Source organism: Indiicoccus explosivorum, from assembly GCF_002167005.1.
GTDB classification, from domain to species: domain Bacteria; phylum Bacillota; class Bacilli; order Bacillales_A; family Planococcaceae; genus Indiicoccus; species Indiicoccus explosivorum.
On sequence record NZ_NHTN01000018.1, the window covers coordinates 1 to 54,886 of the forward strand.

General features: G+C 52.8%; 62 protein-coding genes, 8 tRNA genes, 2 rRNA genes and 1 pseudogene (1 of these 73 cut by a window edge). 55 read left to right on the top strand and 18 right to left on the bottom strand.

Annotated features, from left to right (window positions below; translation table 11 throughout):
* The 14 genes and pseudogenes from CCE92_RS06150 to CCE92_RS06215 all read left to right on the top strand — a co-directional run.
* A 23S ribosomal RNA gene (locus tag CCE92_RS06150) occupies window positions 1-159 on the top strand; the annotation flags it as partial.
* A 358-nt stretch (window positions 160-517) separates the two neighbouring features.
* Window positions 518-633, top strand: a 5S ribosomal RNA gene (rrf, locus tag CCE92_RS06155).
* A 16-nt stretch (window positions 634-649) separates the two neighbouring features.
* Window positions 650-722, top strand: a tRNA-Thr gene (locus CCE92_RS06160).
* Between the two features lie 25 nt (window positions 723-747).
* Window positions 748-822 (top strand) — tRNA-Glu (locus tag CCE92_RS06165).
* A 4-nt stretch (window positions 823-826) separates the two neighbouring features.
* A tRNA-Val gene (locus CCE92_RS06170) sits at window positions 827-902 on the top strand.
* A gap of 14 nt (window positions 903-916) precedes the next feature.
* Window positions 917-1,000, top strand: a tRNA-Tyr gene (locus tag CCE92_RS06175).
* Window positions 1,001-1,016: 16 nt separating this feature from the next.
* Window positions 1,017-1,088 (top strand) — tRNA-Gln (locus CCE92_RS06180).
* Between the two features lie 14 nt (window positions 1,089-1,102).
* Window positions 1,103-1,178: transfer RNA gene (locus CCE92_RS06185), tRNA-Lys, on the top strand.
* Window positions 1,179-1,213: 35 nt separating this feature from the next.
* Window positions 1,214-1,302, top strand: a tRNA-Leu gene (locus CCE92_RS06190).
* A 15-nt stretch (window positions 1,303-1,317) separates the two neighbouring features.
* A tRNA-Ala gene (locus CCE92_RS06195) sits at window positions 1,318-1,390 on the top strand.
* 280 nt (window positions 1,391-1,670) lie between these two features.
* Window positions 1,671-1,987 (top strand): annotated as a pseudogene (locus tag CCE92_RS16370) (transposase).
* 219 nt (window positions 1,988-2,206) lie between these two features.
* Window positions 2,207-3,055: an SDR family NAD(P)-dependent oxidoreductase gene (locus tag CCE92_RS06205; RefSeq protein WP_088006655.1), complete on the top strand. Its 849-nt coding sequence runs from the start codon at window positions 2,207-2,209 to the stop codon at window positions 3,053-3,055.
* Window positions 3,056-3,057: 2 nt separating this feature from the next.
* On the top strand, window positions 3,058-4,587 hold the full coding sequence (locus tag CCE92_RS06210) for an AMP-binding protein (protein WP_162287820.1): 1,530 nt from the start codon (window positions 3,058-3,060) through the stop codon (window positions 4,585-4,587).
* Window positions 4,588-4,667: 80 nt separating this feature from the next.
* The gene (locus CCE92_RS06215) at window positions 4,668-5,468 is read left to right on the top strand and encodes a ZIP family metal transporter (protein WP_088006657.1); all 801 of its coding nucleotides are present in this window, start codon (window positions 4,668-4,670) and stop codon (window positions 5,466-5,468) included.
* 52 nt (window positions 5,469-5,520) lie between these two features.
* Here the strand turns inward: CCE92_RS06215 and CCE92_RS06220 are convergent, their stop codons facing one another.
* Window positions 5,521-6,600, bottom strand: coding sequence for a citrate synthase/methylcitrate synthase (locus tag CCE92_RS06220; RefSeq protein ID WP_088006658.1), 1,080 nt, complete (start codon window positions 6,598-6,600; stop codon window positions 5,521-5,523).
* A 105-nt stretch (window positions 6,601-6,705) separates the two neighbouring features.
* Here CCE92_RS06220 and CCE92_RS06225 point away from each other — a divergent pair, with 105 nt between their 5' ends.
* The 8 genes from CCE92_RS06225 (at window position 6,706) to glmS (ending at window position 15,915) form a co-directional block, all read left to right on the top strand.
* Window positions 6,706-7,587, top strand: coding sequence for a LysR family transcriptional regulator (locus CCE92_RS06225; protein WP_088006659.1), 882 nt, complete (start codon window positions 6,706-6,708; stop codon window positions 7,585-7,587).
* A gap of 190 nt (window positions 7,588-7,777) precedes the next feature.
* Window positions 7,778-8,686, top strand: coding sequence for an arginase (gene rocF, locus CCE92_RS06230; RefSeq protein WP_088006660.1), 909 nt, complete (start codon window positions 7,778-7,780; stop codon window positions 8,684-8,686).
* Between the two features lie 176 nt (window positions 8,687-8,862).
* Complete coding sequence (gene sigW / locus CCE92_RS06235) at window positions 8,863-9,426, top strand: RNA polymerase sigma factor SigW (RefSeq protein ID WP_088006661.1); 564 nt, start codon at window positions 8,863-8,865, stop codon at window positions 9,424-9,426.
* 12 nt (window positions 9,427-9,438) lie between these two features.
* Complete coding sequence (locus CCE92_RS06240) at window positions 9,439-10,077, top strand: anti-sigma factor family protein (RefSeq protein ID WP_088006662.1); 639 nt, start codon at window positions 9,439-9,441, stop codon at window positions 10,075-10,077.
* A 167-nt stretch (window positions 10,078-10,244) separates the two neighbouring features.
* Window positions 10,245-11,081, top strand: coding sequence for a diadenylate cyclase CdaA (cdaA, locus tag CCE92_RS06245; RefSeq protein WP_088006663.1), 837 nt, complete (start codon window positions 10,245-10,247; stop codon window positions 11,079-11,081).
* Window position 11,082: 1 nt separating this feature from the next.
* Entirely contained in the window at window positions 11,083-12,366 is a 1,284-nt protein-coding gene (locus CCE92_RS06250) for a CdaR family protein (protein WP_241535902.1), read from the top strand.
* Between the two features lie 38 nt (window positions 12,367-12,404).
* Window positions 12,405-13,754, top strand: coding sequence for a phosphoglucosamine mutase (gene glmM / locus CCE92_RS06255; RefSeq protein WP_088006665.1), 1,350 nt, complete (start codon window positions 12,405-12,407; stop codon window positions 13,752-13,754).
* Window positions 13,755-14,112: 358 nt separating this feature from the next.
* Window positions 14,113-15,915, top strand: coding sequence for a glutamine--fructose-6-phosphate transaminase (isomerizing) (gene glmS, locus CCE92_RS06260; RefSeq protein ID WP_088006666.1), 1,803 nt, complete (start codon window positions 14,113-14,115; stop codon window positions 15,913-15,915).
* Window positions 15,916-15,988: 73 nt separating this feature from the next.
* Here the strand turns inward: glmS and CCE92_RS06265 are convergent, their stop codons facing one another.
* Window positions 15,989-16,480 carry a BsuPI-related putative proteinase inhibitor gene (locus CCE92_RS06265; RefSeq protein ID WP_241535895.1) on the bottom strand — a complete coding sequence of 164 codons (492 nt, stop codon included), beginning with the start codon at window positions 16,478-16,480 and terminating at the stop codon, window positions 15,989-15,991.
* A 137-nt stretch (window positions 16,481-16,617) separates the two neighbouring features.
* Between CCE92_RS06265 and CCE92_RS06270 the strand changes: the two genes are divergently transcribed.
* From CCE92_RS06270 to CCE92_RS06300, 7 genes are all read left to right on the top strand, one after another.
* Window positions 16,618-16,833: a hypothetical protein gene (locus CCE92_RS06270; protein WP_144390981.1), complete on the top strand. Its 216-nt coding sequence runs from the start codon at window positions 16,618-16,620 to the stop codon at window positions 16,831-16,833.
* 174 nt (window positions 16,834-17,007) lie between these two features.
* On the top strand, window positions 17,008-17,859 hold the full coding sequence (locus CCE92_RS06275; protein ID WP_088006715.1) for an undecaprenyl-diphosphate phosphatase: 852 nt from the start codon (window positions 17,008-17,010) through the stop codon (window positions 17,857-17,859).
* A 146-nt stretch (window positions 17,860-18,005) separates the two neighbouring features.
* The gene (locus tag CCE92_RS06280) at window positions 18,006-18,269 is read left to right on the top strand and encodes a glutaredoxin (protein ID WP_088006668.1); all 264 of its coding nucleotides are present in this window, start codon (window positions 18,006-18,008) and stop codon (window positions 18,267-18,269) included.
* A 412-nt stretch (window positions 18,270-18,681) separates the two neighbouring features.
* Window positions 18,682-19,005, top strand: a complete 324-nt coding sequence (locus CCE92_RS06285) for an anti-sigma regulatory factor (RefSeq protein WP_088006669.1) — start codon at window positions 18,682-18,684, stop codon at window positions 19,003-19,005.
* Window positions 19,006-19,121: 116 nt separating this feature from the next.
* Window positions 19,122-19,838, top strand: coding sequence for a YebC/PmpR family DNA-binding transcriptional regulator (locus CCE92_RS06290; protein ID WP_088006670.1), 717 nt, complete (start codon window positions 19,122-19,124; stop codon window positions 19,836-19,838).
* Window positions 19,839-19,870: 32 nt separating this feature from the next.
* Complete coding sequence (locus CCE92_RS06295; RefSeq protein ID WP_088006671.1) at window positions 19,871-20,509, top strand: FusB/FusC family EF-G-binding protein; 639 nt, start codon at window positions 19,871-19,873, stop codon at window positions 20,507-20,509.
* 14 nt (window positions 20,510-20,523) lie between these two features.
* Window positions 20,524-20,919, top strand: a complete 396-nt coding sequence (locus CCE92_RS06300; RefSeq protein ID WP_241535896.1) for a VOC family protein — start codon at window positions 20,524-20,526, stop codon at window positions 20,917-20,919.
* A 43-nt stretch (window positions 20,920-20,962) separates the two neighbouring features.
* Here CCE92_RS06300 and CCE92_RS06305 read toward each other — a convergent pair whose 3' ends face one another.
* Window positions 20,963-21,643 (bottom strand): amino acid ABC transporter permease, encoded by a 681-nt coding sequence (locus tag CCE92_RS06305; protein ID WP_088006673.1) that lies wholly within the window; start codon window positions 21,641-21,643, stop codon window positions 20,963-20,965.
* Window positions 21,644-21,664: 21 nt separating this feature from the next.
* Window positions 21,665-22,507 (bottom strand): transporter substrate-binding domain-containing protein, encoded by an 843-nt coding sequence (locus CCE92_RS06310; protein WP_088006674.1) that lies wholly within the window; start codon window positions 22,505-22,507, stop codon window positions 21,665-21,667.
* 183 nt (window positions 22,508-22,690) lie between these two features.
* On the opposite strand from CCE92_RS06310, the gene CCE92_RS06315 reads away from it, so the two are divergent.
* The 5 genes from CCE92_RS06315 to CCE92_RS06335 all read left to right on the top strand — a co-directional run bounded on the left by CCE92_RS06315 (window position 22,691) and on the right by CCE92_RS06335 (window position 27,130).
* Window positions 22,691-23,587: an ABC transporter ATP-binding protein gene (locus tag CCE92_RS06315; protein WP_088006675.1), complete on the top strand. Its 897-nt coding sequence runs from the start codon at window positions 22,691-22,693 to the stop codon at window positions 23,585-23,587.
* Window positions 23,584-25,191 (top strand): ABC transporter permease, encoded by a 1,608-nt coding sequence (locus CCE92_RS06320; RefSeq protein WP_088006676.1) that lies wholly within the window; start codon window positions 23,584-23,586, stop codon window positions 25,189-25,191. The genes CCE92_RS06315 and CCE92_RS06320 overlap by 4 nt, the downstream gene beginning before the upstream one ends.
* 23 nt (window positions 25,192-25,214) lie before the next feature.
* Window positions 25,215-25,946, top strand: coding sequence for an ABC transporter ATP-binding protein (locus CCE92_RS06325; RefSeq protein ID WP_088006677.1), 732 nt, complete (start codon window positions 25,215-25,217; stop codon window positions 25,944-25,946).
* Window positions 25,943-26,701 (top strand): ABC transporter permease, encoded by a 759-nt coding sequence (locus CCE92_RS06330; RefSeq protein ID WP_088006678.1) that lies wholly within the window; start codon window positions 25,943-25,945, stop codon window positions 26,699-26,701. The genes CCE92_RS06325 and CCE92_RS06330 overlap by 4 nt, the downstream gene beginning before the upstream one ends.
* 132 nt (window positions 26,702-26,833) lie before the next feature.
* Window positions 26,834-27,130, top strand: a complete 297-nt coding sequence (locus CCE92_RS06335) for a hypothetical protein (RefSeq protein ID WP_162287821.1) — start codon at window positions 26,834-26,836, stop codon at window positions 27,128-27,130.
* Here the strand turns inward: CCE92_RS06335 and CCE92_RS06340 are convergent.
* Window positions 27,110-27,640 carry a hypothetical protein gene (locus CCE92_RS06340; protein ID WP_088006680.1) on the bottom strand — a complete coding sequence of 177 codons (531 nt, stop codon included), beginning with the start codon at window positions 27,638-27,640 and terminating at the stop codon, window positions 27,110-27,112. The genes CCE92_RS06335 and CCE92_RS06340 overlap by 21 nt on opposite strands.
* Before the next feature lie 111 nt (window positions 27,641-27,751).
* Here CCE92_RS06340 and CCE92_RS06345 point away from each other — a divergent pair, with 111 nt between their 5' ends.
* From CCE92_RS06345 to CCE92_RS06390, 10 genes are all read left to right on the top strand, one after another.
* Window positions 27,752-28,450, top strand: a complete 699-nt coding sequence (locus CCE92_RS06345; protein WP_088006681.1) for an AIM24 family protein — start codon at window positions 27,752-27,754, stop codon at window positions 28,448-28,450.
* A gap of 71 nt (window positions 28,451-28,521) precedes the next feature.
* A complete protein-coding gene (locus CCE92_RS06350) occupies window positions 28,522-29,280 on the top strand; it encodes a MerR family transcriptional regulator (protein WP_088006682.1) in 759 nt (252 codons plus the stop codon).
* Between the two features lie 192 nt (window positions 29,281-29,472).
* Window positions 29,473-30,546 (top strand): Gfo/Idh/MocA family protein, encoded by a 1,074-nt coding sequence (locus CCE92_RS06355; protein ID WP_088006683.1) that lies wholly within the window; start codon window positions 29,473-29,475, stop codon window positions 30,544-30,546.
* Window positions 30,543-31,541: a S8 family peptidase gene (locus CCE92_RS06360; RefSeq protein ID WP_088006684.1), complete on the top strand. Its 999-nt coding sequence runs from the start codon at window positions 30,543-30,545 to the stop codon at window positions 31,539-31,541. Before CCE92_RS06355 ends, CCE92_RS06360 begins: the two co-directional genes overlap by 4 nt.
* A gap of 37 nt (window positions 31,542-31,578) precedes the next feature.
* Window positions 31,579-31,950, top strand: a complete 372-nt coding sequence (locus CCE92_RS06365; protein WP_088006685.1) for a PaaI family thioesterase — start codon at window positions 31,579-31,581, stop codon at window positions 31,948-31,950.
* A 103-nt stretch (window positions 31,951-32,053) separates the two neighbouring features.
* Window positions 32,054-33,307 carry a CYP152 family fatty-acid peroxygenase CypC gene (gene cypC, locus CCE92_RS06370; RefSeq protein WP_088006716.1) on the top strand — a complete coding sequence of 418 codons (1,254 nt, stop codon included), beginning with the start codon at window positions 32,054-32,056 and terminating at the stop codon, window positions 33,305-33,307.
* Between the two features lie 42 nt (window positions 33,308-33,349).
* A complete protein-coding gene (locus tag CCE92_RS06375; protein WP_088006686.1) occupies window positions 33,350-34,021 on the top strand; it encodes an MOSC domain-containing protein in 672 nt (223 codons plus the stop codon).
* Between the two features lie 138 nt (window positions 34,022-34,159).
* Window positions 34,160-34,456: a DUF3817 domain-containing protein gene (locus CCE92_RS06380; RefSeq protein WP_088006717.1), complete on the top strand. Its 297-nt coding sequence runs from the start codon at window positions 34,160-34,162 to the stop codon at window positions 34,454-34,456.
* Between the two features lie 125 nt (window positions 34,457-34,581).
* Window positions 34,582-35,127 carry a TraR/DksA C4-type zinc finger protein gene (locus tag CCE92_RS06385; protein ID WP_088006687.1) on the top strand — a complete coding sequence of 182 codons (546 nt, stop codon included), beginning with the start codon at window positions 34,582-34,584 and terminating at the stop codon, window positions 35,125-35,127.
* 122 nt (window positions 35,128-35,249) lie between these two features.
* Window positions 35,250-35,648: a thiol-disulfide oxidoreductase DCC family protein gene (locus CCE92_RS06390; RefSeq protein ID WP_088006688.1), complete on the top strand. Its 399-nt coding sequence runs from the start codon at window positions 35,250-35,252 to the stop codon at window positions 35,646-35,648.
* Window positions 35,649-35,696: 48 nt separating this feature from the next.
* Here CCE92_RS06390 and CCE92_RS06395 read toward each other — a convergent pair whose 3' ends face one another.
* Entirely contained in the window at window positions 35,697-36,902 is a 1,206-nt protein-coding gene (locus tag CCE92_RS06395; RefSeq protein ID WP_088006689.1) for a DUF3238 domain-containing protein, read from the bottom strand.
* Between the two features lie 155 nt (window positions 36,903-37,057).
* Between CCE92_RS06395 and CCE92_RS06400 the strand changes: the two genes are divergently transcribed.
* On the top strand, window positions 37,058-37,423 hold the full coding sequence (locus CCE92_RS06400; RefSeq protein ID WP_088006690.1) for a hypothetical protein: 366 nt from the start codon (window positions 37,058-37,060) through the stop codon (window positions 37,421-37,423).
* Window positions 37,424-37,501: 78 nt separating this feature from the next.
* Here CCE92_RS06400 and CCE92_RS06405 read toward each other — a convergent pair whose 3' ends face one another.
* Both CCE92_RS06405 and CCE92_RS06410 read right to left on the bottom strand, forming a co-directional pair.
* Window positions 37,502-38,002: a metallophosphoesterase family protein gene (locus CCE92_RS06405; protein ID WP_088006691.1), complete on the bottom strand. Its 501-nt coding sequence runs from the start codon at window positions 38,000-38,002 to the stop codon at window positions 37,502-37,504.
* A gap of 11 nt (window positions 38,003-38,013) precedes the next feature.
* The gene (locus CCE92_RS06410) at window positions 38,014-40,080 is read right to left on the bottom strand and encodes a penicillin-binding transpeptidase domain-containing protein (RefSeq protein WP_088006692.1); all 2,067 of its coding nucleotides are present in this window, start codon (window positions 40,078-40,080) and stop codon (window positions 38,014-38,016) included.
* Between the two features lie 142 nt (window positions 40,081-40,222).
* Here CCE92_RS06410 and CCE92_RS06415 point away from each other — a divergent pair, with 142 nt between their 5' ends.
* Entirely contained in the window at window positions 40,223-40,552 is a 330-nt protein-coding gene (locus tag CCE92_RS06415) for a hypothetical protein (protein ID WP_088006693.1), read from the top strand.
* Window positions 40,553-40,603: 51 nt separating this feature from the next.
* Here the strand turns inward: CCE92_RS06415 and CCE92_RS06420 are convergent, their stop codons facing one another.
* On the bottom strand, window positions 40,604-42,973 hold the full coding sequence (locus tag CCE92_RS06420) for a M14 family zinc carboxypeptidase (protein WP_088006694.1): 2,370 nt from the start codon (window positions 42,971-42,973) through the stop codon (window positions 40,604-40,606).
* 232 nt (window positions 42,974-43,205) lie between these two features.
* Here CCE92_RS06420 and CCE92_RS06425 point away from each other — a divergent pair, with 232 nt between their 5' ends.
* Window positions 43,206-43,646: a hypothetical protein gene (locus CCE92_RS06425; protein ID WP_088006695.1), complete on the top strand. Its 441-nt coding sequence runs from the start codon at window positions 43,206-43,208 to the stop codon at window positions 43,644-43,646.
* Between the two features lie 45 nt (window positions 43,647-43,691).
* On the opposite strand, the gene CCE92_RS06430 is transcribed toward CCE92_RS06425, so the two are convergent.
* Window positions 43,692-44,549, bottom strand: coding sequence for a dimethylarginine dimethylaminohydrolase family protein (locus CCE92_RS06430; protein ID WP_088006696.1), 858 nt, complete (start codon window positions 44,547-44,549; stop codon window positions 43,692-43,694).
* Between the two features lie 173 nt (window positions 44,550-44,722).
* The gene (locus CCE92_RS06435) at window positions 44,723-45,103 is read right to left on the bottom strand and encodes a nucleotide excision repair endonuclease (RefSeq protein ID WP_088006697.1); all 381 of its coding nucleotides are present in this window, start codon (window positions 45,101-45,103) and stop codon (window positions 44,723-44,725) included.
* A 77-nt stretch (window positions 45,104-45,180) separates the two neighbouring features.
* Between CCE92_RS06435 and CCE92_RS06440 the strand changes: the two genes are divergently transcribed.
* A complete protein-coding gene (locus CCE92_RS06440) occupies window positions 45,181-45,471 on the top strand; it encodes a DUF6509 family protein (RefSeq protein ID WP_088006698.1) in 291 nt (96 codons plus the stop codon).
* Between the two features lie 95 nt (window positions 45,472-45,566).
* Window positions 45,567-45,809, top strand: a complete 243-nt coding sequence (locus CCE92_RS06445) for a hypothetical protein (protein ID WP_088006699.1) — start codon at window positions 45,567-45,569, stop codon at window positions 45,807-45,809.
* Window positions 45,810-45,956: 147 nt separating this feature from the next.
* Here the strand turns inward: CCE92_RS06445 and CCE92_RS06450 are convergent, their stop codons facing one another.
* The gene (locus CCE92_RS06450; RefSeq protein ID WP_088006700.1) at window positions 45,957-46,316 is read right to left on the bottom strand and encodes a hypothetical protein; all 360 of its coding nucleotides are present in this window, start codon (window positions 46,314-46,316) and stop codon (window positions 45,957-45,959) included.
* A gap of 271 nt (window positions 46,317-46,587) precedes the next feature.
* Here CCE92_RS06450 and CCE92_RS06455 point away from each other — a divergent pair, with 271 nt between their 5' ends.
* On the top strand, window positions 46,588-47,133 hold the full coding sequence (locus tag CCE92_RS06455) for a chloramphenicol phosphotransferase CPT family protein (RefSeq protein WP_162287822.1): 546 nt from the start codon (window positions 46,588-46,590) through the stop codon (window positions 47,131-47,133).
* Here CCE92_RS06455 and CCE92_RS06460 read toward each other — a convergent pair.
* A complete protein-coding gene (locus CCE92_RS06460) occupies window positions 47,078-48,076 on the bottom strand; it encodes an LLM class flavin-dependent oxidoreductase (protein WP_088006702.1) in 999 nt (332 codons plus the stop codon). The genes CCE92_RS06455 and CCE92_RS06460 overlap by 56 nt on opposite strands.
* A gap of 121 nt (window positions 48,077-48,197) precedes the next feature.
* Here CCE92_RS06460 and CCE92_RS06465 point away from each other — a divergent pair, with 121 nt between their 5' ends.
* On the top strand, window positions 48,198-48,686 hold the full coding sequence (locus CCE92_RS06465) for a GNAT family N-acetyltransferase (RefSeq protein WP_241535898.1): 489 nt from the start codon (window positions 48,198-48,200) through the stop codon (window positions 48,684-48,686).
* A 78-nt stretch (window positions 48,687-48,764) separates the two neighbouring features.
* Window positions 48,765-49,679: an NAD(P)/FAD-dependent oxidoreductase gene (locus CCE92_RS06470; protein ID WP_088006704.1), complete on the top strand. Its 915-nt coding sequence runs from the start codon at window positions 48,765-48,767 to the stop codon at window positions 49,677-49,679.
* A gap of 10 nt (window positions 49,680-49,689) precedes the next feature.
* Here CCE92_RS06470 and CCE92_RS06475 read toward each other — a convergent pair whose 3' ends face one another.
* Complete coding sequence (locus CCE92_RS06475; protein WP_088006705.1) at window positions 49,690-50,424, bottom strand: YwaF family protein; 735 nt, start codon at window positions 50,422-50,424, stop codon at window positions 49,690-49,692.
* A gap of 31 nt (window positions 50,425-50,455) precedes the next feature.
* On the bottom strand, window positions 50,456-51,262 hold the full coding sequence (locus tag CCE92_RS06480; RefSeq protein ID WP_162287823.1) for a YwaF family protein: 807 nt from the start codon (window positions 51,260-51,262) through the stop codon (window positions 50,456-50,458).
* A gap of 175 nt (window positions 51,263-51,437) precedes the next feature.
* On the opposite strand from CCE92_RS06480, the gene CCE92_RS06485 reads away from it, so the two are divergent.
* Window positions 51,438-51,734, top strand: a complete 297-nt coding sequence (locus CCE92_RS06485) for a hypothetical protein (protein WP_088006707.1) — start codon at window positions 51,438-51,440, stop codon at window positions 51,732-51,734.
* A gap of 20 nt (window positions 51,735-51,754) precedes the next feature.
* Here the strand turns inward: CCE92_RS06485 and CCE92_RS06490 are convergent, their stop codons facing one another.
* The 3 genes from CCE92_RS06490 to CCE92_RS06500 are packed head-to-tail and all read right to left on the bottom strand — an operon-like array spanning window position 51,755 to window position 54,190.
* Window positions 51,755-52,318, bottom strand: coding sequence for a 5' nucleotidase, NT5C type (locus CCE92_RS06490; RefSeq protein ID WP_088006718.1), 564 nt, complete (start codon window positions 52,316-52,318; stop codon window positions 51,755-51,757).
* Between the two features lie 13 nt (window positions 52,319-52,331).
* Entirely contained in the window at window positions 52,332-53,081 is a 750-nt protein-coding gene (locus CCE92_RS06495; protein ID WP_088006708.1) for a GTP cyclohydrolase II, read from the bottom strand.
* A 53-nt stretch (window positions 53,082-53,134) separates the two neighbouring features.
* Entirely contained in the window at window positions 53,135-54,190 is a 1,056-nt protein-coding gene (locus tag CCE92_RS06500) for a saccharopine dehydrogenase family protein (protein ID WP_088006709.1), read from the bottom strand.
* Window positions 54,191-54,330: 140 nt separating this feature from the next.
* Between CCE92_RS06500 and CCE92_RS06505 the strand changes: the two genes are divergently transcribed.
* The gene (locus CCE92_RS06505) at window positions 54,331-54,756 is read left to right on the top strand and encodes a GNAT family N-acetyltransferase (RefSeq protein ID WP_241535900.1); all 426 of its coding nucleotides are present in this window, start codon (window positions 54,331-54,333) and stop codon (window positions 54,754-54,756) included.
* Window positions 54,757-54,804: 48 nt separating this feature from the next.
* Window positions 54,805-54,886: the beginning of a hypothetical protein gene (locus CCE92_RS06510; protein ID WP_241535901.1), read on the top strand. The gene runs 980 nt beyond the window's last position; 82 of the gene's 1,062 nt are visible here — the first part of the coding sequence; the start codon lies at window positions 54,805-54,807; its stop codon lies beyond the right edge, outside the window.

Here is a 54,886-nt window from a genome sequence, read left to right on the forward strand (position 1 = left end):
AGTGCTGAAAGCATCTAAGCATGAAGCCCCCCTCCAGATGAGATTTCCCATCACGCAAGTGAGTAAGATCCCTCAGAGACGATGAGGTGGATAGGTTCGGGGTGGACGCATGGCGACATGTGGAGCTGACGAATACTAATCGATCGAGGACTTAACCCAAGAAAAGTGGAGAGAGCCGCGTTCAGACCGACGGCTGCGCTGGAACCCGGCCAAACGGAATCCTGATTCCGGACGGACGGGTGAAGCGGGGCTGCGGTCTGGCGAACGGAACTGGACACAACGAAAAGCGCAGGCGGCCGTTCAAGGCCCGACCGGCGTAGAGACGGCCCATTCTGGAAATCCTGATTTCCAGAATGGGACGGCTTACGACCCGAGGGTCTGGCCGCCGAGCTGGACACAACAACTTTCAATGTCGGTTATCCAGTTTTGAGAGAACAGGAAATGGCGGCAGCCCGACAAAAAGGGTTGTAAAACTCGTGAGAGTTGCTATAATAAATCTTGTCTTTCATAACACAGGTCCAGTGATGATGGCAGAGAGGCCACACCCGTTCCCATCCCGAACACGGAAGTTAAGCTCTCTAGCGCCGATGGTAGTTGGGGGCTTCCCCCTGCGAGAGTAGGACGTCGCTGGGCTGTTTATTTCTATCTTGCTTCCATAGCTCAGCAGGTAGAGCACTTCCATGGTAAGGAAGAGGTCATCGGTTCGAATCCGATTGGGAGCTTGTTCCATCAATTCAATTTTTGTAAGGCCCCTTGGTCAAGCGGTTAAGACACCGCCCTTTCACGGCGGTAACACGGGTTCGAATCCCGTAGGGGTCACCATTTCGGAGGATTAGCTCAGCTGGGAGAGCATCTGCCTTACAAGCAGAGGGTCGGCGGTTCGATCCCGTCATCCTCCACCATTCAATTTTACTGCGGAGGGGTAGCGAAGTGGCTAAACGCGGCGGACTGTAAATCCGCTCCTTCGGGTTCGGCAGTTCGAATCTGCCCCCCTCCACCAGCTTTTAATAATTCATTGGGGCATAGCCAAGCGGTAAGGCAACGGGTTTTGGTCTCGTGATGCCTAGGTTCGAATCCTAGTGCCCCAGCCTTTTTTTGTTTTGAGCCATTAGCTCAGTCGGTAGAGCATCTGACTTTTAATCAGAGGGTCGAAGGTTCGAGTCCTTCATGGCTCACCATTTTGTTATTAAGGCAATTTAATAACAACAGACATGCGGATGTGGCGGAATTGGCAGACGCGCTAGAATCAGGCTCTAGTGCCCTTTACCGGGCGTGGGGGTTCGACTCCCTTCATCCGCACCACTTATAAAGTATCGAGGGGCCTTAGCTCAGCTGGGAGAGCGCGTCGCTGGCAGCGACGAGGTCAGGGGTTCGAGCCCCCTAGGCTCCATATCGATTCACTGGAAAACGGCAGAGATGCCGTTTTTTTGTTGTCTTTATTTCTGGCTCTGCACTATTTGTTGGGGTCAAGAAGCAATTCAGCCAGCAGAAAATGCATGCAATCTTCCAATACTCTTATACTTGGATTGACAAGAAACAAGATTAAGATTGGAGATGTGTGCACTTGCATTCCATCATGTCTATCCCTGGTTGGGAAAATGTCCTGGTCAGACGCGTGGAACAGGCGGAGGACAAGCTGTGCCTCCACATGGAGGGGGGCCGTCATGGATATGAGCCAGTCCTTCAAAGCGGCTGTCCGCGAAGCGCTGGGCCGGCCGGTCATCATCGCCGACCGGTTCCGCTGCTGCCGGTACATCCACCAGGCGCTCGACCGTGTCCGAAAACGGATCCAGTCGGACTGGGGGGCTACGACCGGAAGAAGTGCAAGCGCAAACGCCATGTGTTCCATAAGAACAGCGAGAACCTGACCGACCATGAACGGTGGTATCTGGACCGTTACCTGGAGAAGGATGGCGACCTCAAGGAAACCTACGGGCTTAAGGAAGCGTTCAAAAGGTGGTTCGCCGCCGCCAGGGAGAACGGCTAGGAAGCGGTCGGCAGCGCTAAAAAGGCATTGGAGAATCTCTATCGGCTGGTCGATGATTCCGGGATGAAGGAATTCCAGACTGCCTGCCGGACGCTCCGCAACTGGCAGACGAAATCCTCTGACGAAGGCCCTTATTTCCTGAAGACTCCTTTTTAGAGGGAATAAATGGTATAGTACAGTAAAAGTATAAAGAAAATTTAGAAATAAAAGGATAAAAAAATGTATAACTACACTTTTATGGAGTACATCTTATTTTTCGGCCGTTTTAAGAATTCGAAGCTCGCTGATAACATGAAAGGGAAGACGTTATTGATTTCCGGAGCCAGTTCCGGGATCGGGAAATCCCTTGTTTATCAGCTGGCAGACGCTGAAGTTCATTTAATCGTTGTGGCGAGACGGGGAGAGTTACTGAAGGCGATTGCAGATGACCTTTCTGATAAGCCTGCGACGATCAGCATCGCGGAAAAGGATTTAAGAAAACCGGAGGAGGTTAAGGAGCTCATTGAACTGATTCATCAGTTACCGGGAGGACTGGATGCAGTAATCAGCAACGCAGGACATTCGATCCGGCGGCCACTCAGCCAGTCACTTGACCGGTTTCATGATTTCGAACGGACCATGTCGATCAACTATATGGCTCCCGTTCAGCTCTTGCTGTCTGTCATTCCGCTGCTCGAGAAGTCGGAAGGGATGATCGTGAATGTCTCCACGATAAATGCGCTCCTGCCACCAGTTCCTTATTGGGCTGCTTATCAGGCTTCAAAAACAGCTTTTGATGTCTGGCTTCGTTCCGCAAAACCGGAATTGGAAGGAATGGGAATCCGGACGGCTTCGGTTTATTTGCCACTCGTCCGGACACCGATGATTTCACCGACGGCTCGTTATGCCCGAATGCCGGCGATGCATCCGGATCATGTGGCGAAAATTATTTGCGAAATCGTAGTGAAACGGAAACAGCTGTACAAACCATGGTGGCTCTTTCCTTTCCAGTTGGGTTCTGTCCTGTTCGCCGGCTTTCTGGAGCGCGTGCATATCCAAAGAATCAGGAAAAAGGAAGGGGACCGGTAATCATGTTTCAGCTGTTGGCGGCTTTGCATAAGATGAAGTTGTTTTCATTGAAAGGGCTAGCCGGGAGCGTGTCAGCCGCACACCGCAATGGTGTTAATTTAATGATGCTGCTGGAGACCGCTGAAAACGCATGGGGGTCCCGGCCGGCAATCACCGACGACTACGGAACGGTTACATATCAGGAACTCGCATGCATGGCAAGGGAGCTGGCCGATCGGTTTTATGAGGAGGAGCATGTCAGGCCCGGGGAAACGGTGGTGTTCGCCTGTCAAAATCACGCGGGATTTGTAAGCGCTCTGTTCGGCGCCGCCCGCCTTGGTGCCGATTGCTGTCTGTTGAATGCGGACTGCAGCGCAGAACAGCTGCGGGCGGTGATTGGAGAAAGACAGCCTGCGCTCATCGTTTACGATCAGGAAATCCTGTCCTGCCGATTCATCGCAGAAGAAGTTCACGGACGTCACCTGGAGATCCGTTCGGGACGCGTTGAATTTACAGAAAGAAGATCCGAAAAACCAAAGCCAGGCTGTCCGCCTCGGCCATCAGGTCATCTGCTCTTGCTCACCGGAGGAACGACCGGCAAACCGAAGGAAGCCGGCCACAAACCGTCACTATTCCGGTATTTGACGCCTTTTTTGGCGCTTCTGACTAAGCTGAGACTGCCCGAGTACCGGACGATGTACACCGCGACGCCGCTCTATCACGGCTACGGACTCGCCATCATGCTCGTCTCGGTCGCACTTGGCCAACTCCTTATCCTGACGCGAACTTTTAAAGCAAAACAAGCCTGCTTTCTCGTCACATGCCATAGGGTGGATGTCCTGATCGCTGTTCCGCTTATGGTGCAGAAAATGCTGGAGGAAGATGAACACAGCCTGTCTCCACTTAAATGTATCGCTTCCGGAGGCGCGCCTCTTCCTTCGAAACTGGCGGCTGAAATCACAAGAGTTTGCGGTCCCGTTCTGTACAATTTATACGGAACGACAGAGGCGGGATTGAGAACCATTGCCACACCCCAGGATCTTCGGACAGAACCAAACACGATCGGCCGAAGATTAAAGGGCTCCCGTCTCGTCGTGCTGGATGAGAACTCCCGGCGGGCAAGGCAAGGCGAAACGGGCAGAATCTGCGCAAAAGTCCACCGCCAAGGCGGAACGGATCAGACATGCTGGATGGATACCGGCGACTTGGGGTATCAGAATGAAAAGGGCTTGTTTATCCTTTGCGGAAGAGCGGATGACATGATTGTCTCCGGAGGGGAAAATGTTTATCCGATCGAAGTGGAAAGAGTGCTCGTTGGGCACCCGGCAATCGCGGAAGCTACGGTTATCGGCGTGGAGGATGAGCTGTTCGGAGAGCGTCTGCAAGCGTTCATACAGCTTGAGGACGGCTATGCGCTTACAGAGGAGGAACTGTCACAGTGGCTGAAAAAGCGGCTGGCCCGATTCCAGCAGCCGGCGCGCATCCGGTTCGTTGAACGGCTGCCGCACACCCCGCTCGGCAAGCCGGATAAACGGAGACTGGCAAGCCTCTGACCATCCCTTCCGCTGTTTTGCCCTGATTTTTACGGGTATATCAAGTATAGCGGCAATGCGGTATGAGAGGGGGGAGGGGCATGACAGAATGGTTCCTGGCACTGCCGGCTGTTATGCAGGCCTTTTTGGCGACGGTATTCACATGGGGGCTGACCGCAGTAGGCGCGGCCTCTGTTTTTTTAATTAAAGAAGTTAAAGTGACAGTCATGGATTTTATGCTCGGCTTCGCCGGCGGTGTGATGATCGCTGCCAGCTTCTGGTCGCTTCTTTCCCCGGCGATCGATATGGCGCAGGACGTGAGCTACTTGCCGCCGTGGGCTGTGGCGGCGCTCGGATTTCTGGGTGGCGGCCTTTTTATTTTTTTGATCAACCGCTATGTCCCTCACCGTCATGCAAGTGATAAAGGTGCTGAACACTTAACAAACCGGAATATTTTGCTGCTGCTGGCGATCACGCTCCACAACATACCGGAAGGACTGGCGATAGGCGTCGCTTTTGGAGCGGTGGCTGCCGGCTATGAGTCTGCTTCATTGGCCGGAGCGGTGGCGCTGGCTGTCGGTATCGGCATTCAGAATTTTCCTGAAGGCGTGGCGGTTGCGATGCCGCTGAGGAGGGAGGGCGTCTCACGGACGAAAAGCTTCCTCTATGGCCAAGGGTCGGCTCTCGTGGAACCGGTGGCTGCAGTCGCCGGCGCGTTGGCGGTCGGTTTTATGCAGCCGCTTCTGCCCTACGCGCTCAGTTTTGCGGCGGGGGCCATGATTTTTGTGGTGGCGGAAGAAGTGATTCCAGAATCTCAATCCCATGGAAATCAATCATTGGCAGCCAACAGTCTGCTGATCGGGTTCGCCGTCATGATGATTTTGGATGTGGCGCTTGGATGAATCTTAAAAACGCATCAGCCGTTTTACTGGGTGATGCGTTTTTATTGTGCATTCACTGACCGATGTATTCGGATTCGGGACGGAATATGACGTTGTCAGCGAGCTGTTCGATGGCGTGAGCGGTCCAGCCGACGATTCGGGCTGTACTGAAGACAGGGGTGAATAACGCAGGCGGCAGGGAAATGGCTCGCATGACGGCGGCCGCATAAAACTCCACATTGGTGTAAAGTGCACGGCCGGGTTTATAGTCGGCCAGGATCTGGACGATTTCCTGCTCGGCCTGTACGGCAAGGTCGAGCCATTCATCCTCTCCTGCCAGTTTACGGAATCGTTCACGAAGGAGAACCGATCGAGGATCTTCTGTCCGGTAGATGCGATGACCGAATCCCATGATTTTTTCACCGTGTCCCAGCTTTTCCAATACAACCGGGCGGATGCATTCAGGTGAATGGATCTCCTCCAGCAAATCGATGACGCCCGAGGGAGCGCCGCCATGGAGCGGGCCTTTCATCGTCCCTAAAGCGGAAGTGATGGCGGAGACGAGATCGGATTCTGTAGAAATCGTGACTCTGGCAGCAAACGTGGATGCGTTCATCCCATGCTCCATCGTTAACTTTAAATAAGATTCCAAGGCATCTGTATGGGCAGCCGGCGGCTTTCTGCCGGATACCATCCATAGGAAGTTGGCAGTATGACCGAAATCCGGGCGGGGCCCGATCGGATCAAGCTCATGCTTTTTTCGATAAAGCAGAGCGATTGCTGTAGGTAAAGCCGCTGTCAGGAGCAGGGCTTGCTCCGATGGCGGCTTCCGATTGAAACTCTCAGAAGACCAGGCGGATACCAGTGTCCGCAGTCCGTCCATTAGCGGCGTGTCATCCGGGAGCGATGCGGCCACCTGTTCCACATGGTCCGGCAGAATGCGGTGCTGTGCGAATGCATCGAGCAATTCCGCATACTCCTTTCCTGCTGGGAAGCGGCCGTTCCATAAATAGAACGCCATTTCTTCGAAAGACCGTCCATTCACTAAATCTTCTATCCGTTCTCCCCGATACTTGAGTTCTCCCAATTCCCCGTCCACAGATCCGATCCTTGTCTGAACGGCTACAATTCCTTTCAGCCCTTTTTGGAACATGGCAGATTACCTCCTTTTTCTTTTACCATACCTCCAGACGTTGATTATGAAAATTAATTGTTTATTATTGAATTAATTAATTTAAATAATTGAAGGAGAGGTAGCATGGAACTTTCATGGCTCAGAACATTCAATGATGCAGCGGAAACGCTGAACTTCCGCAAGACTTCCGAACGGCTTCTCATGTCTCAGCCGAGTGTGACCGTACAGATTAGGCTCCTTGAAGAAGAACTGGGCGTACAGCTGTTCCGGCGGGAAAAGAATCGGGTCACCCTTACCGAAGAAGGGCACGTTTTCAAGAGGGAAGTGGCAGTCATTCTGCAGGGGTTGGCGGAAGGGGTAGGAAGAATCCGTTCCTTTGCGCAAGGTTACCGGCGAAAATGGACGCTGGCCATTTCTCCTCTGATGGCAGAGACGATTCTTCCGTATATCCTAAAAGAATTTATGGCGGACCACACGGAATTGGAGGTTGCTGTGAAAATAGAAGAGTCGGTCAGAATCGAGCAACTGGTGGCAGAAGGTGCAGTTTCGGCAGGGATTTCGGCTTTGCCGCCTGAGTCGAGAAACATCAGCGGATTTCCGCTTTATGAGGATCCGCTTCTGTTCATCGTGCCGCCTGATGCGTATGACGATGAGACCGGTCCTGAGATTGAAGCAGAGGAAATGCTCAAAGTTCATCGGCTGTTCATAGGCCATCATCCGGTTTTTTGGGATGAACTTCTCTTAAAATTACGGAAACAGCTTCTTTTTGTCCAGACGATGCAAGTGACGCAGGCCCATATAGCAAAACGTTTCATACAGGAAGGGCTCGGCGTATCGGTTCTGCCGAAATCGACTGTGCGCAGGGAACTGACGGAAGGGCGGGTGGCAGAAGCGCGTTTCCGGCTATTTCCGCTTACTTCAGTCAATTCCTATTTCCTTTGCGGTGAGTGCGGGGATTTGGAAAAAGAGCTCATCAGCCGGATCCAAGCTGTCCATTTTACTTGAAAAATGCAGAGTGATTGTACCCGAGCAGACCCATCTGCAATCATCAGTTTCCGTGGTACGTTCTCTGCCGGATAAACAGCAGAAGAAATGTCCGGCGGCGTTGTTGAATAAATATACACTAAATTGTGAAGTTGAGCCATCCGAATCCACAAGGTACAATGAAAGCAATTAACAGGGGAGGTATAAAATCGTGAATAAATTGAACATCTCTATTATCGGTGTGCCAATGGACCTTGGCCAAAACCGGCGCGGCGTCGATATGGGGCCGAGTGCAATCCGTTATGCAGGGGTAGTGGACCGTCTGAAGAGCATCGGCCATGAAGTGAAGGATGAAGGGGACATCACAATCGACAAAGCGGCACCAGAAACATCGGAGGGAACTAATCTCCGTAATTTGGAAGCGGTTACGGGCGCGAGTCAGGAACTTGGCGATAAAGTGAATGCCGTCGCAGAAGCTGGGAATTTTCCGCTCGTCCTTGGCGGTGACCACAGTATCGCCATCGGCACGCTGGCGGGAATCGGAGATCGCCATCAGAATCTCGGGGTCATTTGGTACGATGCCCATGCCGATATGAATACGAGTGATACATCGCCGTCAGGCAACATTCACGGGATGCCGCTGGCCGTCAGCATGGGACTCGGCCATGAACAGCTGACCGGTCTGCGGGGTTACACGCCGAAAGTGAAGCCGGAGAACATCGTCATCATCGGGGCTCGCTCTATTGATCCAGGTGAACGAAAGCTGATCAAAGAGAAGGGCGTGCGTGTCTACACCATGCATGAAATTGACAAGCTGGGAATGAACGCGGTGATGGAAGAGGCGATCCAGTACTTGACCGAAGAACGGAAAACCGACGCGGTCCACTTATCGCTGGACCTTGACGGCATTGATCCGATCTACACTCCGGGCGTCGGAACACCAGTCCCTGGAGGGATCAGCTACCGGGAAAGCCATTTGGCGATGGAAATGCTGCACGATGCCGGTATCATCACTTCTGCCGAGTTTGTCGAAGTCAACCCGATACTCGACGAAAAAAGCCGGACAGCGGATGTCGCGGTGGCACTGATCGGTTCACTGTTCGGAGAAAAATTGCTGTAATGAAGACGGGCATCTCTGCCCGTTTTCTTTTTTTGCTCCAATTTCTGCTAAAGCATCAAGAAATGAATAGTTTTCCTTCTCCCACTTTTGTTACGATAAAATTAAGAAAAAGTGAAACCCATCGGTATCTTAATCGTATACAAATGATAGCCGCACAGGCGGAGGGAATTGAGCGCATGGATTCGTTAGTCAAAAAAAGGGTGGAAAGAGTCAGAAAAGGGGATCGGGATGCTTACGCTGATGTAGTGGAAATCTACCAGAATCAGCTGTTCCAGATTTGCTACCGCATGCTCGGCAATCGCCATGAAGCGGAAGATATCGCTCAGGAAGCATTTGCGCGCGCCTATTTCAATATCCATACCTTTGATACGAATCGCAAATTCTCAACTTGGCTATTCCGCATTGCGACGAATTTATGCATAGACCGCATCCGGAAAAAGAAACCGGATTACCACCTTGATGCAGAAGTCAAAGGGACGGAGGGGCTGACGATGTATTCACACATCGCCGCAGAAGACCGCCTTCCCGAAGAAGAGCTGCTGACGATGGAAGTGCAGGAGCGGGTGCAGTACGAGATCAGCTGCCTTCCCGAAAAATATCGGGCGGCAATTGTCCTCAAATATATGGAAGAGCTGTCTCTGGCGGAAATCAGTGAAATTTTAGATCTTCCTGTCGGAACGGTCAAAACCCGGATTCATAGAGGACGGGAAGCTCTTCGGAAACAATTGAGCAATTTGTAGGAGGCGATCCGCATGGCCGGATGTCCGGAAAAAATCATCAGCCTTATGCACGACTACTTGGACGGGGAACTGGATCGGCATGATGAGCAAGAGCTGAAAAGACACCTGGATTCGTGCGAGGACTGTCATCAGCATTATTACGAGCTGACGAAGACAGCTGCCCTTATCCAGAGCGCGCCGAAAGTTCAAGCTCCGCCCGATTTTACTGATCGGACGATGGCCAGACTGCCTAAAGGATACGCAAGGGCCGGAACGAAACGCTGGCTGCGCCGGCATCCGTTTCTCGCGTCCGCCTCACTTTTCCTGCTCTTGATGAGTTCGATGCTGCTCACGAGTTTCAATAATGATCAGCAATTTTCATTTACAAAGCAGCCGAACGTCATAGTCGAGGGAGAGACGGTCATTGTGCCGGAAGGTGAAACGGTGGTCGGTGATCTGACCGTCCGCAACGGGGATATCCGAATCGAAGGCGAAGTGCAGGGGGATGTGACTGTCATCAACGGCTCCCAGTACATGGCATCGACAGGGGTCATTACGGGGACGCAGGAAGAGATCGATCAAGCCTTTGAATGGCTTTGGTATACCATCAAAAATGGCGTGCAGGACACGCTGTCACTTTTCGGGGGCAGCGGGGAAACCGTCGAAGAATGAAGCCGGCTCTGTGAGGGCCGGCTTTTTGCTTTTCATTTACTGGACCAGATAGCCGGAAAGCTGTTCCGGCCCGGTCTCTTTTAACCGGCGGGACCTTTCTTATGACCCGGGCGTCCTGTTATTATGCTATACTGGAAGGCAAGTGAGGGAAAAGCGAGGGTTGTCAGATGCCGCTTCTGGAAGACTTAGCAAATCAAACACCGCTCGAACTGGTCATCAATGTAGCTGATGTCCTGCTCGTGTGGTTTGTCATATACAAATTGATCGCCATTATAAAAGGGACGAAAGCTGTCCAGCTCCTTAAAGGGATTTTTGTCATTATCATCGCTCAGTTCGCTACCCAGTGGATGGGCTTGGAAACGCTGCAATGGCTCATCCAGCAAGTGCTGGAATGGGGTGTGCTGGCGATTATCATCATCTTTCAGCCGGAACTCCGGCGCGCGCTTGAACAGATCGGGCGAGGAAAGCTGTTCGCCAGCAGTACATTGCAGGAAGAGTCTGAACGCAACCGTCTGATCGAAGCGATGAAAGCGTCTGTAAGTTATATGGCGAAACGGCGCATCGGGGCGCTGGTTTCGATTGAACGGGAAACGGGATTGAGTGACTACATCGAAACCGGTATCCCGATGAACTCGGATTTAACGTCCGAACTGATGATCAATATCTTTATCCCGAATACACCGCTCCATGACGGTGCGGTGATCGTGCAGAAAAACCGGGTTGCCGCCGCCGCCTGTTACCTTCCATTGTCAGAGAGTCCGTTCATTTCCAAGGAACTGGGCACCCGGCACCGCGCTGCACTGGGGATAAGCGAAGTGACCGATGCCATTACGATTGTCGTATCCGAAGAGACCGGCGCCGTCAGTCTGACAGCGAACGGTGATCTCCATCGAAACCTGTCGATCGAGGATTTTGAGGAAAAACTGCGCCGTCTCTGGTTTGGAGAAGGTGAAGAACAGCAGACATCCGCCTGGTGGCAGCGGGGAGGGAAACGCAGTGGATAAAATGATGGATAATCCGTGGTTTCTAAGAATCGTCGCGCTTCTTCTGGCCCTTCTGATGTTTTTTACCGTCAGAACAGCAGAAGAGAACGCGAGTCCGAACTCTACAGAGCGTGAAGTGCTGATGGATGTGCCGGTGGAAGTCTTTTACGATAATGAAAGTGCAGTAATTACAGGGGTCCCGCCGACCGTGGACATGCAGATTGCCGGGCCGGGAACTATGGTCCAAAAAACGCGGCAGCTGATGGATTTCACGCTGTTCGTCGATCTGCGCGGCTTGGATTATGGAAAGCACCAAGTCATGATCCAGACCGAGAACCTGTCGGATGAACTTCAAGTAAGAATCGATCCGGCTGTACTTGAAGTGAGTATCGAAGAACGGGTGACGAAAGAGTTCAGAATCGATCCGGAAATCAACGACCAAATCCTGGCGGAAGGGTATTTCATTGAAAGCACAAGCGTGGACCCTGAAACCGTGCTGGTGACAGGGGCGGAAAGCGCAGTTGAATCGATTGCGGTCGTGAAAGCCGTTCTGAACACGGAAGCAGACGATATTGACGAATCGTTTACGGCGGAAGCGCGGGTCCGGGTGCTTGACGCTGATTTAAAGCAGCCGACGGTCACAGTGGAACCAGAGACCGTCCAAGTCACGGTGAATGTGGCGGAATACAGCCGTGAAGTGCCGATCACCATCCGTCAGACCGGTGAAGCGCCTGACGGTCTGGTAGTGCAGGAGCTTACGCCTTCCCAGGAAACAGTTACACTTTTCGGACCGAAAAGCACCGTCGACGCCATTGAGGAATATGTCGTGGACGTCAACGCCGGGGTTCTTTCCGAGACGGACAGCACCATTGAAGTGAACCTCGAGCCGCCGCAGGGAGTTCGGACAATCGAACCTGTGGAACTGACCATCCAGGCGGATATCCAAACGGAGGAAACAGCAGCTGCCGAACAGCGAAAACCGGCAGCTGCGGCGGCTGAACTTCTTCTGGGCGCTGCCGACGAGAGCCGACGGGTGTTCGCGAATGTCCCTGTGCACGTGAAAGGGCTGGGTCCGGATTACCGGATCCTGTTCACAGGGGCGGAAAAAGGCCGTTTGTCATTGGCTGTGACAGGCAATAAAGAAGTGCTGGATACATTGACGCAGGCGGATTTTGAACTTTACATAGAAGCGAAGGAAGAAACTGGCAAACAGCTGCTGACCGTCCATTTCACAGGGCCGGAAGCTGCAAGCGGGTGGCAAGTGGCGCCACGCCTCATTGCTGTCGAAGTGGTGAAACAAGTTTGAGTCCATAGCGGACGAACAGGACTGAAGGAGAGAAAAGAATGGGAAAATATTTTGGTACGGATGGTGTCCGGGGCATAGCGAACAGCGAACTTACGCCTGAACTGGCATTCAAACTTGGCCGGATCGGCGGTCATGTACTGACAAAGGAAGCAAAAGACAAGCCCAAAGTGCTGGTCGGAAAAGATACACGGATCTCAGGACAGATGCTGGAAAGCGCGCTGACGGCAGGGCTCCTGTCAGTCGGAGCGGAAGTGATGCGGCTCGGCATCATCAGCACGCCAGGGGTTGCTTACTTGACCCGGGCGATCGGCGCTGATGCGGGAGTAATGATCTCTGCTTCACATAATCCGATGGCGGATAACGGAATCAAATTTTTCGGACCGGATGGATACAAATTATCAGACAGTCAGGAATCGGCCATCGAGGAATTGCTGGATGCCGGAGAGGATACCCTTCCCCGGCCGATAGGAGAAGACTTGGGAAACATCACACAGTACTTCGAGGGCGGCCAAAAATACTTGCAGTACTTGAAACAGACGGTCGATGATGATTTAGCGGGCATCCACGTGGCGCTCGACTGTGCGCACGGCGCGACGTCCCAGCTTGCGACCCACGTCTTTGCCGATCTTGATGCCGATATAACTTCCATGGGCGCCTCACCGAATGGGCTGAATATCAATGAGGGAGTCGGATCCACTCATCCTGAAGCGCTGGCTTCCCTTGTCGTGGAAAAAGGGGCCGACGTCGGCTTGGCATTCGACGGAGATGGCGACCGGCTGATTGCGGTGGATGAACGCGGCAGGATCATAGACGGTGACCGGATCATGTACATCTGTGCGAAGCATTTGAGCGCGGAAGGGCGCTTGAAAAACCGGACGCTCGTCACCACGGTCATGAGCAACATGGGACTGTATAAAGCGCTTGAAGCGAACGGTATTCAAAGTGTGCAGACGGCCGTCGGCGACCGGTATGTCGTCGAAGAAATGAAGCGGAATGACTATAACCTCGGAGGAGAACAATCCGGGCATATCATTTTCCTCGATTACAATACGACCGGCGACGGATTGCTGACGGGTCTTCAGCTGGTGAACATTATGAAATTCAGCGGCAAACGGCTGTCAGAACTTGCGGATGAAATGGAGATTTTTCCGCAGAAACTGCTCAATGTCCGGGTGACCAACAAATACGCAGTAACGGACAATGCGAAAGTCGCTGCCGTCATTGCGGAAACGGAAGCGGAAATGGCCGGAAACGGCCGCGTGCTTGTCCGGCCTTCAGGAACGGAACCGATTGTCCGTGTCATGGTGGAGGCTGCTTCCGAGGAAGATTGCGAACGGTATGTGAACCGGATTGCCGCTGTGGTAAAAGAAGAAATGGGGCTTGACTAATACTTGAAACCGCCTGTTTTGGACAGGCGGTTTTTTGGTGCTTCTGTTTGACGGAATGAAAACAGACAAGGTATGATGAAATGGCAGTTTCTGCCCCCGAAAAGGAGGGAAAAGAAAGGGAAATCGGAAAACAGTCAAAAGCGCCAGTGCTGGGGAAATCGGACGGAAACACATCCCCAGCAGACGAGGAGGAGGAGTATCGAGTTTTCGGCGGATACCTCCCGGCCCGGAGCCCGGCCGTTACGCCCAGCAGCAAAACAGCGGAGCGATCTGCTGCACAACCTGACTGGGAAGGCTTTCCAGAAGCGTCTGCCTCGCAGAACGCTTATTTAACTATTGTATTGGAGGAAAATCATATATGTGCGGAATTGTTGGCTATATCGGTGAGCAGGATGCAAAAGAGATTTTATTGAAGGGATTGGAGCGGCTGGAGTACCGCGGATACGATTCCGCAGGTATTGCCGTCCGGAACAGTGCAGGCATCACCGTTTTCAAGGAAAAAGGCCGGATTGCCGATCTGCGTGCGGAAGTCAATGGAGACGTGGAGGCTGTGACAGGCATCGGCCATACACGCTGGGCGACCCATGGTGTTCCGAACCACGTGAACGCGCATCCTCATCAGAGTGTGACAGAGCGCTTTACAATCGTACACAATGGCGTCATCGAAAACTATCATCATTTGCAGCGGGATTACCTGCAGGGCGTGTCCATGAAGTCGGATACGGATACAGAAATTGTTGTCCAGCTGATCGAGAAGTTTTCAAGTGAAGGGCTGACGACGAAAGAAGCTTTCACGAAAACATTGGAGCTGCTGAAGGGATCCTACGCTATCGCGCTGATGGATGCTGAAGAAGCGCAGACCATTTATGTGGCTAAAAACAAAAGTCCGCTCCTGGTAGGGCTGGGCGAGAATTTCAACGTCGTGGCATCCGATGCGATGGCGATGCTCCAGGTTACGGACCAATTCGTGGAATTGATGGACAAGGAAATTGTAATCGTCCGGAAAGAAAACGTCGATATTTATACGCTCGGAGGCGACCGGATCGACCGGGATCCTTTTACAGCACAAATTGATATGAGCGATATTGAAAAAGGGACTTACCCGCATTATATGCTGAAGGAAATCGACGAGCAGCCGGCGGTGGTCCGAAAAATCATCCAAGCCTATCAGAATGAACAGGATGAACTGGCAATCGAGCCTGAAGTGCTGGAAGCTCTGCAGCAAGCAGACCGGCTCTATATCGTCGCAGCAGGCACAAGTTACCATGCCGGCCTGATCGGCAAAGAGTATCTTGAAAAACTGGCGAAGATCCCTGTGGAAGTCCACATTGCCAGCGAGTTCGGCTATAATATGCCGCTATTGTCTGAGAGACCGCTGTTTATCTTCATTTCCCAGTCAGGTGAAACAGCCGACAGCCGGCAGGTGCTGGTGAAGGTGAAAGACCTTGGGCACCCTGCCCTGACCATCACCAACGTGGCCGGCTCCACGCTGTCACGCGAAGCGGACTATACGCTTCTGCTCCATGCCGGCCCCGAGATCGCAGTCGCTTCGACAAAAGCATATACGGCACAGCTTGCCGTCCTGTCCATTTTGTCAGCTGTAGCAGCAAAAGCGAAAGGCCTGGACATCGGTTTTGATCTTGAGCAGGAACTCAGCATCGCAGCGAATGCGATTCAAGCGCAAGTGGACGACAAGGAGAACATGGAAAATATCGCACGGGAGTATTTGGAAACGACGCGCAACTGCTTTTTCATCGGCCGGAATCTCGATTACTATGTCGGCCTTGAAGGGGCACTGAAACTGAAAGAGATTTCCTACATCCAGGCAGAAGGCTTTGCCGGCGGCGAGCTGAAGCACGGGACGATCGCGCTTATTGAAGAAGGGACGCCGGTCATCGCGCTTGCGACACAGGAAGCGGTGAATCTGAACATCCGCGGAAACGTGAAGGAGGTTGTGGCGAGAGGCGCAAACCCATGCATCATTTCCATGGCTGGCCATGCGGAAGATGAAGACCGTCTGGTGCTTCCGGCCGTGCACGAGCTGCTGGCACCGATTGTATCCGTTGTGCCGCTTCAGCTGATCAGCTACTATGCAGCACTTCACCGCGGGTGCGACGTGGACAAGCCCCGCAATTTGGCGAAGTCGGTAACTGTGGAATAAACAATGAATGACAGAAAGCCGGACCGGCGCACTTTTGTGCGTCAGTCCGGCTTTTTGCGTGCAGTTCTGCCGGTTAATCCACGATATATTGTGTTTCAACCTCGTAAGCGGGGCCGTCTTCAGGCGTCAGCCAAGCCTTGATTGTGTAAGTGCCAGGCTCGAGGTCCAGCTGGGGCAAATCGAACTCGTAGCTCAATTCCCCGCCTGGTTCAATCGTCTCTTCCCCAAGTGCCTGGATGTAGGTGCTGACAGATGACAGCAGGTAGAGCTGTTCGCCGCTTTCTGACAGGAGAGCGAAATCGAACCGCTGACCGCTTGTGAAATTGAACGTCACCGCTTCTTCTGTCTGGTTCGTCAAGGTGTAGCGGTACGTATCAGCGTCGACAGGTTCGATGGCGGGTTCGAGTTCCCCTGCAGTAATGCCTTCACTTGCTTCACCGTTCACTTCGCCGCTCACTTCTTCTTCCTCCACTTCCGTTTCCGGTGTTACTTCCGCTGTTCCGCAGGCCGTAAGAAACAGGACCGCCAGCAGCAGAAGAGTTTTCATCCATTTTTTCACAGTCATATGCCTGTCCTCCTTTCCTCATTAGACCGTTTGAAGGGAAAAGATGTTTCATTGAGCAGCAAGAAAAAGTACCGCAGGAGGGTAAAGTCTGTTTTAATGGAATTATGGATCCTCAAAACAGAGAGGCGGGGCGGACCTTGAGAAAAAACGCATTGTTGATCGGCGGCTTGCTTCTGATTGTTGTGGCAGTTGCCGGATTGTATTTCGGCTACGACGTTAAACAAACAGCAGAAGGAGAGGGGCCGAGCGAGAAATGGCTGTGGGTGTCTTTCGCTTTCCAGCTCACGGCGGGGCTTTGTTTCCTTTGGCAGCACTTCTCACTGAAACGCAGTAAGGGTCACCCGACTGACTGAACAGCCGGCAGTACCGGAAAACTCCTTCCGGAATGCCGGTTTTTTGCCGGGAACTTTTCCTGTAAAATAAAGTCCTATGGAACGTAACCGGATTGCCACTGTCATTTGCAGGGGAAAGCCGGTATGATGGAAGTTGGGTTCCAGAAATTACACGTATGGGAGTTAATCTTATTTATGACGTTATGGGAATGGTTTGTCGCACTTATTTTGGGCGCTGTCGAAGGGCTGACGGAATTTGCTCCGGTATCTTCGACCGGCCATATGATTTTAGTGGATGATATATGGCTCCAATCTTCGGCATTTTTAGGAGGGCCGGTCGCCAATACATTTAAAATTGTCATCCAGCTCGGATCGATTCTCGCGGTCGTCGTCGTATTCTGGCGCCGGTTTATCGATCTTCTTGGGCTGGACCGGCTGTTCGGCGGGCAAGATGGGCGGCTGGAAGAGGGCAGGACCCACCTTAAACTGTCTCAAGTAATCGTGGGTCTGTTGCCGGCGGGCGTATTGGGTGTGCTGTTCGAGGATTACATCGACGAGCATCTGTTTTCGGCCGAGACAGTCATGATCGGGCTGGCGGCAGGAGCCATTCTAATGCTCGCGGCCGACTGGATCAGTAAAAAAAACGGTGTGCCGGAAACGGATACGGTCGATAAGATTACATACCGCCAGGCGCTCATCGTGGGGATTTTCCAATGCTTTGCGCTTTGGCCGGGATTTTCACGATCAGGTTCCACGATCTCGGGAGGTGTCATTCTCGGCATGACCCACCGGACGGCCGCCGATTTCACCTTCATCATGGCCGTGCCGATCATGTTCGGCGCCAGCGCGCTGTCGCTCGGTAAAAACCTGCAGTACTTTACACCTGATGTCCTGCCATTCTTTATCGTCGGCTTTATCAGCGCATTCATCGTGGCGCTGATTACCATCCGGTTTTTCCTGAAGCTGATCGACAAGATCAAGCTCGTGCCGTTTGCCATCTACCGGCTTGTGCTGGTGGCTGTCATTTTCATCGTTTATTACTTATAAGTGTCTGAAGAAAACCGGTTCCTTCGCAGGGGCCGGTTTTTGCATGGAAAAATAGAGTCTCAGCGAATAATTGAGCTGTATCAATTTTTTGGGGGAAAAGCGATGCTATGATTCAGGTATCACAAGGAAGGAAGGAATGAAGCGGAATGGAAAGACGGAAAGTGGAAGTGTTTGCAGCCGATTGCGCGATTTGTGAAGAGGCGGTCACCCAGATTCAGGCGCTTGACTGTGAAGACTGTGAAGTGACAGTCATTGATATGAGCAAAGGACAGGCTGATGAGTGCTGCACAACGAAAGCGGCAGAATACGGAATCACTTCACTTCCGGCGGTAGCTGTAGACGGCGAACTCCTCAGCTGCTGTGTCCGCCATGAATTTTCAGCGGATGCCATTAAAGAAGCGGCGTGCTGATTCTGCCGTTGACCGGTCCTCAAAACAAGCGTCTGCAGTGTCTGCAGGCGCTTGTTTTTGTCAAATGATGCTTTTGTCCCGGCCATCCGGCATTACTTTCAAACCTTCCTGGCGTATGTTATGCTTGGAGGAACGCGGAGGCGGAAAGAAGTCAGTCTCCATACTCTTTCCGGCTGCTTTCAGCCTGTTTTCAATCGGCTCGTCAAGTGACAGTGACAATTTCCAAGGCCAGTAAGGGGCGGACTCAGGCCTGCCCGTTCAACCGTTCGCTGCCCATGACAAACGATTACAAAACAAAGGGGCTGAAAATTTGGGGAAACTCGCTGGAATAACACAAGCACCGCAAACCGTAACGATTAATATAAACAACGAAGACGGAATCTCTGAAGCAAGAAGAGAAGGCAGAAGTTTCATGGAAAGTATGCCGTTCGGTCTGATTGATAAGTCAAGAATCATGACGGTGATTTCGGAGCTTGCCCGGAATATTTTCAACTACGGGCTGCCTGGTAAAATCATGCTGGAGACAGTGAAAGCGGGAGTGCGTTCAGGAATCCGTTTAACAGCGACAGACCGGGGACCGGGCATTCCTGACATCGGCAAAGCGCTCCGGTATGGCTACTCGACTTCCGGCGGACTCGGGATCGGACTGCCAGGCGTGCAGAAAATAATGGATGAGTTCTGTTGTGAATCGATCGTCGGCTCCGGTACGAATATAACCGCAGTAAAATGGTTTTGAACCGATGCCTCCCGTCAGCCGGGAGGTTTTTCATTGGCAAAATGAAGAGGGAAATCCCGATTCATGGTAAAATATATAGGATTGAGATATCCAACAGCTGAAAGAGAGTGAATGGAATGGGTCGCAAATGGAACAATATTAAAGAAAAAAAAGCGGCGAAAGATAAGAACACGAGCCGGATTTACGCCAAATTCGGCCGGGAGATTTATGTGGCGGCGAAGCAGGGAGAACCTGATCCAGAGCTCAACCAGACATTGAAATTCGTACTGGAGCGGGCAAAGACCTATAATGTGCCGAAAGCGATCATCGACCGTGCAATCGAGAAAGCGAAAGGCGGAAGTGAAGAGAATTATGATGAGCTGCGCTATGAGGGGTTCGGCCCGAACGGTTCGATGGTAATTGTCGACGCTCTTACGAATAATGTGAACCGGACCGCATCCGATGTGCGTGCCGCATTCGGGAAGAACGGCGGGAATATGGGGGTCAGCGGTTCCGTTGCCTATATGTTCGACGCAACGGCTGTCATCGGCGTTGAAGGCAGAACAGAAGAGGAAGTCATGGAAATCCTGCTCGAAGCCGACGTCGATGTGCGTGATATCCTGGCAGAGGAAGACGGCGTCATTGTGTATGCGGAACCGGATCAGTTCCATGCTGTCCAGGAAGCTTTCCGGACGGCAGGCGTGGAGGAGTTCTCAGTGGCCGAGCTGACGATGCTGGCACAGAATGATGTCGAACTGCCGGAAGACGCCCAGGAGCAGTTCGAGAAGATGATCGATGCCATCGAAGATCTTGAAGATGTGCAGCAAGTCTACCACAACGTGGAGTTAAGCTGATCCAGCTATCAATGAAGAGGAGCGGAAGGTTTATGGAACCATTCATCCGGAACGACCAATACAACTTTATCCGCAGGCAGGCCCAGAAGCTCGTGAACGGCCACTCGACCGTTGCTGACCAGTCGGTTCTTAAAGCGCTGGAGTCACTTGTCCTGGAACAAGTGATGAGCCGGTTCGGAAAGCTGACGGACGAGCAGAAGTGGCTGCTTGATCCGATTGTGAACATCCAGGACAAAGAAGAGGCGGAGCGTTTCATGGCTCACTTGAAACCTTATTTGATTCCATTCGATGAACTGACTGACAATACCGTGAAAAAATTGTTCCCGAAAGCCAAAAAGCTGAAAGTGCCGGCAATGCTGAAAACCGACCTGCGGGAATTCTCCTATATCGGCTGGGACGATGTGGGTTCCCAGCGGCGATATCTGATTCTGCAAAAAGACGGCCGGCTGGTCGGCGTATCCGGGAACTTCGGCAGCAATTCGAAAAAAGGGATTTGCGCGTTCTGCCATAACTACACAGAGACGGGGCTCTTTTTGTCGGAGACGAAGGGTTCCTCGCAGGAAGCATTTGTTAAAAGAGGCAATTATATTTGCAGAGACAGCCGGACATGCAATCGGAATTTGACGACCTTGGAACGGATCGAGGATTTCGTGGAACGGCTGAATCGTTAAGGAGGCGGCAAGTATTGGCGAAAATCACCCCTTTTTTCATGTTCAGCGGACAGGCGGAAGAAGCGATGCGCTTTTATGTCTCCCTATTCGGGGATGCGGAAGTGCTTGAAGTGATCCATAATGAAGACGGAACCGTCCAGCAGGGGATATTCCGGATACAGGAGCAGCTGTTCATGGCGATTGACAGCTCTGAAGATCATGATTTTACGTTCACCCCTGCGGTCTCCCTGTTCGTCAACTGCGATTCAGATGCGGAAATTGACCAGGCATATGGCCTTCTGAAAAGCGGAGGCGCGATTCTCATGCCTTTGGATGCATACCCGTTCAGCAGGAAATTCGCCTGGGTGCAAGACAAGTACGGCCTTTCCTGGCAGCTGAACTTGCCGGAAGAGCAGCAGACTGTTAATTGAAAAACCCTTGTTTTCCTGTCTTTCCAGGAAAACAAGGGTTTTATCATCGCAAATATTCTTCGAAGCGCCGCTCAAGATAATTCTGCAGGACGGTCATCGCGGAACAGATGCCCCAGTAAATGAGGGAAGCGACGATGAGCAGCGTCAGCAGGTCGAATTCACGCGCACCGATGATCCGGGCTTTATTGAAGATTTCCGGCACGGTAATCATGGCCGCAAGCGAAGAGGCTTTAATCAGATCGAGCAGCACGTTCGACAGCGGCGGAATTGCGATTCGCACTGCCTGTGGAACGATGATGCGGCGCATGATCTGCCAATACGTCAGGCCGAGCGCCTGTGCCGATTCCCATTGCCCCCGGTCGACGGAAGCGAGGGAAGCCCGGAGGATTTCCGCCATGTAAGCAGCGCTGTTAACACTGAATCCGATGAGCGCAGCCTGCAGTGCGGTAAGCTCAAGGCCGATGATCGGCAAAGCGAAGTAGAGCAGGAACAGGATGACAAGAATCGGCACGCCCCGCATAAATGAGATATAGAGCCTGGCGAACCAGCGGAGCGGCGCGATGCCCGATGTGCGGGCGAGTGCCAGGAAAAAGCCGATGACGAGGCCGGCTGCCATGCTGCCGAGGGAAATAAGTAATGTATACCAGATGCCGCTCAGTACATATGGAAACGACTCGATGGCCAGCTGCGGATTGAACAGAAGCCCCCATTCGATTTCATTCATCCGAAGACTTCACCCGCCCTTCTATTCGATATCCGGCTTCTGCGAAACATCTTCACCGCCAAAGAACTGCTTGGAGAGCTCTGTGAGAGTGCCGTCTTCGCGCATTTCATCCAGTACGCGGTTGACGTTTTCGACGAGCTCTGTATTTTCTGCATTCATCACCAATCCGACTGAAGAAGGATTGAATTTAATGTCCGGATGGATGGTGATGTTCAATTCAGGGAACGCCGACACACCGAATAAAGACAAATAATAGTCGTTTAGAATGACATCTGTGCGTCCGATGGAAACATCCCGCAAATAGACTTCATTTGAGGCATTATCATAAGTGACAGGGATAGCGCCCAGCTCCCGGGAGATATCCATATAAACGGAAGTGGCTGCGCCGGCGGCTTTCTTCCCTTCCACGTCTTCCAGCGTCTCGATCCCCGATAAATCGTCCTTACGAACGACCGCTACACCATAGGAATGTTTAATCGGATCGGAAAATGCGAACTCTTCCTGCCGTTCTTCTGTGATTTCAATGTCATTGGCAGCCATGTCAAGCTGCCCGGTGCTGACACTCGTCAGCATTTCATCGAATCCGAGTTCTGTAAAATCGGCTTCCAAGCCGAGCCGATCCGCTACTTCGCGGGCTACTTCCACTTCAAAACCGGTCAGTTCATCTGTTTCTTCATCATGGAAAGAAGTGGCGAGAAGCGTTCCGGATGTTCCAATCTCGAGCACACCTTCCTCCTGGATCTCGTCCCAAGCGGATGCGGTTTCTTCCGCAGCTTCTTCTTCCGCGCTGCAGGCGCCGAGCAGGGAAACGGATAGGATTCCTGCAGCCAGTTTCCAGCTGTATTTATTAACATGAATGTGCATGTAGTAACCTCCTAAGACTTTAGTTCTTTAACAAGATAGCACTTCCCGGCAGGCAGGGCAACCACTCCAGCAGTTATCGCACTTTTTACGAAAGATTCGTATAATTGTCATTGACCGGCACAGGTGAAAGGAATACATTGAAGTGGAACAGAATAGGAATTTTTACATGAAGGAGGCGGAGAGATGGCTGTTCTCCAAACGCGTCAGCTGGTGAAGAAATTCGGAAATCTCACAGCGCTGGGCGGTGTGGACATCGAAGTGAAAGAGGGGGAGGTCTATGGCTTCATCGGTCCGAATGGCGCGGGCAAATCCACGACGATCCGCATCCTGCTCGGCATGCTGAAAGCGACTTCCGGCGAGGCAGAGATTTTCGGGAAAGATGTATGGAAGGAAGCGGTCGAACTTCACAAAAGAGTCGCTTATGTCCCTGGCGATGTCAATCTGTGGCCGAACTTGACAGGCGGCGAGGTGATCGACCTGTTCATGAACCTCCGCAGCCGGAGTTCTGACGGCAGACGGGAGGAGCTGATCGACCGCTTCAATCTCGACCCGGCGAAAAAGTGCGGGACCTATTCGAAAGGGAACAGGCAGAAGGTGGCCCTGATCGCCGCATTCGCATCCGATGCAGACCTTTATATATTGGATGAACCGACGTCAGGACTGGACCCTTTGATGGAGCGGGTGTTCCAGGAATATGTGCGGGAGGCGAGGGCCGAAGGGAAAAGTGTCTTACTGTCCAGCCATATTCTGTCGGAAGTGGAGAAGCTGTGTGATCGGGTGGGAATCATCCGGAAAGGGGAAATAATCGAATCGGGGACGCTTCAGGAGCTCCGCCACCTGACCCGGACGAATTTCACGGTGGAGACGAAAGAGGTCATCCCTTCCCTCGATTCACTTCCGGGGGTCCATGACGCAACGCTCCAAGGCCGGACCGTCTCTTTCCAGGCGGATGCCTCGGAACTGGACCCGATCCTTCGATATATCAGCGGCTATGGAATTACGAGACTGGAAAGCGCACCTCCGACACTCGAAGACTTGTTCATGCAGCACTATGAGGAAACAGGCGGTGACAAGCGATGAGAAGCGGACAACTCACAGCCGGCACAGGGAGACTCGCAAAATTTGCGCTTCGGAAAGACAGGATCCGGCTGCCTGTCTGGCTGGCATCGATTACGTTATCGACATGGGGAATCGTCCTGATATTCGCTGAAATGTATGCGGAAGAAGCGGAGCGTCAGGCGGTGGCGGCAACGATGCTGAATCCGGCTGTCGTGGCAATGATCGGACCCGGCTACGGGCTTGATAACTATACCTTGGGCGCATTGACTGCCCAACAGCTTCTGTTATTCACCGCCATCGCTGTCGCGATTATGAGTATATTGCTGACGGCTGGCCATACATGCGGTGAAGAGGAAGAAGGACAGCTGGAAATGATTCGGTCACTGCCTGTGGGAAGGCTGGCGAATCCGATTTCAGCGGCGGCTGTCCTTACGGCGGCGAGTGCTGTATTGACCGCGGTCATCGGAATCGGGCTCCGGCTTTTCGGGATAGAGAGCATGGACCTGGAAGGTTCCCTGCTCTATGGCGCGGCACTGGGAGTCACCGGTCTCTTTTTTACAGCCATCACCATCCTGTTCGCCCAGTTGAGTGACAGTGTAAGAGGGACGGTCGGCTTATCGTTCGCTTTCCTGATAGTCACTTATTTGATGCGGGCGGCAGGAGATATCGGCAATGAAGTTCTTTCTTATTTATCTCCGCTCGGCCTGATTCTCCGTGCGGAAGTGTATGTATCCGATTACTGGTGGCCGATCGGACTGACAGCGGCTGCGGCGGCGCTTCTGTTTGCGGCCGCCCTGTTGCTGAACAGCCGCCGGGACCTGGGATCCGGTCTGCTGCCGCAGCGTGCCGGCAGAATGCATGCCGGCGTCTTATTGCGCGGACCGTTCGGGCTTGCTGTACGGATCCAGCGGACAGCGCTCATTGCCTGGTCGGCCGGTCTGTTCGTGCTCGGTGCTTCCTATGGGTCTGTACTCGGAGATCTGGAAGCTTATTTTGCTAATAACGCAGCGCTGCTGGACATGCTTCCGCCGGGAAGCGGCTTTACATTGGCTGAGCAATTCGTGTCTCTCCTTATGGTCGTCATGGCTATGATCAGCACAATTCCGGTTCTGATCACGTTCTTGAAGCTGAAAGGGGAGGAAAAGAAAGGCCGGACCAGCCACGTACTCACCCGATCGGTTCCGCGCGGCCGGCTGCTCCTTGGGTATCTGCTGCTGTCGCTTCTTGTGAGCCTGGGGGTCCAGCTTCTGACGGTCACCGGGTTATGGGCGGTCGGCAATGCTGTGCTGGAGGGCGCTTTCAGCTTCACCATACTTTTTAAGGCCTCAGTTATTTATTTGCCGGCCATGTGGGTCATGCTCGGGCTCGCCGTCCTGCTGCTTGGCTGGCTGCCGAGACGGACGGGCCTGGCTTACTTCTATCTGGCCTACTCCTTTTTTGTCGTGTACTTGGGCGGCATGCTGCAGCTCCCGGACTGGCTGGCGGGACTTTCCCCGTTCGACTATGTTCCGCGGCTTCCGGTTGAAGAGTACGAAGCGGGAAGTATGACGCTGCTGACTTTTGCGGCGCTTGCACTTACGGTGACGGGGATGTACGGTTACAGGAGGCGGGACATCGCAGACTAACTTGTCAGAAAGCAGGGATTACCATGGAAGACCGCTTTGAGCCGGCGGTGCGTTTTGAAAATGTAAACTACTCGATAGACGGGGACCTTATTCTGAAAGAAGTGACGGGGTCATTTCCGAAAGGCCGGATCACCACCATCGTAGGACCTTCCGGGGCAGGGAAATCGACGCTCCTTAAACTGTGCAACGGTCTCATTTCGCCTGATTCCGGCAAAATCCTGATCGACGGCCGGCAAACGGAAGAAATGGACCCCGTCCGGCTGAGGCGAAAAGTCGGGATCGCTCTCCAGGACGCTCCGATGATGGACGGCAGTGTATTCGACAATCTTGAAATTCCGCTGGTGCTTCAAGGGAAGCGGCTGGAACCGGAAGCTGCACAATCGGCGCTGACGGATGTAGGGCTGCCGGCAGGACTTCTTTCGCGTGACAGCCGTGAACTGTCGGGCGGTCAGCGGCAAAAAGTGTCCATCGCCCGGACGCTCATTAACCGGCCGGAAGTGCTGTTGCTGGATGAGATCACTTCGTCGCTCGATCCGGCATCGCAGGCGGAAATCGAATTGCTGATCAAAACGCTTAATGACCGGCACGGGACGACCGTGATCTGGATCACCCATAACATCGACCAGGCTGTCCGGATCGGTGATTATACGTGGGTGATGATGGACGGGAAAGTGGCGGAAACCGGAGAAGCGCTGCTGCTGCATGAGCCGGCGACACTGCAGGTGAGGGAATTCGTGAAAGGAGGACAGGTATGACATACGGTACACTGGCATTGACACTGATTTTCGTGTTCATTCCGCTCGTCCTGACGCGGGTGCTGAACCTCGGTCTTGAAAAAGACCTGCTGATCGCCACCATCCGTTCGGTGATCCAGCTGCTGGCGGTCGGTTACTTGCTCGCGTTCGTCTTTGAGGCGGAAAGCCCGGTGTTCATCCTTCTGATGATTACGCTGATGATTGTGGCAGCGACGCATAACGTCCAGCGGAAAGGAACCGCGATTCCGGGCATTACAGCTAAAGTGGCAGTGACCTTCATATTCATTGAAGTGCTGACACAAGGAATCCTGCTCGGCTTCGGTATCATTCCTGCGACTCCGCAGTACATCATCCCGATCAGCGGGATGGTCATCGGAAATTCGATGGTTCTGGCCATCCTGTTCCTGAACCGCTTCACTGCGGAGGTCGAAGCCCGGCGCGGGGAAGTGGAGCTTTTCCTGTCGCTCGGCGGCACGCCGAAACAGGCGATCCATCCCCGGCTGATGCAGGCGATCAAAGCGAGTATGATCCCGACGCTGGAGAGCCAGAAAACGATGGGGCTTGTCCAGCTGCCCGGCATGATGAGCGGCCTGATCATCGGCGGCGCCGATCCGATCGAGGCCGTCCAGTTCCAGCTTCTGATCATTTTCCTGATCATGACGAATGCGGCGGTCACAAGCGCCATGCTCGGATTCCTTTCCTATCCGACGCTGTTCAACGGACGCATGCAGCTTGTCAGAAAGCTTGAAACGTGAAAAGCCGGCCCGGGCGAAAAATTCCGGAGCGGCTTTTTTTGCTGTGCGAAAGGAGTTCAGGGCTGCAGCTGCGAATAAAACACAGTGGATGATTTTTCATGGAAGAAGGGACGCTCAAGGATGACGCAATTCATGGATCTACTCCCCGCACTTCTCCTGATAGGCGCTCCGCTGCTGGTGCCGCTTTTTTTAAAAAAGCGGGTTTGGGCGATGACCGCGGCGGCAGGTTACGCATTGTACATATTATGGGGCGTGCTGCTTCACTACTCCGCCGACATAACGGAATATGGGACGGGTTACGGTATGTTGATTCCGTTTTATCTTCTGTTCATCACAGTTCTCGGCGTGCTGTTTCAAAAATGGTCGGACAGGAGAAGGAACAGCAGGAACGGACCGGCGTCTGATGATTCAGATGACAGCCGCAGCTGACAGATAGGCGGAGAGGGGGCCGCTGTAGACAAGCTCGAGCTCGTGCGACCGTGCAATGTCTTCCGGTCTGAGGAGTCCTGCCGGCTTGGCGGCAACCCGGACCCCGCCCGCTCGCAGCGCTTCCGCGACAAACTGCACACAGAAAAAGCGATGCTCCCGAACGATTTCTTTTTGGAGCAGCACGCCGAACAGGCCAAGAAAATTGTAGCCGTAAAGGTGCTGGTTTTCTTCGACGGAACGGATCATCCGGCGGATTTGCTGCCCGTCCGTTTCAGAGACGGTGCATTTGAACAGTTCACATTCGGAGCGCAGAAAAAACGGATGATTCAAGTCTTCTTTCGTGAATCCTCCAATGAATGGATTGGCCGGTCTTTTCCGGCCGAAACTGTACACTTCCGTCAGGCGTGAATCAAAAGCGAGGGAACAATGAGAGTACGGATAGTCTGTGAACAGGCTGATGCTCTTTGACAAAACGGTCTTTGTATCCGCGAAAACGATATAAATCTCCATCCCGATCCCTCCAGTACAGAAAGTATAGCCTGAGAAATGCCGGTCAGCTTCCGGCCCAGGCAGGGATTCGGTCTGCGGCTTGAGACTTAATTAAGAAAGGGGAATGAAATGATGGGTAAGTTTACACTTGATGAATTTATTGAACAGACAAAGCAGGACGAACGGGAGAACGAGTATTTCGAACTGGAGACGGAACGGGTGCTCGAAGTGAACCTGACCGACACGGTGTGGGCGAAGATGGGTTCCATGATCTCGTATTCCGGCAGCATCAAATTCGAGCGGGAGCGGATGCTTGAGCACGGCGTCGGCCAGATGTTCAAAAAGGCGCTGACAGGCGAAGGCGCGGCCCTCATGAAAGCGAGCGGGCAGGGCCGGCTGTATTTGGCGGATCAGGGGAAGAAGATTACGATTTTCGATTTGGCCGGCGAGTCGGTTACCGTCAACGGCAATGATCTGCTGGCATTTGAACCGACCGTTTCTTGGGATATCCGTCTGATGAAGCGGATGGCGGGCATGGTCGCCGGCGGTCTGTTCAACGTGCACTTGAGCGGAACCGGCCAAGTGGCGATCACCAGCCACTATGAGCCGCTGACACTGCTCGTAAAACCGGGGGAACCCGTCATCACGGATCCGAACGCGACCGTCGCCTGGTCGGGCAATTTAACGCCGGAATTCCGGACGGACATGAGTTTCCGGACATTCCTCGGGCGCGGGAGCGGCGAATCGATCCAGATGGAATTCAAAGGCGAAGGGTTCGTCATCGTCCAGCCATTTGAAGAAGTGGTCACACCTCCGCCGAGCATGGGCTGATTTTTTTCAATAAACCCGTTGACCTTGACGCTGCGTAAAGGTGTAGAGTGACTGTACAGGAGGTGGACGGCATGGAATACACCGTTCAGAAACTCGCGGAACTGGCGGGCGTCAGCGCGCGGACGCTGCGCTATTACGACGAGATCGGTCTTCTCAAGCCGGGGCGGATACGCACATCCGGCTACCGGATTTACGGTCGCAAGGAAGTGGACCGGCTGCAGCAGATTCTGTTCTACCGCGAACTCGGCATGCCGCTTGAGCAGATTGCCGCTGTGCTCGACAGTCGGGATTTCAGCCGGCTCGAAACGCTGAAGGAACATCGCCGGCATCTCCTGAAAAAACAGCAGCGGCTCTCGCAGTTGCTGACGAACGTGGAAGCCTCGATTTCCGCGGCGGAAGGAGAAACGGTCATGAACGACAAAGCGAAGTTCGAAGGGTTCAAGAAGCGGGCGGTTGAAGAAAACGAAGCGAAGTATGGCGAGGAAGTGCGCCGGAAGTACGGGGACGCGGCTGTCGACCGCTCGAATGCGCAATTTCTCAGCATGACGGAAGAGGGCGCGGACCGCATCAAACGGATTGAAGAAGAGATGTTCACCGCCCTGGAAGCGGGCATGGATGCCGGAGACCCAGGCGGGGAAGCCGCACAGCAGGCGGCGGCCCTTCATCGGGAATGGCTGACTTTCTACTGGGACAGCTATAATCCGGAAGCGCACGCCGGTGTTGCCGACATGTATGTTGCAGACGATCGCTTCAAGGCGTATTACGACAAACAAAGGGAAGGAATGGCCCAGTTTTTGCGTCACGCCATTCATGTTTACGTGAAAAAATGAACTGCAGAAAGACCGGTGCCGATAGGAACCGGTCTTTTTGTTTCATTCTCTGAAATTCTTGCTGTTCGATCAGGGCCTTATATAGTAAGGATACCGTCCGGCATGACAGCGCCGATTCCTGTTTCAGCGTTTTTTCTGAGAGCAAAGAGGGGATGGTATTTTAAGGGTTTTGAAAAGGGTGGAGGGGAAGCGATGAAGAAATTACGGATCGGAATAGCCGGACCGGGCAGCATAGCGAGAAACGTACATATCCCTGGATTTCAGCGGCATCCGGAAACGGAAGTCACAGCTGTATTCAGCCGGTCGAAGGACCGGGCCAGACTGACAGCTGCGGAATTCGGCATTCCTGCAGCCTTTGACAGTTACGGTGAAATGATCGAAACCGGTGAACTGGATGCCGTCAGCATCTGTGTGCCGAACAAATTCCATGCCGAAATGGCCATACAGGCGCTGGAAGCCGGCCTTCACGTTTTCTGCGAAAAGCCGCCGGCCATCAATGCGATGGAAGCTGCCGGCATGGCGGCAGCGGCTGACGCTGCCGGGAAGGTCCTTACATTCAATCTTCACTGGCGCCACAGTCCGCAGACCGATGTAATCCGGATGGCCATCAAAGAGGGGGAATTGGGATTTATTTATGCCGCGCGTATCCGTGCGCTCAGACGCCGGGGAATTCCGGGATGGGGTGTATTCACTGACAGGAACCTGCAAGGGGGCGGGCCGCTCATCGATATCGGAGTGCATATGCTGGACACCGCGCTGTATTTGATGGATTATCCGCCGATCGATGCCGTTTTCGCTGTCGCCCACAAACAAATCGGACCGAATACCCGGCCGGGGCGGATGAGGAATTGGGATCCGCTTGCCTATTCCGTGGAGGATTCCCTGATGGGTCTCATCCGTTTCCGGAATGGCGGGTCCCTGACAATAGAAACGTCTTTCGCGCTGAACATGGCGGAGTCGGAAGTGATGGATATCGAACTGTTCGGAGATGAAGGGGGTGCTTCCGTCTTCCCGCCCCGTCTGTTTCAGGAAAAGTACAATCAGCTGACAGATACGGAGTTCCCTTACTTGAAAGCACAGGACCCGCATGCCCGTTCGATTGCGAATTTTGTGGATGCCTGCTTCGGGAGGCAGCCGATTCTCGTGACCGCCGGTGAAGCGGTGGAGCTGCAGCGGCTGATGGATGCGCTCTACGAATCAGCGGCTGCAGGAGAAGCTGTAAAACTGGGAAAAAGTGACTCGAATAGAGAGGATGGTACTGAATGAACAATGTCCATTTGATTCCGTACAGAGTAGAAGAAATTACGGCTGAAGCCGTCCGGGTTCCGGAAGGCGTAAAGATGATCCAGGCGCCGGACGTCTGGGATGAGGCTGATATGGGGCAAGGAAATGTGATCGCGATCCTCGATACGGGATGCCAGCGTGACCATCCGGATCTGGCAGACCGGATCATCGGCGGGAAGAACTTCACGGGCGATTTCGATGGCGATGAATCGAATTTCGAAGACAATAACGGGCACGGGACCCATGTCGCGGGTACGGCCGGCGCTTCTTACCGTGAAGGAGGCATCGCCGGTGTCGCGCCTAAATCCGACTTGCTGATCGTCAAAGTGCTGAACGGTGAAGGCAGCGGCGACTATGCAGGTATTATTAACGGCATTCATTATGCCATCGATTGGGAAGGTCCGAACGGAGAGAAGACGAGTGTCATTTCCATGTCGCTTGGCGGACCGGAAAATGTGCCGGAACTTTATAAAGCAGTTAAACGGGCGGTGGATGCCGGTATACCGGTCGTCTGTGCGGCAGGGAATGAAGGGGACGACAGCCCGGCGACGGATGAATTCGCTTACCCGGGCGCTTACAGCGAAGTGATCCAAGTGGGGGCGATCGATTTTAAACGGAACATTGCTTCGTTCAGCAACACGAACGATGCCATTGATCTTGTGGCGCCCGGCGTCCAGATTTACTCGACATATCCCGGAAGCAAATACGCCAGCCTGTCGGGCACTTCGATGGCGACACCGCATATTTCAGGCGCACTTGCGCTGATCAAAAATATTGCCGAGCAAGAGTTCGAGCGGAAACTGTCAGAGGACGAACTGTACGCACAGCTCGTCCGCCGCACAGTGCCGCTTGGCTACCCGAAATCCGCCGAAGGGAATGGCCTGCTGGCGCTGGATATTTTGCGCAAGTTCGAACAGCTGTTTAAACTGTTCAATTCCACGTTCGGTCCGCCTGCTGTAAAAAACCGGAAACTGTAGACGCCGACTGCCGTGCACTTATAAGAGGGGGGATCGGATGTTCATCAAGCAGCCGTTCGACGAATTTTTAGGTTTTGAATATGAGCGGACCGGTGACGGGAAAGTGGCCGTAACGCTTCAGGTTAAGCCGCTCCACATCAATAGTGCCGGAGTGGTCCACGGCGGTGTAATTTCGACGCTGGCGGATGTCGCGTTAAGCAACACAATGGAACCTGACGGTGACGGAGTGCAGAAGTCGGTGACGGTCGACTTGAATGTAACATTCCTGAAAGGTGCGAGAAGCGATCGCCTGACAGCTTTTGCTGAAGTAATCAAAGCGGGAAAGGCATTGACACACGCAGACTGCCGGATTGAAGACGAGAGCGGCACGCTGATTGCGAAAGCGAAAGGGGTCTTCTTCAATCGGTAAAGAGTAAAGCGCCGGGAAAGGCCATGCCGACAGTGCCGCCTCCGGGAATCGCATGCGGAAGGAGCGGAAAAAATCAGGAGAACATGAAAAGGAGCTGAATTACATGACACGAGTGATTCCCGAAACAGAAATGTCAGGAAGCACAACGGATATTCTGAGAGAGGGCTACCGGTATATTCCGGATCATATGGAAGAGTTGGGGACGGACATTTACCGGACACGCATATTGGGACAGAAATCGATTGTCATGACGGGACCGGAAGCCGTTGAGCTTTTTTATAATGAACGGTATTTTGAACGGAGCACTGCAATTCCTCCTCGGGTAAGAAGTACGCTTTTCGGCACGGGAGGCGTTCAAGTGCTCGATGACAGGCAGCATAGGCATCGCAAAGCGATGTTTATGTCTCTCATGACGATGCCGCGTTTACAGCTGATCGCTGAAATTGCTGCTGAGCAGTGGGAAAATGCAGCCCGGAAGTGGGAAAAAGAGAAGACGGTCGTCTTATTCGACGAGGCACAGAAAGTGATGCTCCGTACGGCTTGCCGGTGGGCAGGTGTGCCGCTGCAAGAAAAGGATACAGCGAAACGGGCGAAGCAGCTCACGGAATTGGTCGATGCGCTCGGCGGGGTCGGTCCTCGTTACTGGAAAGGGGTCCTCGCCCGGCACTCCGTTGATGAATGGATGGCGGAAGTGATAAAGCAGGAGCGCAGCGGCAAGCTCCGGGCGCCAGAAGGAAGCCCCCTCCGGGTCATATCCCGTCATCAGGAGCTTGACGGCAGCCCGCTCAGCACACACACCGCGGCAGTGGAACTTGTCAATATTATCCGGCCGATTACAGCGATTTCCTGGTATGTCATGTTCGGAGCGATGGCCATGCTCGCCAATCCGGAAACGCGCGGGCGATTGGCGACAGGCGAAGAGACTTATGCCCATATGTTCACCCAGGAAGTCCGCCGATTCTATCCATTCGGTCCATTTCTTGGCGCCCGTGTGCGCCGGAACTTCCGCTGGAAGGATATGCGGTTCAGAAAAGGAGAACTGGTCTTTTTGGATATTTTCGGTATGAACCGGGACGGCCGATTGTGGGAAGAACCGGACCGTTTTATTCCGGAACGGTTCCGCAACTGGACCGGCACTCCATTCGATTTCATCCCGCAGGGCGGAGGAGACCACTACCTCGGGCATCGCTGTGCGGGGGAGTGGGTGACCATTGAGGTAATGCGGGAAAGCATGCAGTTTTTGGCCGGGAAAATTGATTATCGGATACCTTCCCAAAACCTTCATATGGATCTCGGCCGCATTCCGATCATGCCGGAAAGCCGGTTCATCATGACGGATGTACGGTTGAAGCGCTGATCCTGTATACTGGAGGTAAAGAGAAGGACAAGGGGGATCAGTATGTCGGATCTGTTTTACCGGCCCGAACTGAAAGGGCTGTACATCGGCAAACCGAAGCGTCTCAGGAACCAGGAAGGACAGGAACTGCATTCCGGCATTTTCAAACTTCCTGCGGAAGAAGCGATGCTGAGGAAAGAAGGGTTCGATGGGGATGGAGTAGCGAATACAAAAGCGCATGGAGGACCGGACCGGGCAGTGTGCGTATATGGAATCGAACACTACCGTCAGTGGAATCGCGAGTACCGGACCCGGCTGAGTGAAGCGAGCTTCGGCGAGAATCTGCTCGTGGAAAATATGGAAGAAGAAAATGTGCATATCGGCGATATTTTCCGGGTGGGCGAAGCGGCCATCCAAATTACGCAAGGCCGCATTCCGTGCAGTACCATCAACAAGCGCACAGGTCTGCCGAACATTTTGCAGCGGTTCACGGAGACCAGCCATACCGGTTTTTTGTGCCGTGTCATCGAAGAAGGGATCATCCGGCGGGACTCTGCCATTGAAAAAGTGGAAGAAGACCCGCATCGTGTATCGGTTTTTTATGCAAACTCGATTTATTTCAACAATCCTGAGTTCGTTGAAGGGATGCGGAGAGTCACGGATGTTCCGGCACTCGCGGAGAGATGGCGGAAACGGTTTGAAAAAAGGATCGCGGAAGCTGAACTGGCCGAATAAGGACAACCCATTATTGGCTAAAACGTGACAGCGGATTGAAATTCCGTTCATCCGGCGGCTGGCTGAGGCGGCAGGAATGCCTAGTATCTGGTATACTTGCGGACAAGAATACTGGAAAAGGGGTAACTGATTTTGAATCTGTCAAAAAACAAAGTCGGCAAGTTCCGGCTTCTCGGTATCCTGGAGGGCAGTTCATTGCTGCTGTTGCTGTTCATCGCAATGCCGCTTAAGTACTGGGCGGGCTTTCCGGAAGCGGTGACTGTCGTTGGATCCCTGCATGGTGCTTTGTTTACAGTCTATTGCCTTGGCATTCTCTACATTACACTGACTGTCCGCTGGCCGTTCATCTACTCAATCCTGGCATTTATCGTCGCGTTCATCCCTTTCGGGAATTTCGTGCTGGATGGCCGCCTGAAAAAATTCGAAACTGCTTGACCCGGCTGAGCTGCAGCCGGGTTTTTCTGTTCTCGCAGAATACACCTGGAGGCTCTTAAGAAAATGTTTCATTTCGCTGACAGCGGAAATATTAAAAGGAAGGAGACCGTGAAGGAGGAAGGACAATGACGGATGCACAATTGAAAGAACTGAAAGAACGGCTCGAGACAGAGTTGAAAGACGTGGAAGAGCGGCTTGAACATAGAGAAGAATTCAGTAATAACAATGAATTGTCCCAATACGATAATCATCCCGGCGATAATGCGACGGATTTATTCGATAAAGAGCGGGGCTTGGCAATCACTGAATTCAAACAGGAGCAGGCAGATGATGTCAAAGCAGCGCTTAAAGCCATCGAGGACGGCACGTATGGCAGCTGCGTGGTATGCGGAAGGGAAATCCCTTACGAACGTCTGGATGCCATACCGACGGCTCTGACATGTATCGACCATGCAGATCAGCATCCTGACATGGATACGCGGCCGGGCGAGGAAGGCATCATGGAGCCGACCACCGACCAGCCAGTCGAGAAAGAGGACGAACGGCTCCGGGATTTCAACAACAGCTTTGAGGATGTGGAAGATTTCGGCTCATCCGATACACCGCAGGATCAGCCGAACGAGGATCAGGAGAACTTCTACGATGATAATGACACAGGCCGCGACCGCTGATCCGGCGGCCGGGCGAAAACTGTTATTCCGTCAGAGCTTGCCTGTACAGTGAAGGGGTTTTGGCGGCGGACAAAACGGTTATGGTGAAAGATAAGAGTCCTTGCGAAAAAGGAGGGGTACGTTTGGAAAACGCAGTTGTTTTATTTGACGGGGATTGCAACTTCTGTGATTCCAGTGTCCAGTTCATCATCAAGCATGATCCGGCGGGATACTTTAACTTCGCGTCCTTGCAGAGCGAAATCGGGGAGAAACTGTCGGAAGAGTACAATATACCAGATGACGTGGACAGCTTGGTGCTTATTGAGAACGGCAAAGCCTATGTGAAAACAGACGGCGCCCTGCGGATCGCGCATCACCTGACGGGTTTATGGAAACTCGCTTATTACTTGAAGTCGTTCCCGCTTCCGCTGCGGGACGCCGCATACGATACATTTGCGAGAAACCGCTATAAGATATTCGGCCAGCTGCAGGCCTGCATGTTGCCGCCGCCGCACGTGCGCAAACGTTTCTTGGATAAATAACGAAAAGACCGCCGTGGGGCGGTCTTTTCGTTTATCCTTAAATGGGCCTTATTCAAAATTCGAGTAACGCCAGTATTGGCTTGCGATCGCCCGGGACATCCAGGCAAGCCCCTTACTTTCTGCCTGGTGGAGCGGAAGCCAATCATCCTGTCCGCTGCGGTTCAAGTAAACTTCATGGTTCGGTGCCTGATCGTGGATACCGACGATATCGAAATGACCATTTCTGTAGAAAGTGGCGTAAATGGAATAATCGATCGCCGGTGATGTGGTCAGCGGATTGCTTACGCTGTGCGTGAGTGCCACTGAAGCTTTCCGTTCGTTTTCGTCCATTTGGCTGACGCCGACGTCTTCAGCGGAACCGACTCCCGCTTTCCGGAATTTTTTTCGCCAATTGTAAGCGACGGAGGTTCCGACATCTTTCTTGAAATCCTCAAGCGTCGCTTGTTCATCCAGGCGGATAGAAAATTCGACAAGTGTCCGGTATCGCTTGCTGTGGACATCGAATCCGCGCCCGTCCCCCTCGAAGTAACGGTTGAGCGAAAGGAGGTTCGGACTGGCAAGTATCTCTTCGGATAAAAACGTCTTGTAGCGGAAATTCCACTCAGGCACTTGGATTTCGCCCTTCGGTTTTTCCTTCTCCTGAAGCACGGTCTCCAGGCGTCCGATTTTCTTGGTCATCCAAAAAGCCTCTTCTGACGCCTCCTGCTGGGAAGCCCGGGGATTCAGCTTGCCGAATAACGAAGAGATCACAGATTTTTCTGCGCCAAGTCTTTCTTCAGCGGATTTACTCAGCGGCCGTTTCGCATGAATGGTGTAGATGTATTCGTGCTGCATATCGACTGTGTCATCGGTATATTGGGTTTCATTGACTGCGGACAGCAGTTCATTATTCCGGAAGATTTCATATGCATCAATCCCTTCGATTTCTCCCCAGGCAAGTGTCACTTCCCCTTCCGAGACTATGGCGGTCAGCACAATTTGCTGGAGCTGATTGACTGCGTCCTCACTCCGGTCTTCTGTGGCTGTCTGCATTTTCAGCCGTTCTGCAACATTTCCTTCCCCATCGAGTCTTTCGAGCGTGTACGTATAGAGCTCGCCTTCACACAGTTGTCCATCAGACAGCCTGTTTTCGGTCCCTTCATACAGGATGCGCTCATCACGGATCACCCGGCAGCGGTCGCCGGCGGTCCCGGTCCACGAAAATTTTATCTCGCGGTCCGATTGCTGCAGTGATTCAATTTCCAGTTTCTTCACTGAATCAACCTCCAGAAGTGTTTCTACAGTATTTACCCGAATTTCCGGAGTAAAATGCCGTAATACTTGTAAATATTTTTAATATAAACTTCACATGAATCGGACGGTGTGTTCTGTATACTTAAGACAGTTATTGACTCCCGGAGGTGTCCAGAATGGCTTTACCAGGAAAGCTGCTCGAGCGGCTGCAGGAAACAAGGCCGGAACTTGAATTCCATCATTGGGTGTATGGGTTCTTCAATACTGCTTATGGAGAACCGGCAAGCGGCCTGAAAGGGATCATCGCCGCGGCAGAAGACCGGCTTGTGTTTTTTGGAAGGAATGGGGCTGAAGAGGAAATGTCAGCTGAAATTCCATTTTCCGAAATCCGTTATATTCAAGCTGTTCTGAACGGAACCGCAAAAGTCGTCTGTAAGACAGGCGCCGGAAATGCAGAGATTTCTTATATTTCTCGCGGAGATGCCGCCGGATTCATTGCGCATCTCGAAACGAATTGCGGGATTGAAGCGGAAAAATCATAAATAAAAATCCGGAAGCGGGCGCTTCCGGATTTTGTTTATTTGGAGACTTCTGATTTGTGCCGGAGGGAACCCGCCGGTTCAGTCTTTACTGTCAAAAAAGACATGATCCAACGTCCACGCCTCTCCGTTTTTTTCGAGAATACCGAACGAGTACCGGGGCTGCCGCCTTTTGTCAGTGGGGGAGCCGGGATTGAATAAAGTGATGCCGCCTTCCTGCCGGCTGACAGGGATGTGGGAATGGCCAAAAACGATGATATCGACCTGTTCTCCCTCGAAAGCTTCAAGAGCCCGCCGCTCGGTCGTCTTCCGAAGTCCATCCCCATGGATGACCCCGATTTTCAGCCCATCCGCGTCAACGATCTTCTGGCGCCCGAACTTATCGATGACTTCCCAAGGATCCACATTCCCTGCTACACCTTCCGTCCTGGCATATGCGGATAATTCGAAGTAAACGTCAAGCGTCTGCCAGTCGCCGGCATGGATGATAAGATCGGCCTGTCCGCAAGCCTCTGCGAGTACGGAAGGCAGTTTCTTCGCTCTTCCTGGAATATGGGTGTCAGATAAAATGACGATATTCAACTGATTCCCTCCTAGTTCGCTGTATTGGCGAAGATGTCTGCGGCAAGTTTGGCAGGATAAGCACTGCCGTTATTGTCTTCAACACCTTCAATCATCATGGCAAGAATCATGGAAGGCTGGGCGGTATCATAGCCGACAAAAAATCCGTTCTGTTTTCCGTCTTCTTCACCGGCTCCTTTCAGCTCCGCTGTTCCGGTCTTGCCGGCCAAAGGAACCGGGGACTGTTTCACTTCTGTAAGCGGGCCTTCCTCCACGACATTCCGCAGTGAAGTCCGGATCAGTTCGGCATTCTTTTCACTTACCAGCCCTTCTTTCCAGGCGGCCGGGTCCTCTTCGAGGAATAATGCCGGTTCATACATCAGACCGTTGTTCAGGAACGCTTCGTACATCGAGGCCAAGTGCACGATATTCACGAGCATCTCTCCTTGGCCGAAGGACGTGTTCGCCAGCTGGATGTCGCCGGCAAGTTCACCGCTATTGGAAATCTGGGATGGCCGGATATCGAAAGGGAAGGGAGTTTCTTCACCGAACCCATATGCTTTGAGCCCTTCCACGAACGTTTCCTCACCCATCTCCAGCGCCTGCATCGCAAAATAAATGTTATCCGAGTAAACGAGCGCTTTGTTCAGATTAATCGGATTCGGCACTTCAGGATGGACGCGGGTGACTTCATAATTTCCCCAGGAGCTGTCCGGGCGCCACGTTTCATCGTTAATTTCAACGCCAGCCGCGGGATCGATGGTTCCCGCTTCGAGACCGATCGCCGCAGTCACCGGTTTTATGGTCGAGCCGGGTGCATAACGGGCAGTGAAACGGTTGAAAAGCGGGTTTTTCGGATTGTTCTGCAGTTCCTGGAACTGGGATTGCGTAATGCCGTTTACGAATAAATTCGGATCGAAACCTGGAGAACTGACGAGAGCGAGTGTGTCACCTGTTTTTGGGTCGATCGCGGCACTTGCTCCGGCTTCGCCGTTCATAGCGGCATAAATGCGCTGCTGAAGTTTCGCATCAATGGACAGCTGGACCGTCTCACCGGGTTCTGCGGGGCGTTCAGCGACCGTCACTTGCTCTGTCTGTTCGCCGAAGGTCTTTTCGATATAAATTCGTGCTCCATCTTTGCCCCGGAGCCGCTCCTGGAGGAGGAGCTCCAGTCCTTTCCGCCCGACCACGTCACCGGCCGCATATCCGTCTTCTTTCATTGTTTCCAGCTGTTCCGCCGTTATCTCGGCAATGTAGCCCGTCACATGGGACAAGGCTTCTCCGTAAGGATAAGAGCGGACTGTCGCTTCATTGACTGCCACCCCCGGCATGGTATCGGCCAGTTCCGCATCCCCGGCCTCATTAGCAGGGAGTGTCGCAATCGGGACGAGGAAGTCCGGCTGCACCCAGCTTTGATTCAGCCGACTGTCGATATGGGCGACTGTCACGCCGATGAGATCCGCCAGCTCCGGCTTCAGCGCGGGATCTGTGAACTGCCCGGGAACAATGCCGATTTCATAACCGGTCGTATTCGCCGCGATCGCCCGGCCGGCCCTGTCGGTGATTTCCCCGCGGGCTGCAGATTCCGTGATTTCCACCTCGACCGTATCACCTGTTTCGAGTGAAGGCAAAATCAGGGAAGGTCCCCAATCCACGAACCATCCTTCTTCGCCGTCCTGTTCCTCCCGGACAAGCGTGAGCGTTTCGTCAAATTCGATCGGTCCTGCAACGGTTTCCATACTTACGTGAATAGGAAAATCCGCAAATTCTTCGTTTTCCCATGCTGTTTCTTCCGGAGGTGCCGTATATGTAATAGCCATATCGTGAATACCCAACTTTTCTTTGAGCTGCTGCTGCCGGGCAACAAATTGCTCTTCCCCGAAAGCTTCTGCAGTGGCGGATGAAACGAAGTCTTCGTACATGACAGAGTATTCCATGGCATTCCAGTGCTCGATATAAGCTGCTGCCCGCTCTTCCGGATCACCAACTTCCGGTTCGGCCGGTTCTTCCGGCGCCGGCTGTTCCTCCGGTTCGGCCGATTCCTGGCAGGCGGCTGTCATCAGTAAAAGCGGAAGCAGGCACGCAAGTCTTTTGTCCATTGCAATGACCTCCATTCTCTTTTCCTATAGTTTACCCTTTCCATGGAGGCTGTAAAATTGAAAGGGTTATTTTTATTTAAAAAAGGGAATGAAGAGTATTAAAGAATCTATGAAATTTATTTACAGAACAGGAGGAATTGTCTTGCGGAAAAAGACAAAAAAGAATCTGATGATGGCAGGGGCGGCAGTGGCCGGCGGCATGGCCTTGTTGAAAAAATATAAGAAAACGGATGACACGGAAAAAGTGAAGGCCCGAACACCGGATGGAGGAAAGAAGAAAGTCTGGGTGTATGAAGACCATGACATGCATAACAGCATTGAAGCGGACCGTCGGGAGGCACCGGATGCCGATAAGGAAGAAGGCAAGAAGGGGCTCAGTGAACTGGATGCCGCTTACTATGATGAATGGCAGTCAATCGGCCACCCGAGTACGAGACGGGAAGTCGAAGAAGTGGATAAAACAAAAGAATAATCATCAAAAAAGCAAAAAACTGCAGTCCGGCTCAAACCGGGCTGCAGTTTTTTAGTCGGTGAAAAGAGTGTTCGAGATCAGGCGGTACAAATAATCCGTATGGTCACGGAATGCCGGTTCCAAGCCGATCAATGTGACATCTTTTTCATTTTCCTTGATGATGACCGGCTGGCCGGTGGCTTGTTCTTGTCCCTGCCAATGACCGGCGACAAAAAAGTCGCCGCTGTCATATGAAGCCAGCACTTCTGATGTCTCCGGACCTTCATACCAAACCGGGCGGTAGACGAAACCGATATCGTCCTGACCGTAACTCGCGGTCGTGCCGGAAACGCCGTAATCGACCTTCACGATACCGTTGCTGTTCCAGCCACCTGTATTCACCGTCACGTCTGTCAGTCCGAGAGTAACGGCTGCATTGGAGCCGCCGGCACCCGCCGCGATGAATTTGCCGCCATCCGCCACGAAATCACTGAGGTGCTGTTTGAACGACTCGAACTGCTCCGGGTGCTCGAAACCGAATTCCCGGTTCGCCTCCCGCGAGTGGCTCTTCGCAATCAGATTTTCCGTGCCGGTGTAGATAAAGGCATCGAAACCGCCGAGTCCCGCTTCCGCCACTTCGGCCGGAGACAATTCCGCTGCGTCGAAGCCAAGGCGCTCAAGCGCCAGTTTCATTCCGGAATGGGATTGGACTTTCCCCATGCCGCCGTCTTCAAGAAGCGCGACTTTCAACGCTTCCAGCGGTTCTGCGTCCGCCGGTACACTCCCGCTTGCGATATCCAGCCCGGAGGCCTTCACGGCATGCGAGAGGGCATTGGCCGGTGCGTCGGTATAGAAGGTGCCATCGGCGCCGCGTTTCACCGGCACCCCTTGTTCGAGGAGCGTGTTCACCAGTCCCACAGCTGTCACCGATGAATTCGGAATGACGAACGGACCTTTTCCTGAAAGGGTCCCCTGACTGTCCGCCTCGTTCACGACCGCGGACGGGACCGTCACTTTACTGGTGACTGCGTGTGCGTCAAAGCCCCAAAGTTCCGGCAGGCTCCATGCGGAAATATCGTACATGGATGGCGTATCATCCGTTATATCTTCGCCGTCCCACAGCATCGTATTGGCGAGTCCGGCTTTCGCCTGGTCCATGTTCACGATGTAGTCGCCTTTCGCAAAAGCGGTTCCGTCTGCCGTGAACGGTTTGGAAGCGCGTACGACTTCAATATCGTTGGCTAACAGATGATTGACCGCTTTTTCTGTCACCGTCGGGTCTTGTTCATTCACCGGCAGGACATAGGCTTTCGGGAAGAAGCCTTGCTCGTGGGTAGGGTGATCGAAATTGATTCCCCGCTTGAAGATCTCGATCTGGTCTGCAATCATTTCTTCCTTGTTATCAGTCGCAAATTGCAGAGCGCCCATGACCGCATTGTACATCCAGTCTACACCGTCTTCATTGTTCGTCGGTGCTTCAAGCGTGTGTCCATAGGCACCGTGGTACATGGCGTACATCGGTGTAAAGATCGGCGGATAGTCATCCCAGCCGGCGGCGTCATCCCGCTGGGGGACATATGTGCCGGTCATTTCCTGATACAGATTTCCTTCATAGTCCGCTTTGTTTTCCAGGATCTCCTGTTCCATCGCTTCCGCCTGACTGAGAGCCCATTTACTATACAAGTCATATTCATAATTCGGGTTGTGCGGCGGGGTGCACGGTTCGATGAGCCCTTGTTTGCCAGGCGCGTAGTTCCGGACATAGCCATGCGTGTCAAGGAACACCATCGGGTTCCATTCAGTGATCAAATCAACCGTCTGCTGAGTTTCCGGCTGGGACTGGGTGATGAAATCACGATTCAAGTCGATGCCTTCACCGTTGAAACGGGTCGCGCCGATGCGTCCGTCGGGGTTTGCGTTCACGTTGAAAATAAGAATGTTATTTTCAAGGATGGAAGCAGTTGTCTCATCCGTTCCTGTCGCAAAACGCTCGATCAGCTGCATGATCGCGTCAGTGCCGACAAACTCCGTGCCATGGATGGAGCCGTTGATCATGATCGGCACTTTGAAATCGGGGTGCTGCTGAATCCATTCCTGCGCTTTTCCGGGATTATTGAACATTTGTTTACGGAGCGCTTTGTTGTGACCGAATTTCCCGCCGAATTCAGGAGCGGCAATGGTGACGGTGTAAAGCGGGTGGCCATCGGCGGAATATCCTGTCACATCGACTTTCACCCGGTTCGACGCTTTCTCGATTTCCTCCAGCTTCGGACCGATTTCCGAGAATTTCATGAAATCGTAGTTGTATGCATTGAACAGGCTGCCATCCTGTTCTTCCAATGCGTTTATGTAGGACACTTTCGGTGACTCGGCAAGCACAGACGACCAGGGGGCGGTAGCGAAAATACCGGCTGCCAGCAATCCGGTGACGGTTTTTTTCAAAGTGGTTCCTCCAATCAATTTTTGAATAAAAAATAACTAATATGAATAATAATTCAAAACAATAAAGAATACATCATCCTTTACAGCTATTCTTTCTGAAAAGGGATAGGTAATAGGGAGGGTTTTCAAAAAAGAGGGGAAACCCATGCGCGAATTAGCGGAATTCCCTATGGGTTATAATGCGGGCAACGTCTAAAATGGAGTAAAAAAGAGGAAAGGTACTTGGGGAATCATGAATTTTTTATTTTCATTCGTTTTGTTTCTGCATATTCTAAGCGCAGTGGCTTCGATCGGCCCGTTTTTTGTGCTTCTTCCCGTCTTAGGCAAAATGAAGACTGCTGATGGTGTTCTGCTCGACAGCCATATCGCCACTTTCCGGGCGGCTGTGCGGATTGTCATGCACGCCGGACATGTCCTGGTCGGTTCGGGCGTAATTCTTGTCTGGATCAGCCCATGGCCGTGGTATACGTCCTGGGTCGTATTGACGCTTGCGGTCATGTTCACGTCCGTTTTCTTTCTTGCCAGCGCGTTCAAGCCTGTCCTTGTGCAATTTAATACGCCGGGAGCCGATCACGCGGTGCTGACGGCAAAACTTGTCCGCTCTGTCTGGATGTATATCGGATTGCTGCTCCTCATGCTGTGGTTCATGGTTGATAAGCCGATGCTCTGGTGACAGCAAAACACCGCCTCCTCCAGCAGGGGGCGGTGTTTTGCTGTTTCATGATCCGCGTTCGATCGGCATGGTGCAGCACCTGAAAGAACCGCCGGATTTGATGATTTCCGATAGATCGATCTCAATGACCTCGTATCCGCGCTTCCGGAGCGCTGTGTTCACTTGCGGGTTTTGGGGCAGACTGAAAATCCGTCTGTCTCCGATTGAAAGTACGTTTGTGCCCAGTGTGAACTGCTCCTCCTTACTGACATGGATCAAGTGATAGCGCTCCGCTAGAAAATCCACTGTTTCTTCCGACATCGCCTCAGGAAAAATCAGCGCTTCATCTTCTGATATGACATTGAAGACGCAATCCAGGTGCAAATAGTTTTCAGCAAAATGAATCGGAATCACCTGGTGATCCGGCACGTGCTTCTTAAGCTGGTGAACGGCTTCCCGGCCGGTTCTGCTGCTGATTCCGACAAACACCGAATCCCGGTCTACGATGACATCCCCGCCTTCCATCCGCCTTCCGGACATTCTCCGGTATGGAATGTTATCAGTCTGAAGCCATTTTTGAAGTTCTTTTTCCTCCCCTTGTCTGATGGAGCATGCCATCTCGCTGACGAATACTTCATCACCGACCGTAAATCCGATATCCCGGGTGAATACCTGTTCCGGATAGTCAGGGTGAGGCTCGAGCAGAACTGTTTCGGTCCCCTGTTCGTTGAGCGCCCGGACAAAGTTCGCGTGCTGCTTCATTGCAAGTTTTGTATTGATGTTGTCAGTTGCATACTTTTTCTGCACGTCATTAATGATGTCTTTAATGGCCATGTGGCGCGGCGGGCAGAGCACGACCCGTTTCAATGTTCCGTACTCACTCCTGCAGCCTGCACTTCCTGATTCTTGCACTGTTGAAGTCATAGGGGATTCCTCCGATTAGAATTGAGTCTTATAGAGACTTGTTTTACTTCTATTCCCGTTTTAAGGAAAACTTAAAACTTCCAGACTGTCTTGAATCGGTTGTTTCTTTTTGCAGGACCTTCCGTTCTTTCCTTTCTGTCCAAATGAAAAAAAGACGCGGAAAACCCGCGCCTTTACTGCTGCTTGTAATAAACTTTATCGATGTTGTATTTCGCCTGCTTGGAATTGATGAGATACGTCTCATAAATATCGCGTTCCATCGCATCTTCAACAAAAGTCACATCGATCCGGTGGATTTCCTCGCGATGAGTGCGGAGGGGCGATACATTATCCTGAAGGTGTTTTTTTACGCGCTGACGGAGCTTCCGGGCTTTTCCGACAAACAGAAGATCACCGCTGTGATTATAGAACTGGATGAGCCCTCCTTTATCCCGGGGAATCTCATGCAGGTCGATGAATCCAGCCACCGGAGTGATCGGGGCTTCGCCCTCCTGGGACTGCTGTTCGCGACGAGTGATGGAGACATCTGTCTTGGGTTCTTTAATTTGAATCATTCATATCACGTCCTTATAAGGCTAGAGAATATGCTACCATATAGGAAAGCTGTATGCAATTTTACGGAGGGACAAGTATGGAGATCATAAATCATGAAGTGACAGAATTAAAGGACCCGACAGGCATAATGCCGGACAGACGGTTTGAATGGCTTTTGGATGTTGAAGTGGAGGAAGAGGATGAGCTTTACACAGAAAAAGGGCTGGTGCTCCGGGTGATTTTGGCTCAAGGAAATGATGGCATGCGTATAGTCCAGCATTTCTTCCTCGAAAAGGAGAGCGAGCAGGTTCTTGACTTCGCCATGGATGATGAAGAGGAACAGCAAGTGCTGGATTACTGCCGGGCGAACCTGGATACTGGCGTGTAGCAGTATATTTGCTTCTATTCTGACAATTTTGGTACAATCATCAAAAGAAGACTGCCATTCCTGAAGAGGAAATTCTGTGTAAAGGGGTTAACAAGATGGCTGATAAAAAATGGGTGGAAAAAACATTCGACAGTCGGGAAGAGCGCGAACGGCTCGGCCGCCAAATTAACAAGCGCTTCGCGGAAACAGAGCGCGCCGAAGTCGAAGCCGGATCCGAGAATATCCCGACCGGCCCGATTGATTTGGATTTGTCCGAAGAAGAGATCCGCCGGCGGGTCGGTTCCGGAAATTTTGAATCGGCAAAGGATGACAGGCAGACGAATTCCATAAATAGCTGAAGGAAAGCCAGTCCGCAGGCGGACTGGCTTTTTGGGTGTTCGGAAAGCAGCGTCCGGAGCGGGTTTCCAGAATGTCCATCCGGCAGATGAACAGACTGAGCCATCCGTTGCTGGGGCTGTTTCTTTTTTACCGGCGTTTTTCAGAAGTCAGGAAAATTTCTTGAATTTGCGGAGTTTGCAGACAGGTGAGAGGTAATAAAGTTCCCAGGGCCGCGCAGTCGATTGTTTGAGCAGCTCACTGAAGACTTCTTCTGTCACTTGGAACGTGCGGATTCCGTTCGGGATTTGCTGGATTTTCACAGAAGCCTGTTCCCAAGCGACTTCTTCCAGGTCGGTCCATTCCGTTTCTGTAATCCGTTTAACATAATGAGGTTCTGACAGGACGCATTCACGTGTAAGACGGCCGAATAAGGTGATGAACAGCTTGCCGTTTTCTTCACGGGTATCTTTTGCACGGGTGAAAAAGTATTCGATTGGCTTCGGAGAAAAAAACGAATTTCGCACCATATAACCCTCTCCCTTCATGCTAAAAAGAAAATGCCACTTTCCCCTTAATTTTTAAATTTTTCATACAATTATTTCGTGAAATCAAAGACTTTTTTCTACTTTAACGCATGTCAAGACACTTATCATGAATCTATAGGACCAAATTTTCTCTTTTTTATTGAAAATTTAAAATTAGCGCGGCATTTGGGAAGAATAATGGAAGGGAAATCCGGAACTTTGAAATGTTCCGCGGAATGGAACATGCGAGTTTTATGAATGGGGAGAGATGCAGATGGAAAAAGGGATCATCGTTGTCCTGAATGGGACTTCCAGCTCGGGCAAAACAAGTATTGCCAAGGAACTGATCAAGCTTGAACCTTCTTTTTTTCACGCAGAGCTGGACAGTTATGACAAATTCATTGAAGAAATGGAAGAGCGGGGAGGCGAACGCTTGATACCAGTGCCGACAGAACGGCTGTTTCACCGGACACTTGCCCTCCTATCCGACGAAGGGGTTCATACAGTGGCGGACACCGTACTCCACGATCCGGGGACGCTGTCCGATTTTTATCGGCTGCTCACCGGGTACCCGGTCTTTTTCGTGGGCGTTTTTTGTGCGAAGCCGGAACTTGAACGCCGGGAAAAAGCAAGGGGAGACCGGAGAGTCGGTCTAGCAGCAAGTCAGCTGGATTTCATCCACAGACAAAACGAGCCTTATCGGCTGACGGTAGATACGTCCATGTTTACCGCTGAACAGTGCGCTGCCCGGATTGCGGCTGCTGTCAGGCAGTCTGGAATGCTCGTGCCAGAAGTGAGATCGCTTTTTCCCGGTTCGTGAACCCCGCGATGTGCGGCATGACGAGTACTTCATCCGTATCGTAAGAGGACGCGAGTTCTGTCAGCTGCTCTTTTACCTGCAAGGAATCCCCAATGATGACCCGGCTCCGGTTCCGTTTGATCTTGTCTCGTTCCCGCCCGCTCACTCCGCGCTGAAGTGCTGTTTCGACGGATGGATAGTAGGGCGGGGAATTAGGTGTTTCTACGAAGTACAGCCAAAGGTCGAACGCTTTCGCGAGCATTTCTGCCTGATCCGCCGTCTCGGCTGTTATGACGAACACTGCCGGTAATACGGCCGGTTCCTGGCTGAAGTCGGAAGGTACGAAATTTTCCCGGTATTTCCGCGCGGTCTCCGGTCCGGCCGCCGGACGGGCAAAGTGGGCGAATGCCAGCGGGAGACCTTGGGCTGCCGCGATTTCCGCGCTGGATCCTCCCGCTCCGAGCATCCATACTTCGGGATGGCGGGGAACTTCCGGAGATACTGTAAGCTTTCGGTAGGGATGGCCGTCCGGAAGAGTCCCTCTCAAATAACCGAGGAGATCGGCGACTTGATCGTCATGAGGGGTTTTCGGTTTTCCTCCCTGAAGCGCTTTTGCAGCGAGCCGGCCGCCGCCTGCAGCACTGCCGATCCCCAGATCGATCCGTCCGGGATGAAGGGCTTCCAGCATCCGGAAGTTCTCTGCAATTCTATAGGGGCTATAGTTCGGGAGCAGCGAGCCGCCGGAACCGATCCGGATGGCGGAAGTATTTGCCGCAAGATGCATCATGAGCAGCTCAGGGGCGCTGCCGGCAACAGATGGTACGGCATGGTGCTCAGAGACCCAAAATCGCTTATAGCCTAAACGCTCTGCGGTCTTAGCAAGGCGGGTCGTCTGATGGAGGGCTTCTTCGGGGGAAGCTCCTTCATCCACTGGTGAATAATCCAGGATGCTAAGTGAAATCATGCTCTCTCCTCCTTAATGCTCTCTCTTGTGGAAGCGTACCATTTGTTGCTGGAAAATACATGGATGAAGAATGCAGGGAGGCTGGCGCACTTGTCTGAAAAAGAATGGAATTGAGGGAGAGATGAGCTTGTATATCACACTGGAACTGCTGACTGAACAGGACTTTTGTGAGCTGTTCCGTTTTGAATCGGAGAACCGCACATTTTTTGAGCGATCGGTGCCCGGAAGGGGAGACGATTATTATCAGTATCCGATTTTCACGGAACGGAACAGGGCGTTGCTTGAGGAACAGGCGAAAGGGCTGTCCTTCTTCTTCCTCATCCGGAAGAATGGGGAAATCGCCGGCCGTGTGAACGCGGTGGACATCGATTCATCCGGCTGCGGGCACATCGGCTACCGGGTCAGCGAACGCTTTGCCGGACAAGGAGTTGCTTCTGAAGGAGTTGCGCTGCTGATCGGTGAAGCGGAACGGCTGGGCATGGCTTGCCTCCTTGCCAAAACGACACAGACCAATATCGGTTCACAGCAGGTGCTTAAGAAAAATGGATTCGAGATAACGGCGGAAGAACAAGAATTTATTCATTTTCGGAAGGAAATCAGCTGCACGTAAGCGGGAATGTGCTTTCCGGGTTTACAGGACCGAGGGGAAAGGGAATAGCAATCATACTGCGAAAAAAAGGATGATTCGATGATATATGATTGCGCAATCGTCGGCGGCGGACCGGCCGGACTGAATGCCGCTTTAGTATTGGGAAGATCCCGGCGGAATGTCGTCCTGTTCGATGAAAATGATGGACGTAACCTTGTGACACGGGAAGCGCATGGCTTCTTGACACGTGACGGCATCCGCCCGGAGGAGCTGAAGGCGCTTGCCTCGGACGAGCTGGAGAAATACGAAAGTGTCCGGCAAGTGAGGCAGCGCGTGAAGGCGATCAAGAGAATTGCCGACACGGATTATGAACTGACGACAGATGACGGGCAGACGTTCCATGCCATCAAGCTGCTGCTTGCCACCGGCCTGAAAGAGGAGCTGCCTGATGTGCCGAATATCCATGAATTTTACGGAAAGAGCCTGTACAGCTGTCCTTACTGTGACGGCTGGGAAGTGCGGGACCGGCCGCTTGCCCTTATAGCGGATAAAAGCGTATTCAAAGTTGCCAAAAAGCTGTATAACTGGAGCCAAGACCTGGTCATCTGCACAAATGGCGAAGGGGGTATTTCAAAAGAGGAAAGGGCACGGTTGGATGAAAAAGAAATCCGGATCATCGAAACGCCGATCCAGAGCCTTGAAGGGACAGACGGCCAGCTCGAACAGATCCGCTTTACGGATGGGTCTTCCATTGAACGCCATTATGGCTTCATCACGCCATATATGAAACCGGCTGTCAATTTCGGGGAAGAGCTCGGCTGTGAGACGAATGCCCATGGCGGCATCGTGACCGACAAATATCGGCGCACGAGCGTCTGGAACATCTATGCGGCTGGGGATGCCTCGCATATCGTCCCTTCCCAGCTCATCATTGCCGCCGGTGAAGGCAGTGCGGCCGGTCTCGGCATCGATGGAGATCTGACAAATGAATACTTCGACAGCCAAAAGCCTTGAGGAGCGGTCCTCAAGGCTTTTCATCCGCTGATGGCCTGATGAACAGTTTCCATACCACAAACTGCCCGTAAAACAGCACAAAAGCAACAAGGCATAAATTAAAGTAATATAAGACGCCATCACCAAAAAAACTGAGGGGCGTCGTGGCGGTCGGAAGCTGCGATAAGTAGAGATAGTTGGCACCAGCCAGCGGATTGACGGCGAAGCCGACCGCTGCTGCAAACACGAGCAGAATCCCGTACGACCTGAAGACAGACCGCCGGGTAATGAAAGAAGGCCGGCTCAGCGCCAGATAAAGGCTCGCCCAGGGAATGGCTGCGTGGTGGACGAAGAACTTCCAGAACCGGTAATGCTGAAAGCCGAATGGCAGCTCAGGCGTGAACAGGGCGAGAAACGCCGGAATGAAACCAAAGTAAAAAGCCGCCTGCACGAGATAGGGGTTCCATGTCACAAGGGCGGCCATTGCCAGGAGCGAAGCGATTCCGCACAAATGAAGCGGCACATGATCGGCGAACGTCCAAATGCCGACCGATACTGTCCAAATCTGGTAAGAAACCTCTGACAGGAGTAAAAGGGTGAGCAGCGTCCAGCGCAGCCATTGGAAGCGCTCCGGTTTCTGCGCCAGCTGATTTTTTAAGAGAAACAGCAGGATCACACCGGCTGCGGAAACGGCCAGTGCAGCGATGTGACTGGCAGAAAAAGCAATGAACTCATGATCCGATGTCCTTGCCAGCCATTCTGTCATGTTCCAATCCCCCGATTTTCTTTTTACCGTATCACACTTTCAAGGGAACGCAATACAAATCGTCTGTCGCCGATCCTTTTTGCGAATGAAAAAAGACAGGCGCACATGCGCCTGTCTTTCGAGGAGTCCAGTACAGCAATTTCCAGACAGACAGCTGTCCAAGGAACATCCCCATCCCCGCAATCGCGAGATTAACAATATACTTTTTGCCGGTACCGAGGAAATCAAGCGGCGTTTTCGCATTCGGCCGCTGGGAAAGATAAAGGTAATTGGCACCTGTCAGCGGATTGATCCCTTTCCCGATCACAAGAGCATAAGCGGCAAGCATCCCGTACACTTTCAGCGCCCCGCGCACATGGATGGCGTGCGGCTGGGCTGCTGCCAGGAAAAGGGCTGCCCAAGGAATACTCATGTGATGGAGGAAAAACTTCCAGAACCGGTAATGCCGGTATCCATATGGCACTTCGGGAGTGATCACCGCAATCAGTGGCGGTACCACTCCTGTAAAAAATGCGAATTGCGTCATTGTCTCATTCCAAGTGAGGAGAGCGCCTACAGCCGCGAGAGAAGCGACTGCACACAAATGAAGCGGCATGTGGCCGTCGAAACTCCACACGCCTGCCGATACAGTCCAGGCCTGGTATGAGACTTCCGAAGCTAAAAGAAGGGCAAGCAAAGCAACCCGGAGCCATTTGAATTTATCGAGCTGGCGGGCGATTTTCTCTTTTATAGTTGTGATCAGCGCCACGCCTGCGGCAGCTAAGCCCATCATACTGAAGTGGCTAAGCGAGTGCTTTTCAAACAAATGCTCGGATGTCTTTGCCCACCATTCTTTCATTTCCATTTCCTCCAATCAGCAATTCAGCAGCATCTTCTAATATTTTAGCATAAAAACAGACCCGGGCAGGCGGAAAATGCTTCGTCTCCCGGCCTTTCCGGCTTGCGGGTGTTTTAGGATTTCCGATAAGATAAAGGTTCAGCCAGACGGCAAAAAAGCAGCAGGAGGTCATCCCATGAACAGTTCCGCACCTGTGGCATCCGTGACTTATACAGAAATCAGGCGGGAAGTCGGGCGCGAAGAAGTGGAAATCACCCGCCAGGAACGTCTGCTGCTCCTGTTCGAGGATAAGGTATCTTCTCCGGAAATTCAATTCCCCCTAAATGATGTCTGGGATGTTTCGGCCAAGCGATTCTCAGACGAATCCGGCCTGCTGTACCTCCATACGAACAGCGGGACTTTTACGTACAAGATTCCAGGAAGCCCGCGCCAGTTCATCCAGGCTTTCCGGCGGCTGAAAGGCCGGGTATGACCGGCCGTTGTCTTTTGACTCTACCCCTTCGTCAGCGTTTTAAACTCCGACCAGTCAATGATGCGGGGAAGATCCTCTCCCCGGTTATACACCTGGTCCTTCACAATGACACGGACACCCGCCCCTTCAAGTGTTCTGGTCACCGCCGGTTTATCGTCCACATAGAAATCAAGATCCAGTTCCCGGATGATCTCCGCTTTTTCATGGTCATCCATTCCGCAGAAAAAACGGCTGTCATGCACAGGAAACCCTTGCGCTGCCAGCCATTCCTTCGTGCGTCCGCAATGCTCCTTCGGCCGGGCGGTTACATAATAGATTTCATGTCCTTCCCGCTCCAGTTCCTGCAAGGTTTCAGCCGCCTTCGGGTAAAGAGGGCAGGAAGTAAAATAGATTTCTTCAAGCGAACGGTTCCACATCTCTTTTCCTTCCGTCTCTGTCAGCCCGAATGGCTCATGGATCTCCACCCGTTCGATCGCTTCGAATTCGGCAACGGAAAGGTCCTTGCCGAGCTTTTGATTGTACAAGTTAAAGGCGTGCCGGCGGAGGTCGATCAGCGTGTCGTCGACATCAAATCCGAATTTCAGAGCAGTGCCGGATTCAGTCATCCTCGTCTTCACCCTTTAAATGCCCGGAGCGGTTTATCTTTGTTGCCAAGTAGCGTTCATTGTACTCGGATACATCTCCCCAAAGCGCGACCCTCTTGACGTTTTCCAGCCCGGATTCCTCCAGCGCCCGGAGTTTCCGCGGATTGTTCGTGAGAAGTGTGACCGGTTTTTCCCGAAGCGATTTCAGCACACGGATGGCGTCGCCGTAATCGCGGGCATCGTCCGCAAAGCCGAGCTCTTCATTGGCCTGAACGGTATCGTACCCTTTTTCCTGGAGCACGTAAGCCATCGCTTTGCTGAACAGTCCGATTCCGCGGCCTTCGTGATTCGCGAGATAGAACAGAGCACCGGCTCCATAATCGGCGATCTGCTGCATCGATTCCTTCAGCTGGTAGCCGCAGTCGCATCGCTTGCTGCCGAATATATCCCCGGTATGGCAGATGGAGTGCATCCGGATCAGCGCATCCTCAGCATGTTCGAAATCGCCGTAGACCAGCACGCTCGACTGCTGGTACTCTGCGAGATTCGCTGAAGAAAGCCGACTGATGATGCTTTCATAGTCCTCTGTCACTTCGCACTGACTGAGCCAGCAATACCATTGGAATTCGACGGTTTCTCCGTACAGATTGACGGGGAGCCGGACGGGACCGACCAAGTAAATCGCGCCTTCTTCAGCCGGAACCAGGCGTATTTTATCTTTTAAGGCAGCCATCGCTTCAGGCTGCAGTGAAGTTTGTCTCATCGGAATTCCTCCTTCATGAATAATAAATTACGCATATCGGAGCCGTTTATCAACTAAATTGTCTCAGTCTCGAACAGTCCCGACCCCGGCAGCTGCTCAATGAATGATGAACCGAACAGGCGGGCGGGTGTATAACTGCCGCCGGGAAATCGCTGCCGAAGAAGGCGGTCGGACATTTCCAAGGCACCCCAGACGGTCAGATCGTACGTATTGGCTGTGCGTATCCGGACGGTGACGGCTTCTCCGCGCGCATTCACGGCCTCTCCCCAAATGAACGCCGGTGAGCGTTCTCTGGATTCGCGGTCCGGTCCCGGTTTCCGGCGGTCAGCGAAGCGGTCGAGCCGGCTTTTCACGAAACGGGAATTCAGAATCGGCCGGCCGGCGGCAGCAAAACGGGCAGCGCAGATCCGGGCTTTCGACATGGGGATCCAAGTCGAGATGTCCAGGATCCCCGTCGTGTGGAAAGCGGTCGACACATCGCCCCACGGAATGCCCATAGCTGTTTTCAGCCCCCGGCCGAAGTCGATTTTCCGGACTTGGCTGCCGAGCGGAACTGGCAGAAGGACGCCGGATTGCCGGATGGCGCTGTCACCGCCCAAACCGTCGATCATGGTTTTTAAGGTGCCGCGGGAAACGCCTGAATCAGTATCGAAACCGAGTGACAGCCGTTCTGTGTCCGGCATCAGCTCTTGCAGCCGCAAGGCGGTGCAGTCGGTCGGGATCACATCGAAGCCGGCACCGGAGCATAAAACGACCCCTTGCCGGACTGCTTTTTCATGCTGGGCATGCGTATGCTCGAACACAGCGATTTCCCCTGTGATATCCAAGTAATGGGCGCCGGCTGAGAGACAGGCGCTGACCATGGGTGCGCTCGTATTTCTGAAAGGCCCTGCACAATGCAGGACAAGCCTTATGCCCTCAAGGTGCTTGGCGATGTCGTGTTCCAGCGGAAAGATGCGGGATTCGAGCTCCAGTTCCCGGGCGAGCGATGTAATCGCTGTTTCACTGCGTCCTGCGAGGACCGGGGAAAGACCCCGTTTTTTTGCTTCCCGGGCGATCAGTCCGCCGGTATAGCCGTTGGCACCGTAAATCATCCAATTTGAAGCCATAGCAGTCAGCCGCCTCCTTTTTGTATAAGTGTATCAGTTCAAGCGCCGGCAATGAATCCATCTGTCCGTCACGCGAAGATTGCAGGGAGCTGGCCAGACCAGTAAAGTAGAAGCAGGAATAGCGGAGGCGGGTGCGGAATATGATGGATATGGCAATGAGGGAAGTGTCGGCTCTTGACGAAGGAGTTGTTTTGCAGCTGCTGGCCTATGCAGCGGCCGAAAACCAGGCAGCCGGATTATTCAAGGGATATGTCCACCGGCTGAAAGGGCGCTACCTATATATTGCAGAGGTGGAGAATGAAATCCGGGGCTGTATCGGGATTTGGCCGACAGAGGACTCGGACGCTGAGATTCTGCATATCGCTGTGGAGCCAAGGTACCGAAAATCCGGAATCGGCGCCCAAATGATTTCCAGGGTCCAAGAAAGCCATCAGTTCAGAAGAATGGAAGCGGAAACAGATGAAGAAGCGGTCGGATTTTATCGGAACTGCGGTTTCCGAATTGAAAGTTTGGGTGAAAAGTACTTGGACGTGGAGCGGTTCAAGTGCATCAAGGAATTTTCCTGATTTGATTTACGATAGCCGGAGTGATGGCGGAAAGAGGCGGTTAGGGATATGGATGACTTAAAAATGACGGCAGCCTGCCTGCACGCGGGGCTTGATCCGGCAAGTGCGTCTTATCTGGGCGAAGGCGCCT

Bases quoted from the DNA above. Each gene is read 5' to 3' on its own strand.
- CCE92_RS06315 (WP_088006675.1), top strand. From the start codon at position 22,691: ATGGCTGTTCTCCAAACGCGTCAGCTGGTGAAGAAATTCGGAAATCTC.
- CCE92_RS06215 (WP_088006657.1), top strand. From the start codon at position 4,668: ATGACAGAATGGTTCCTGGCACTGCCGGCTGTTATGCAGGCCTTTTTG.
- CCE92_RS06205 (WP_088006655.1), top strand. From the start codon at position 2,207: ATGTATAACTACACTTTTATGGAGTACATCTTATTTTTCGGCCGTTTT.
- CCE92_RS06350 (WP_088006682.1), top strand. From the start codon at position 28,522: ATGGAATACACCGTTCAGAAACTCGCGGAACTGGCGGGCGTCAGCGCG.
- glmM (WP_088006665.1), top strand. From the start codon at position 12,405: ATGGGAAAATATTTTGGTACGGATGGTGTCCGGGGCATAGCGAACAGC.
- CCE92_RS06220 (WP_088006658.1), bottom strand. From the start codon at position 6,600: ATGTTCCAAAAAGGGCTGAAAGGAATTGTAGCCGTTCAGACAAGGATC.
- glmS (WP_088006666.1), top strand. From the start codon at position 14,113: ATGTGCGGAATTGTTGGCTATATCGGTGAGCAGGATGCAAAAGAGATT.
- CCE92_RS06225 (WP_088006659.1), top strand. From the start codon at position 6,706: ATGGAACTTTCATGGCTCAGAACATTCAATGATGCAGCGGAAACGCTG.
- CCE92_RS06470 (WP_088006704.1), top strand. From the start codon at position 48,765: ATGATATATGATTGCGCAATCGTCGGCGGCGGACCGGCCGGACTGAAT.
- CCE92_RS06335 (WP_162287821.1), top strand. From the start codon at position 26,834: ATGGATCTACTCCCCGCACTTCTCCTGATAGGCGCTCCGCTGCTGGTG.
- CCE92_RS06505 (WP_241535900.1), top strand. From the start codon at position 54,331: ATGATGGATATGGCAATGAGGGAAGTGTCGGCTCTTGACGAAGGAGTT.
- CCE92_RS06250 (WP_241535902.1), top strand. From the start codon at position 11,083: ATGATGGATAATCCGTGGTTTCTAAGAATCGTCGCGCTTCTTCTGGCC.
- CCE92_RS06280 (WP_088006668.1), top strand. From the start codon at position 18,006: ATGGAAAGACGGAAAGTGGAAGTGTTTGCAGCCGATTGCGCGATTTGT.
- CCE92_RS06345 (WP_088006681.1), top strand. From the start codon at position 27,752: ATGGGTAAGTTTACACTTGATGAATTTATTGAACAGACAAAGCAGGAC.
- CCE92_RS06425 (WP_088006695.1), top strand. From the start codon at position 43,206: ATGAATTTTTTATTTTCATTCGTTTTGTTTCTGCATATTCTAAGCGCA.
- CCE92_RS06330 (WP_088006678.1), top strand. From the start codon at position 25,943: ATGACATACGGTACACTGGCATTGACACTGATTTTCGTGTTCATTCCG.
- CCE92_RS06400 (WP_088006690.1), top strand. From the start codon at position 37,058: ATGGCTTTACCAGGAAAGCTGCTCGAGCGGCTGCAGGAAACAAGGCCG.
- CCE92_RS06240 (WP_088006662.1), top strand. From the start codon at position 9,439: ATGGCCGGATGTCCGGAAAAAATCATCAGCCTTATGCACGACTACTTG.
- CCE92_RS06305 (WP_088006673.1), bottom strand. From the start codon at position 21,643: ATGAATGAAATCGAATGGGGGCTTCTGTTCAATCCGCAGCTGGCCATC.
- CCE92_RS06340 (WP_088006680.1), bottom strand. From the start codon at position 27,640: ATGGAGATTTATATCGTTTTCGCGGATACAAAGACCGTTTTGTCAAAG.
- CCE92_RS06430 (WP_088006696.1), bottom strand. From the start codon at position 44,549: ATGACTTCAACAGTGCAAGAATCAGGAAGTGCAGGCTGCAGGAGTGAG.
- cypC (WP_088006716.1), top strand. From the start codon at position 32,054: ATGACACGAGTGATTCCCGAAACAGAAATGTCAGGAAGCACAACGGAT.
- CCE92_RS06295 (WP_088006671.1), top strand. From the start codon at position 19,871: ATGGAACCATTCATCCGGAACGACCAATACAACTTTATCCGCAGGCAG.
- CCE92_RS06265 (WP_241535895.1), bottom strand. From the start codon at position 16,480: ATGACTGTGAAAAAATGGATGAAAACTCTTCTGCTGCTGGCGGTCCTG.
- CCE92_RS06460 (WP_088006702.1), bottom strand. From the start codon at position 48,076: ATGATTTCACTTAGCATCCTGGATTATTCACCAGTGGATGAAGGAGCT.
- CCE92_RS06285 (WP_088006669.1), top strand. From the start codon at position 18,682: ATGGAAAGTATGCCGTTCGGTCTGATTGATAAGTCAAGAATCATGACG.
- CCE92_RS06310 (WP_088006674.1), bottom strand. From the start codon at position 22,507: ATGCACATTCATGTTAATAAATACAGCTGGAAACTGGCTGCAGGAATC.
- CCE92_RS06365 (WP_088006685.1), top strand. From the start codon at position 31,579: ATGTTCATCAAGCAGCCGTTCGACGAATTTTTAGGTTTTGAATATGAG.
- CCE92_RS06320 (WP_088006676.1), top strand. From the start codon at position 23,584: ATGAGAAGCGGACAACTCACAGCCGGCACAGGGAGACTCGCAAAATTT.
- CCE92_RS06325 (WP_088006677.1), top strand. From the start codon at position 25,215: ATGGAAGACCGCTTTGAGCCGGCGGTGCGTTTTGAAAATGTAAACTAC.
- CCE92_RS06445 (WP_088006699.1), top strand. From the start codon at position 45,567: ATGGCTGATAAAAAATGGGTGGAAAAAACATTCGACAGTCGGGAAGAG.
- CCE92_RS06375 (WP_088006686.1), top strand. From the start codon at position 33,350: ATGTCGGATCTGTTTTACCGGCCCGAACTGAAAGGGCTGTACATCGGC.
- CCE92_RS06450 (WP_088006700.1), bottom strand. From the start codon at position 46,316: ATGGTGCGAAATTCGTTTTTTTCTCCGAAGCCAATCGAATACTTTTTC.
- CCE92_RS06500 (WP_088006709.1), bottom strand. From the start codon at position 54,190: ATGGCTTCAAATTGGATGATTTACGGTGCCAACGGCTATACCGGCGGA.
- CCE92_RS06455 (WP_162287822.1), top strand. From the start codon at position 46,588: ATGGAAAAAGGGATCATCGTTGTCCTGAATGGGACTTCCAGCTCGGGC.
- CCE92_RS06485 (WP_088006707.1), top strand. From the start codon at position 51,438: ATGAACAGTTCCGCACCTGTGGCATCCGTGACTTATACAGAAATCAGG.
- CCE92_RS06290 (WP_088006670.1), top strand. From the start codon at position 19,122: ATGGGTCGCAAATGGAACAATATTAAAGAAAAAAAAGCGGCGAAAGAT.
- CCE92_RS06495 (WP_088006708.1), bottom strand. From the start codon at position 53,081: ATGAGACAAACTTCACTGCAGCCTGAAGCGATGGCTGCCTTAAAAGAT.
- CCE92_RS06355 (WP_088006683.1), top strand. From the start codon at position 29,473: ATGAAGAAATTACGGATCGGAATAGCCGGACCGGGCAGCATAGCGAGA.
- CCE92_RS06410 (WP_088006692.1), bottom strand. From the start codon at position 40,080: ATGGACAAAAGACTTGCGTGCCTGCTTCCGCTTTTACTGATGACAGCC.
- sigW (WP_088006661.1), top strand. From the start codon at position 8,863: ATGGATTCGTTAGTCAAAAAAAGGGTGGAAAGAGTCAGAAAAGGGGAT.
- CCE92_RS06480 (WP_162287823.1), bottom strand. From the start codon at position 51,262: ATGAAAGAATGGTGGGCAAAGACATCCGAGCATTTGTTTGAAAAGCAC.
- CCE92_RS06210 (WP_162287820.1), top strand. From the start codon at position 3,058: ATGTTTCAGCTGTTGGCGGCTTTGCATAAGATGAAGTTGTTTTCATTG.
- CCE92_RS06465 (WP_241535898.1), top strand. From the start codon at position 48,198: ATGAGCTTGTATATCACACTGGAACTGCTGACTGAACAGGACTTTTGT.
- CCE92_RS06475 (WP_088006705.1), bottom strand. From the start codon at position 50,424: ATGACAGAATGGCTGGCAAGGACATCGGATCATGAGTTCATTGCTTTT.
- CCE92_RS06275 (WP_088006715.1), top strand. From the start codon at position 17,008: ATGACGTTATGGGAATGGTTTGTCGCACTTATTTTGGGCGCTGTCGAA.
- cdaA (WP_088006663.1), top strand. From the start codon at position 10,245: ATGCCGCTTCTGGAAGACTTAGCAAATCAAACACCGCTCGAACTGGTC.
- CCE92_RS06385 (WP_088006687.1), top strand. From the start codon at position 34,582: ATGACGGATGCACAATTGAAAGAACTGAAAGAACGGCTCGAGACAGAG.
- CCE92_RS06360 (WP_088006684.1), top strand. From the start codon at position 30,543: ATGAACAATGTCCATTTGATTCCGTACAGAGTAGAAGAAATTACGGCT.
- CCE92_RS06435 (WP_088006697.1), bottom strand. From the start codon at position 45,103: ATGATTCAAATTAAAGAACCCAAGACAGATGTCTCCATCACTCGTCGC.
- CCE92_RS06440 (WP_088006698.1), top strand. From the start codon at position 45,181: ATGGAGATCATAAATCATGAAGTGACAGAATTAAAGGACCCGACAGGC.